The organism is Halobaculum sp. D14, from assembly GCF_051195135.1.
In the GTDB taxonomy this organism is placed as follows: Archaea; Halobacteriota; Halobacteria; order Halobacteriales; family Haloferacaceae; genus JBNTKA01.
The window spans coordinates 333274-389006 of record NZ_JBNTKA010000001.1 but is presented as its reverse complement, the minus strand read 5'-3'; the positions used below and the strand labels follow the sequence as shown (position 1 = coordinate 389006).

56 protein-coding genes and 1 tRNA gene (2 of these 57 only partly in view) are annotated in these 55733 nt (G+C 70.7%); 26 read left to right on the top strand and 31 right to left on the bottom strand.

Annotated elements, in window-relative coordinates:
• Positions 1-27, bottom strand: partial view of an ABC transporter substrate-binding protein gene (locus tag ACQUST_RS01940; protein ID WP_435124280.1) — the 5' portion only. 1629 nt of this gene lie to the left of the window's left edge; 27 of the gene's 1656 nt are visible here — the first part of the coding sequence; the start codon lies at positions 25-27; the stop codon falls past the left edge of the window.
• Positions 28-134: 107 nt separating this feature from the next.
• Here ACQUST_RS01940 and ACQUST_RS01935 point away from each other — a divergent pair.
• Positions 135-219, top strand: a tRNA-Leu gene (locus ACQUST_RS01935).
• Between the two features lie 125 nt (positions 220-344).
• Here the strand turns inward: ACQUST_RS01935 and ACQUST_RS01930 are convergent.
• The 3 genes from ACQUST_RS01930 to purS all read right to left on the bottom strand — a co-directional run bounded on the left by ACQUST_RS01930 (position 345) and on the right by purS (position 2928).
• Positions 345-1859, bottom strand: coding sequence for an ATP-binding protein (locus tag ACQUST_RS01930; RefSeq protein ID WP_435124278.1), 1515 nt, complete (start codon positions 1857-1859; stop codon positions 345-347).
• 149 nt (positions 1860-2008) lie between these two features.
• A complete protein-coding gene (gene purQ / locus ACQUST_RS01925; protein WP_435124276.1) occupies positions 2009-2680 on the bottom strand; it encodes a phosphoribosylformylglycinamidine synthase I in 672 nt (223 codons plus the stop codon).
• Positions 2677-2928 (bottom strand): phosphoribosylformylglycinamidine synthase subunit PurS, encoded by a 252-nt coding sequence (purS, locus tag ACQUST_RS01920; RefSeq protein ID WP_435124275.1) that lies wholly within the window; start codon positions 2926-2928, stop codon positions 2677-2679. Before purS ends, purQ begins: the two co-directional genes overlap by 4 nt.
• Before the next feature lie 156 nt (positions 2929-3084).
• Here purS and ACQUST_RS01915 point away from each other — a divergent pair, with 156 nt between their 5' ends.
• Complete coding sequence (locus ACQUST_RS01915) at positions 3085-4005, top strand: formyltetrahydrofolate deformylase (protein WP_435124273.1); 921 nt, start codon at positions 3085-3087, stop codon at positions 4003-4005.
• A 157-nt stretch (positions 4006-4162) separates the two neighbouring features.
• Here ACQUST_RS01915 and ACQUST_RS01910 read toward each other — a convergent pair whose 3' ends face one another.
• Positions 4163-5182, bottom strand: coding sequence for a phosphoribosylaminoimidazolesuccinocarboxamide synthase (locus ACQUST_RS01910; RefSeq protein WP_435124272.1), 1020 nt, complete (start codon positions 5180-5182; stop codon positions 4163-4165).
• Between the two features lie 141 nt (positions 5183-5323).
• On the opposite strand from ACQUST_RS01910, the gene cofH reads away from it, so the two are divergent.
• Complete coding sequence (gene cofH / locus ACQUST_RS01905) at positions 5324-6757, top strand: 7,8-didemethyl-8-hydroxy-5-deazariboflavin synthase subunit CofH (protein ID WP_435124270.1); 1434 nt, start codon at positions 5324-5326, stop codon at positions 6755-6757.
• Here the strand turns inward: cofH and ACQUST_RS01900 are convergent, their stop codons facing one another.
• The 3 genes from ACQUST_RS01900 to ACQUST_RS01890 form a co-directional block, all read right to left on the bottom strand.
• Positions 6758-8659, bottom strand: a complete 1902-nt coding sequence (locus ACQUST_RS01900; protein ID WP_435124268.1) for a hydantoinase B/oxoprolinase family protein — start codon at positions 8657-8659, stop codon at positions 6758-6760. It abuts the gene before it with no gap.
• On the bottom strand, positions 8656-10764 hold the full coding sequence (locus tag ACQUST_RS01895) for a hydantoinase/oxoprolinase family protein (RefSeq protein ID WP_435124266.1): 2109 nt from the start codon (positions 10762-10764) through the stop codon (positions 8656-8658). The genes ACQUST_RS01900 and ACQUST_RS01895 overlap by 4 nt, the downstream gene beginning before the upstream one ends.
• Before the next feature lie 193 nt (positions 10765-10957).
• Positions 10958-11374: an SHOCT domain-containing protein gene (locus tag ACQUST_RS01890; RefSeq protein WP_435124264.1), complete on the bottom strand. Its 417-nt coding sequence runs from the start codon at positions 11372-11374 to the stop codon at positions 10958-10960.
• Between the two features lie 158 nt (positions 11375-11532).
• Here ACQUST_RS01890 and ACQUST_RS01885 point away from each other — a divergent pair, with 158 nt between their 5' ends.
• Positions 11533-11871 carry a hypothetical protein gene (locus ACQUST_RS01885; RefSeq protein ID WP_435124263.1) on the top strand — a complete coding sequence of 113 codons (339 nt, stop codon included), beginning with the start codon at positions 11533-11535 and terminating at the stop codon, positions 11869-11871.
• 8 nt (positions 11872-11879) lie between these two features.
• On the opposite strand, the gene ACQUST_RS01880 is transcribed toward ACQUST_RS01885, so the two are convergent.
• The 5 genes from ACQUST_RS01880 to ACQUST_RS01860 form a co-directional block, all read right to left on the bottom strand.
• Positions 11880-12305 carry a hypothetical protein gene (locus ACQUST_RS01880; RefSeq protein WP_435124261.1) on the bottom strand — a complete coding sequence of 142 codons (426 nt, stop codon included), beginning with the start codon at positions 12303-12305 and terminating at the stop codon, positions 11880-11882.
• A 134-nt stretch (positions 12306-12439) separates the two neighbouring features.
• Positions 12440-14308: an archaeosine synthase subunit alpha gene (arcS, locus tag ACQUST_RS01875; protein ID WP_435124259.1), complete on the bottom strand. Its 1869-nt coding sequence runs from the start codon at positions 14306-14308 to the stop codon at positions 12440-12442.
• Positions 14309-14332: 24 nt separating this feature from the next.
• Positions 14333-15832: a tRNA guanosine(15) transglycosylase TgtA gene (tgtA, locus tag ACQUST_RS01870; RefSeq protein WP_435124258.1), complete on the bottom strand. Its 1500-nt coding sequence runs from the start codon at positions 15830-15832 to the stop codon at positions 14333-14335.
• An 85-nt stretch (positions 15833-15917) separates the two neighbouring features.
• Positions 15918-16955: a hypothetical protein gene (locus tag ACQUST_RS01865; protein WP_435124256.1), complete on the bottom strand. Its 1038-nt coding sequence runs from the start codon at positions 16953-16955 to the stop codon at positions 15918-15920.
• A gap of 94 nt (positions 16956-17049) precedes the next feature.
• On the bottom strand, positions 17050-17922 hold the full coding sequence (locus ACQUST_RS01860) for a PspA/IM30 family protein (RefSeq protein ID WP_435124255.1): 873 nt from the start codon (positions 17920-17922) through the stop codon (positions 17050-17052).
• A 111-nt stretch (positions 17923-18033) separates the two neighbouring features.
• Here ACQUST_RS01860 and ACQUST_RS01855 point away from each other — a divergent pair, with 111 nt between their 5' ends.
• The gene (locus tag ACQUST_RS01855) at positions 18034-18678 is read left to right on the top strand and encodes an alpha/beta hydrolase (protein WP_435124253.1); all 645 of its coding nucleotides are present in this window, start codon (positions 18034-18036) and stop codon (positions 18676-18678) included.
• Positions 18679-18842: 164 nt separating this feature from the next.
• Here the strand turns inward: ACQUST_RS01855 and carA are convergent, their stop codons facing one another.
• A complete protein-coding gene (gene carA / locus ACQUST_RS01850) occupies positions 18843-19907 on the bottom strand; it encodes a glutamine-hydrolyzing carbamoyl-phosphate synthase small subunit (RefSeq protein ID WP_435124251.1) in 1065 nt (354 codons plus the stop codon).
• Between the two features lie 97 nt (positions 19908-20004).
• Between carA and ACQUST_RS01845 the strand changes: the two genes are divergently transcribed.
• From ACQUST_RS01845 to ACQUST_RS01790, 12 genes are all read left to right on the top strand, one after another.
• Entirely contained in the window at positions 20005-20418 is a 414-nt protein-coding gene (locus tag ACQUST_RS01845; protein WP_435124249.1) for an Lrp/AsnC family transcriptional regulator, read from the top strand.
• A gap of 50 nt (positions 20419-20468) precedes the next feature.
• The gene (locus ACQUST_RS01840) at positions 20469-21068 is read left to right on the top strand and encodes an NUDIX hydrolase (RefSeq protein ID WP_435124247.1); all 600 of its coding nucleotides are present in this window, start codon (positions 20469-20471) and stop codon (positions 21066-21068) included.
• 160 nt (positions 21069-21228) lie between these two features.
• Complete coding sequence (locus ACQUST_RS01835) at positions 21229-21951, top strand: SDR family NAD(P)-dependent oxidoreductase (protein ID WP_435124246.1); 723 nt, start codon at positions 21229-21231, stop codon at positions 21949-21951.
• 89 nt (positions 21952-22040) lie between these two features.
• Entirely contained in the window at positions 22041-23111 is a 1071-nt protein-coding gene (locus ACQUST_RS01830) for an aminotransferase class I/II-fold pyridoxal phosphate-dependent enzyme (protein ID WP_435124244.1), read from the top strand.
• A gap of 115 nt (positions 23112-23226) precedes the next feature.
• A complete protein-coding gene (locus ACQUST_RS01825; RefSeq protein WP_435124242.1) occupies positions 23227-23604 on the top strand; it encodes a translation initiation factor IF-5A in 378 nt (125 codons plus the stop codon).
• A 4-nt stretch (positions 23605-23608) separates the two neighbouring features.
• Positions 23609-24469, top strand: coding sequence for an agmatinase (gene speB / locus ACQUST_RS01820; RefSeq protein WP_435124240.1), 861 nt, complete (start codon positions 23609-23611; stop codon positions 24467-24469).
• A 136-nt stretch (positions 24470-24605) separates the two neighbouring features.
• A complete protein-coding gene (locus tag ACQUST_RS01815; protein WP_435126079.1) occupies positions 24606-25373 on the top strand; it encodes a Nif3-like dinuclear metal center hexameric protein in 768 nt (255 codons plus the stop codon).
• A gap of 183 nt (positions 25374-25556) precedes the next feature.
• Positions 25557-27824, top strand: a complete 2268-nt coding sequence (locus ACQUST_RS01810; RefSeq protein ID WP_435124239.1) for a methyl-accepting chemotaxis protein — start codon at positions 25557-25559, stop codon at positions 27822-27824.
• The gene (locus ACQUST_RS01805) at positions 27824-28546 is read left to right on the top strand and encodes a bacteriorhodopsin (RefSeq protein WP_435124238.1); all 723 of its coding nucleotides are present in this window, start codon (positions 27824-27826) and stop codon (positions 28544-28546) included. The genes ACQUST_RS01810 and ACQUST_RS01805 overlap by 1 nt, the downstream gene beginning before the upstream one ends.
• A 108-nt stretch (positions 28547-28654) precedes the next feature.
• Entirely contained in the window at positions 28655-29728 is a 1074-nt protein-coding gene (locus ACQUST_RS01800) for a deoxyhypusine synthase (protein ID WP_435124236.1), read from the top strand.
• Positions 29729-30131: 403 nt separating this feature from the next.
• Complete coding sequence (locus tag ACQUST_RS01795; protein ID WP_435124235.1) at positions 30132-30383, top strand: hypothetical protein; 252 nt, start codon at positions 30132-30134, stop codon at positions 30381-30383.
• Complete coding sequence (locus tag ACQUST_RS01790; RefSeq protein ID WP_435124233.1) at positions 30380-30850, top strand: nucleic acid-binding protein; 471 nt, start codon at positions 30380-30382, stop codon at positions 30848-30850. Before ACQUST_RS01795 ends, ACQUST_RS01790 begins: the two co-directional genes overlap by 4 nt.
• 103 nt (positions 30851-30953) lie before the next feature.
• On the opposite strand, the gene ACQUST_RS01785 is transcribed toward ACQUST_RS01790, so the two are convergent.
• Positions 30954-33104: a hypothetical protein gene (locus tag ACQUST_RS01785; protein WP_435124232.1), complete on the bottom strand. Its 2151-nt coding sequence runs from the start codon at positions 33102-33104 to the stop codon at positions 30954-30956.
• Between the two features lie 294 nt (positions 33105-33398).
• Between ACQUST_RS01785 and ACQUST_RS01780 the strand changes: the two genes are divergently transcribed.
• Complete coding sequence (locus ACQUST_RS01780; protein ID WP_435124230.1) at positions 33399-33593, top strand: cold-shock protein; 195 nt, start codon at positions 33399-33401, stop codon at positions 33591-33593.
• 262 nt (positions 33594-33855) lie between these two features.
• Here the strand turns inward: ACQUST_RS01780 and aceA are convergent, their stop codons facing one another.
• The 3 genes from aceA to ACQUST_RS01765 form a co-directional block, all read right to left on the bottom strand.
• A complete protein-coding gene (gene aceA / locus ACQUST_RS01775; RefSeq protein WP_435124228.1) occupies positions 33856-34890 on the bottom strand; it encodes an isocitrate lyase in 1035 nt (344 codons plus the stop codon).
• Complete coding sequence (locus tag ACQUST_RS01770; protein WP_435124227.1) at positions 34890-35063, bottom strand: hypothetical protein; 174 nt, start codon at positions 35061-35063, stop codon at positions 34890-34892. The genes aceA and ACQUST_RS01770 overlap by 1 nt, the downstream gene beginning before the upstream one ends.
• Before the next feature lie 320 nt (positions 35064-35383).
• Positions 35384-35509, bottom strand: coding sequence for a hypothetical protein (locus ACQUST_RS01765; protein WP_435124225.1), 126 nt, complete (start codon positions 35507-35509; stop codon positions 35384-35386).
• Positions 35510-35635: 126 nt separating this feature from the next.
• Between ACQUST_RS01765 and ACQUST_RS01760 the strand changes: the two genes are divergently transcribed.
• Positions 35636-36091, top strand: a complete 456-nt coding sequence (locus ACQUST_RS01760) for an AAA family ATPase (protein WP_435124224.1) — start codon at positions 35636-35638, stop codon at positions 36089-36091.
• Between the two features lie 3 nt (positions 36092-36094).
• On the opposite strand, the gene ACQUST_RS01755 is transcribed toward ACQUST_RS01760, so the two are convergent.
• The 3 genes from ACQUST_RS01755 to secF all read right to left on the bottom strand — a co-directional run bounded on the left by ACQUST_RS01755 (position 36095) and on the right by secF (position 39690).
• Positions 36095-37099 carry a BtrH N-terminal domain-containing protein gene (locus ACQUST_RS01755; protein ID WP_435124222.1) on the bottom strand — a complete coding sequence of 335 codons (1005 nt, stop codon included), beginning with the start codon at positions 37097-37099 and terminating at the stop codon, positions 36095-36097.
• 153 nt (positions 37100-37252) lie between these two features.
• Entirely contained in the window at positions 37253-38818 is a 1566-nt protein-coding gene (locus ACQUST_RS01750) for a preprotein translocase subunit SecD (protein ID WP_435124220.1), read from the bottom strand.
• Positions 38815-39690: a protein translocase subunit SecF gene (gene secF, locus ACQUST_RS01745; RefSeq protein ID WP_435124219.1), complete on the bottom strand. Its 876-nt coding sequence runs from the start codon at positions 39688-39690 to the stop codon at positions 38815-38817. Before secF ends, ACQUST_RS01750 begins: the two co-directional genes overlap by 4 nt.
• A 275-nt stretch (positions 39691-39965) precedes the next feature.
• On the opposite strand from secF, the gene ACQUST_RS01740 reads away from it, so the two are divergent.
• From ACQUST_RS01740 to ACQUST_RS01725, 4 genes are all read left to right on the top strand, one after another.
• Positions 39966-40583: a class I SAM-dependent methyltransferase gene (locus ACQUST_RS01740; RefSeq protein WP_435124218.1), complete on the top strand. Its 618-nt coding sequence runs from the start codon at positions 39966-39968 to the stop codon at positions 40581-40583.
• A gap of 83 nt (positions 40584-40666) precedes the next feature.
• Complete coding sequence (locus tag ACQUST_RS01735) at positions 40667-41587, top strand: ABC transporter ATP-binding protein (RefSeq protein ID WP_435124216.1); 921 nt, start codon at positions 40667-40669, stop codon at positions 41585-41587.
• A complete protein-coding gene (locus ACQUST_RS01730; protein WP_435124214.1) occupies positions 41580-42377 on the top strand; it encodes an ABC transporter permease subunit in 798 nt (265 codons plus the stop codon). Before ACQUST_RS01735 ends, ACQUST_RS01730 begins: the two co-directional genes overlap by 8 nt.
• Positions 42378-42466: 89 nt before the next feature.
• A complete protein-coding gene (locus tag ACQUST_RS01725) occupies positions 42467-42835 on the top strand; it encodes a hypothetical protein (RefSeq protein ID WP_435124212.1) in 369 nt (122 codons plus the stop codon).
• Positions 42836-43022: 187 nt separating this feature from the next.
• Here the strand turns inward: ACQUST_RS01725 and ACQUST_RS01720 are convergent, their stop codons facing one another.
• Together ACQUST_RS01720 and ACQUST_RS01715 are read right to left on the bottom strand one after the other, a co-directional pair.
• Positions 43023-43547, bottom strand: coding sequence for a DUF5812 family protein (locus ACQUST_RS01720; RefSeq protein WP_435126076.1), 525 nt, complete (start codon positions 43545-43547; stop codon positions 43023-43025).
• A 140-nt stretch (positions 43548-43687) separates the two neighbouring features.
• Positions 43688-44197, bottom strand: a complete 510-nt coding sequence (locus tag ACQUST_RS01715) for a hypothetical protein (protein ID WP_435124211.1) — start codon at positions 44195-44197, stop codon at positions 43688-43690.
• Between the two features lie 141 nt (positions 44198-44338).
• Here ACQUST_RS01715 and ACQUST_RS01710 point away from each other — a divergent pair, with 141 nt between their 5' ends.
• Positions 44339-45622 (top strand): glucose-6-phosphate isomerase, encoded by a 1284-nt coding sequence (locus ACQUST_RS01710; RefSeq protein WP_435124209.1) that lies wholly within the window; start codon positions 44339-44341, stop codon positions 45620-45622.
• 2 nt (positions 45623-45624) lie between these two features.
• Positions 45625-46368: a CPBP family intramembrane glutamic endopeptidase gene (locus tag ACQUST_RS01705; RefSeq protein ID WP_435124207.1), complete on the top strand. Its 744-nt coding sequence runs from the start codon at positions 45625-45627 to the stop codon at positions 46366-46368.
• A gap of 188 nt (positions 46369-46556) precedes the next feature.
• Here the strand turns inward: ACQUST_RS01705 and ACQUST_RS01700 are convergent, their stop codons facing one another.
• Positions 46557-47006: an NOB1 family endonuclease gene (locus ACQUST_RS01700; protein ID WP_435124206.1), complete on the bottom strand. Its 450-nt coding sequence runs from the start codon at positions 47004-47006 to the stop codon at positions 46557-46559.
• Positions 47007-47012: 6 nt separating this feature from the next.
• A complete protein-coding gene (locus ACQUST_RS01695; RefSeq protein WP_435124205.1) occupies positions 47013-47258 on the bottom strand; it encodes a PRC-barrel domain-containing protein in 246 nt (81 codons plus the stop codon).
• Between the two features lie 300 nt (positions 47259-47558).
• Here ACQUST_RS01695 and infB point away from each other — a divergent pair, with 300 nt between their 5' ends.
• Positions 47559-49373: a translation initiation factor IF-2 gene (infB, locus tag ACQUST_RS01690; RefSeq protein ID WP_435124203.1), complete on the top strand. Its 1815-nt coding sequence runs from the start codon at positions 47559-47561 to the stop codon at positions 49371-49373.
• 98 nt (positions 49374-49471) lie between these two features.
• On the opposite strand, the gene ACQUST_RS01685 is transcribed toward infB, so the two are convergent.
• The 6 genes from ACQUST_RS01685 to ACQUST_RS01660 all read right to left on the bottom strand — a co-directional run.
• A complete protein-coding gene (locus tag ACQUST_RS01685; protein ID WP_435124201.1) occupies positions 49472-49852 on the bottom strand; it encodes a DUF5811 family protein in 381 nt (126 codons plus the stop codon).
• Between the two features lie 72 nt (positions 49853-49924).
• Entirely contained in the window at positions 49925-50407 is a 483-nt protein-coding gene (locus ACQUST_RS01680) for a pyruvoyl-dependent arginine decarboxylase (protein WP_435124200.1), read from the bottom strand.
• A 160-nt stretch (positions 50408-50567) separates the two neighbouring features.
• Positions 50568-51803, bottom strand: a complete 1236-nt coding sequence (gene pan2 / locus ACQUST_RS01675; RefSeq protein WP_435124198.1) for a proteasome-activating nucleotidase Pan2 — start codon at positions 51801-51803, stop codon at positions 50568-50570.
• A gap of 257 nt (positions 51804-52060) precedes the next feature.
• Positions 52061-53857: an oligoendopeptidase F gene (gene pepF / locus ACQUST_RS01670; RefSeq protein WP_435124196.1), complete on the bottom strand. Its 1797-nt coding sequence runs from the start codon at positions 53855-53857 to the stop codon at positions 52061-52063.
• 202 nt (positions 53858-54059) lie between these two features.
• On the bottom strand, positions 54060-54872 hold the full coding sequence (locus ACQUST_RS01665; RefSeq protein WP_435124194.1) for a glycerophosphodiester phosphodiesterase: 813 nt from the start codon (positions 54870-54872) through the stop codon (positions 54060-54062).
• Positions 54869-55733, bottom strand: the 3' portion of a protein-coding gene (locus ACQUST_RS01660; RefSeq protein ID WP_435124192.1) for an ABC transporter ATP-binding protein. The gene runs 371 nt beyond the window's last position; only the last 865 of its 1236 coding nucleotides appear in the window; its start codon lies beyond the right edge, outside the window — the gene reads right to left on this strand; its stop codon occupies positions 54869-54871. The genes ACQUST_RS01665 and ACQUST_RS01660 overlap by 4 nt, the downstream gene beginning before the upstream one ends.

The following is a 55733-nucleotide window of genomic DNA, read 5'->3' as shown; positions in this document are numbered from 1 at the left end:
GACGTCCCGGCCGTTCGTGTCGGTCATACCCGTGTACTGGGTGCCGAGAGGGATGCCGGTGTCGCTCCCCGTCTCGTTCGCCGGCGTCTCCGACCGAAACCCACTTGCGGTCCCCGCGGGAAGCGACGACCCGCGCGAGGGTGGCTGAGCCAGGCCAAAAGCGGCGGACTTAAGATCCGCTCCCGTAGGGGTTCAGGGGTTCAAATCCCTTCCCTCGCATCAGACGACGACTGGGGATGGCGTGCTCCGTTCGAGCGCGATTCGGGGAGATTACCTCGCCGAGGCCGAGCCGCGCGGACCGCTCCGCGTCCGAGGTGCCGGCGGAACTGTCTGGTTCTTCGCGGTCAGGTCGCGTCGGCGCCGACGAACTCGAAGCGTGCGCCGCCGTCGTCGCTGTCCGTGACGGAGACGTTCCAGCCGTGGCCCGCCGCGATTTCTTTCACGATCGCGAGGCCGAAGCCGCTGCCGCCCTGCCGCGTCGTGAAGCCGTACTCGAAGACGCTGTCGCGGTTCTCCGGCGGGATTCCGGGGCCGTCGTCCGCGACGTAGAAGCCGAGTCGGCCCGGGAGCGGGCCGACCGTGACGGTGACGTCGCTGCCGCCGTGTTCGACCGCGTTCCGGAAGAGGTTCTCGAACAGCCGGAGGAGCCGCGACCGGTCGCCCTCGACGGTTTCGAGGTCGTCCGCCACCCGGAGCGTCCCGGCGTCGTCGCCGGCGAGCGACCACGCCTCCGCGGCGACGTCCGGAATCGACACCGGCTCGGTCTCCTCCATCGACCGGCTCATCCGGGCGAACTCCAGCATCTCCTCGATGCGGGTGAACGCCCGCTCCAGCGCCTCCGCGGCGGCGTCGATGTCGTCGTCGGGGCCGTAGCGGTCCGCGGCGAGCTCCAGTCTGCCCTGCACGACGTTCAGCGGGTTCCGCAGGTCGTGGCTGACCGCGCTCGCGAACTGGTCGAGCCGCTGGTTCTGCCGTTCGAGCTCCTGCTGGTACCGGCGCTGTTCGAGTTCGTAGCCCAGCCACCGGCTCGCCAGCTCCACGAACGTCCGCTCGCTCTCCGTGAAGTCGGCGTCGCGCGCCTCCCGGGAGGCGAAACACAGCGTCCCGAACAGGTCGCCGTCGACGACGAGCTTCCCGCCGACGTAGCTGCCGAGCCCGAATTTCTCGTACGCCGGGTCGGACTCCCAGCCGGCGGCGACGGCGTCGTCGATGGCGAGCAGGCCGTCCGTGTCGATGGTCTTCCGGCAGTACGACTCCTCGATGGGGCACGACTCGCCGGCCTGCAGCAGCTCGTGGTCGCCCTCGGCGGCGAGGATTATCTGTCTCGACTCCGTGGTGCGGGTGACGAAGCCGTACGGGAGGTCGAGCCGCGTCCGGCCGAGCCGCAGCACGCGGCCGACCTTCTCGTCGAACGTCAGGTCGGTGTCGGAGGCGATTTCGTACAGTTCGTGCAGCGCCGAGACGCTGGCTTCGAGCTCCGACTGGAGCCGCCGGTTCGCCGTGACGTCGCGGGAGTTGACGACGAAGCCGCCGATGGAGTCGGCGGCCGACCGGCTTCCGACGGCTTCGAGCCACACCCACGAGCCGTCGGCGTGTTTGAACCGGAACCGCGCCGTCCGCGTCGTCTCGTCGTCGCCGGCGACGACCTCCATGAACGTCTCGCGGACCTCGTCGCGGTCGTCCGGGTGGACGTAGTCGAACGCGGACTCGCCGACGAGCTCGCCCGGCTCGTAGCCGAGCACGCGCTCGATGGCCGGGCTCTTGTACTGGAACACGCCGGATTCGTCGAGCACCGAGAGGATGTCCTCGGAGTAGCGAACGAGCGCCTCCAGGTCGGAGTCGAGCTGTTGTGTCGTCATTAGGGGTGGGTCGTCGTCCGCGCCGCGTCCGGAGCGGATTCGTTCAGGTCAGTACGGAAGAGCCCCGTGAACATATATCTTGTAACCAGTCGGTGGCAGGGCCGCGCTGATTTCCCAGGATAGTCGGTGAGTTCGTCGGGTCGGCGCGGTCAGGCGAACGCCCGGAGGACGCCCTGGCCGTCGACGCCGCCGACGTCGGGGAGGGTGGCGCGCTCGGGGTGGGGCATCATGACGGCGACCGTCTCGCGGGCGCCGAGGATGCCGGCGACGTTGTCGGTGGAGCCGTTCGGGTTCGCGTCGTCCGTGACGTCGCCGTCGGCGTCGCAGTAGCGGAACAGGACGCGGTCGTCCGCCCGGAGGTCGGCGAGGCGGTCCTCGCGGATTTCGAAGCGGCCCTCGCCGTGGGCGATGGGGACTTCGATGACGTCGCCGCGGTCGTAGGCGGCGGTCCACGGCGTGTCCGCGCGCTCGACGCGGAGGTGGACGCGTTCGCACTGGAACCGCGCCGAGCGGTTCGTCGTGAACGCGCCGTCGGTGAGGCCGGCCTCGCAGCCGATCTGGGCGCCGTTGCAGACGCCGAGCACCGGGACGCCGTCGTCAGCGGCGGCGCGGACCTCGTCCATGATCGGGGTGCGGGCGGCCATGGCGCCGGCGCGGAGGTAGTCGCCGTAGCTGAAGCCGCCGGGGATGACGACGCCGTCGGTGTCGTCGGGGAGGCCGTCTGCGTGCCAGACGCGTTCGGCGTCGACGCCGAGGTGTTCGAGCGCGCGGACGGCGTCGCGGTCGCAGTTCGACCCGCCGAACTGCACGACCGAAATCATCGCTCCTCGACGGCGACGTCGTAGTCGTGGATGGTCGGGTTCGCGAGGAGCCGTTCGGCCATCTCGCCGGCGCGGTCGCGGGCCGCGTCGGCGTCGGCGGCGTCGAACTCCAGTTCGAAGCGGTCCGCAGACCGGAGCGCGTCCAGTTCGAAGCCGAGGCGTTCGAGCGCCTGCTTCGTGGTTTCGGCCTCCGGGTCGAGCACGCCGCGCTTCAGCCGGACGGTCACCGTCGCGGTGTAGGCGGTCATCGGGTGCAGGTGCGTAGTCGTGCCTAAAATCCGTTTTGGGTCTCGGTCGCTGTACACGTTCGTGGATGGCAACCGTCGCGGAGAGCGACAACGGCATACCGCAGGCCGCCCTCGCCACTCCATGGTCAGACTCGACCAGCGCGAGGTGAACCGCCGATGAGACACACCGAGATCGTCGTCGTGGGAGCCGACGCGACCGGACTGGTGGCGCAGGTCACCTCGCTGCTGTTCGAGCGCGGCTGCAACATCGAGGACCTCGACCAGGACGTCCGCGACGGCGTGTTCCGGATGCGGCTGCACGCCGACACGTCCGAGATGGTGTGCAAGCCGCAGACGCTCCGAGAGGACTTCGCCGACCTCGCCGACGACCTCGACGTCGACATCCAGGTGCGGTTCCCGCACGAACAGGAGGGGAGCCGCATCGGCCTGCTCGTCACCCGCGAGGAGCACGCGCCCCGCGCCGTCCTCGAAGCCTGCGAGGACGGGACGCTCGACGCCGAAGTCGCGGTCGTCGCCGGGAACCACGACACTCTGGCGCCGCTCGCCGACGAGTTCGACGTGCCGTTCGCGGACGTCGGCGACGAGTCCGGCAGCCACGACGAGGACCGGCTGCTGGACCTGCTCGACGACCACGACGTCGACTGCGTCGCGCTCGCCCGGTTCATGCGCATCCTCTCGCCGGAGGTCGTGTTCCGCTACGAGGGCCGCATCGTCAACGTCCACCCGTCGCTGCTCCCGGCGTTCCCGGGCGCTGAGGCGTACCGGCAGGCCGTCGAGGGCGGCGCGCGCGTCGCCGGCGTCACCGCCCACTACGTCACCACCGACCTCGACCAGGGCCCGATCATCGCCCAGCGCGGCTTCGCGGTGCCGCCGACCGCCGACGTCGACGACCTGAAGGCGCGCGGACAGCCGCTGGAGGCGGAGGCGCTCGTCGAGGCGCTCCGCGCGCACCTCGACGACGCGCTCGTCGTCCGCCGCGGCCGCGTCGACCTCCGCGACGGCGTCGACGCCGACGAGTACGACCTCGGCGCGGTCGCCGAGTCGACGCCGACCGCCGCGGCGCCGCCCGCCGAGTAACCGCCGCGACGCTGCCCCGCTCGCGCTCGCCTTCGTTCTCGCTGTGTCACTCGCCGCCGCTGTTCTTCGCGCCCCGCCGCACCGAGGCGCCGTTCACGCGCCCGGTTCGCGAGATGCTCGACATCGTCGGAGCGGTCGAGCGCGTCGACGCCGCAGTTCAGAGGTCGCGGACGCGGTCGACGGCGGCGTCGATGCCGGGCGCGTCGAACCAGTCGGTGCCGGTGTAGGCGTTGGCGCCGGCGGCGTACATGTCGGCGACGGCGTCGACGACGTCGGCGGAGAGCGGCGGCGGCGACGCCGAACAGAGCCCGCGCCAGTCGGCGACGCCCTCGCGGTCGGCGCGGGCTTTCGCGTCGCTGACGGCGTCGACCCAGTCGGGGTGTTCGCGCTTGTAGTGCTGTCTGACGACCTCTTTCGACACTTCCTGGCCGCCGTAGGCGAACCGGTTCTCGTCGAAGGTGCCGACGACGTCCGCGACGACGACGTCGCCGTCGACGGACGCGCACTCGATTTTGCCGTCCTCGTGGACGAAGCCGGCGTCGGCGGCGCGCGCCGTGACGACGTCGTTGACGCGGCGCGCGAGCGCTTCGAGGTCGGCGACGTCGGCGGCGCCGGCGATGCGGTCCGCTTCGGCGCGGTCGAGGTAGCGGTCCTGCTCTTCGTACTTCGTGGAGAACTCGACGACCGGCTCCGGGAGGTCGACGGGGCCGGCGGGCCAGTCGTCGCGGTCGACGCCGACGTCGCGCGGGTCGGCGCGGCGCCGGAGGCTGGAGCCGACGGGGACCGTGTTGCGGAACACGATTTCGAGCGGCACGAGGTAGTTGCTGCCGGCGTCGGCGTGGAAGGCGTCGTAGTCGTAGCCGTCGCCGTCGCCGCAGAACGGGAGTTCGGGTACCTGCACGAGGTCGACGGCGAGTTCGCGCGGCGGGTCGTCGACGGCGGCGAGCGGGGCCGCGTCGGCGCCGACGCCGCGGTAGTGGGTCGGGACGCCGGCGGCTTCGAGCCGCTCGAAGTTGTACGCGCCCATCGTGCACAGCGACGCGCCCTTCCCGGGAATCGGGTCGGGCATCTTCCCCCAGTCGAAGACGGAGTAGTCGTCGGTGAACGCGAACCGGCCGGCGCCGGGCGAGTCGGCGGTCGGCTCGCGGTCGACGAGGAACTCCTTGACGCTCGTCATGCGTGGAGGCGCGGCGCCACGGCACATGAATCTTTCACTCCTGTGCCCACAGACGCGCCGAATCGCGGCGGAGGTATGCGTGTTCGTGCAGGGTTCCGGGGACCGCCTCACTTTTGACGGTTCGGCCGCACCGTCCAGTCCATGAGCGGACCGTCAGCGGCCGAGTTGGACCCCGACGACTTCGGCTTCGAACACGTCCCCGAGACCGACCAGTCGTTCGAGAACGCGCTGGCGAAGGCGCGCGACGGCGTCCGGCTGACGGTCGACGACGGCGTCGAACTGCTCACCACCGGCACCGACGCGGACGGCATCGACCAGCGGCGGAAAGAGCAGGTGCTCGAACTCGCGGACCGCCGCCGCGCCGAGCGGGTCGGCGAGGCGGTGACGTTCGTCGCGAACGTCAACAACAACGTCACGACGGCCTGCAACACGGGCTGTCTGTTCTGCAACTTCAAGGACACCGCCCACCAGTTCGAGGCGGACCACGACGGCGACCACGCCGGCTTCACGAAGACGCCCGCCGAGTCCCGCGACGTCGTCCGCGCGGCCGTCGACCGCGGCGTCTCCGAGGTCACGTCGGTGTCCGGGCTCCACCCGGCGTTCGCGCTCACCGACGAGCACCACGAGATTCTGCGCGGCCACGACGACCCGGCGCGCGACGTGAACTACAAGCCGCCCGAGCGCTACGCCGTCGACCCCGGGACGTACGTCGAGCAGATGCGGGCGATGTCGGTCGACGACGTCCACCTCCACTCGGTGACGCCGGAGGAGGCGTACCACGCCCGCCGCGGCACCGACTGGAGCTACCGCGAGGTGTACGAGACGCTCGCGGACGCCGGCCTCGACTCGGCGCCCGGCACCGCCGCCGAGATTCTCGTCGACGAGGTGCGCGACGTCATCTGCCCCGGCAAAATCGACACGGCGGGCTGGATGGACGCCATCCGCGGCGCCGTCGACGCCGGCCTCGACGTCACTTCCACGATGATGTACGGCCACGTCGAAACCGAGATGCACCGCGTCGTCCACCTGAAACGCATCCGCGACCTGCAGGACGAAACCGGCGGCATCACCGAGTTCGTCCCGCTGTCGTTCGTCCACGAGCGCACGCCGCTGTTCGAACACGGCGTCGTCGACGGCGGCGCCTCCGACGACGAGGACGAACTGCTCATCGCCGTCGCCCGGCTGTTTCTGGACAACGTCGACAACATCCAGACGTCGTGGGTGAAGTACGGCGACGAGAAGGCGCTGAAGACGCTGTCGTGCGGCGCGAACGACTTCATGGGCACCATCCTCTCGGAGGAGATCACGAAGCGCGCCGGCGGGAGCTTCGGCGAGTTCCGCAGCTTCGACGACTACGTCGAGATGGTGACGAGCGTCGGCCGCGTCCCCGTCGAGCGCTCGACCGACTACCGGACCACCCGCCGCATCCACCCGGACGACGCGCCGCACGGCCCGACGCTCGGCCCGAGAGCCGACGGGACGCCGCTGCTCGGCCCGGACGAACGCGCCGAGCGCGTCGGCGACGACCCGGACCGGGGCGATACGGACCGCGGCGACGCCACCGCCGACGACTGACTACTCCGCGTCGTCGACGCCGTACCGGTCCGCCGCCGCCGACGCCGTGAGTTTGCCGAGCCGGAGGTCCCGCAGGACGGCGTCGCGGTCGCGGTCGGCGGGGTCGCCGTAGCCGCCGCCGCCGGGCGTCCGGACGCTGACCACGTCGCCGTCGCCGAGGTCGCGGGTGTGTTTCGCCGCCAGTTTCTCCAGGTCGTCGCCGTCGTCGTCGACGAGGTACGCCGCGCCGTTCGCGCCGTCGTCGCCGCCGGCCAGCCCGTACGGCCGGGAGACGTGGCGGTCGGCGAGCAGGCTGAACCGGGCGGTGTGCCCGCGGACGCGGATGTCCCGGCGGAGGCCGAGGCCGCCGCGGTGCTCGCCGGCGCCGCCGGAGTCCGGCCGGAGTTCGTAGCGGTCGACGCGGAGCGGGTACGCCGTCTCCAGCACCTCGGCGGGCGTGTTCAGCGTGTTCGACATGTGGACGTGGACGCCGTCCATGCCGTCGCCGCCGGCGCGGCCGCCGAAGCCGCCGCCCTGCGTCTCGTAGAAGGCGTACGGCGTCCCGGTGCGCGGGTCCGTACCGCCGAACGTGACGTTGTTCATCGTCCCCTGCCCAGCAGCCGCGACGGCGCCCGGCGCGGCCTGCGCGAGCGCGCCGAGCACGGCGTCGGTGACGCGCTGGGACGTCTCCAGGTTCCCGCCGACGACGGCGGCCGGCGGCTCCGGGTTCACGATGGTGCCCGCCGGCGCGTCGATGTCGATGGGTCGGTAACAGCCGTGGTTCGGCGGGATGTCCGGGTCGGTGACGCAGCGCACCGCGTAGTACGTCGCCGAGGCGGTGACGGCGAAGACGGCGTTCACCGGGCCGTCGGTCTGCGCGGCGGTGCCGTCGAAGTCGACCGCGACGCCGTCGCCGTCGATTTCTAGCGTCACGTCCACCGCGAGCTCCGTGTTGCCGCGGCCGTCGTCGTCGAGCACGTCGCGGAACTCGTAGACGCCGTCGGGGAGGTCGCGGATTTCGGCGCGCATCCGGCGCTCGGAGTAGTCCTTGATGGCGTCGAGCGCCGGCGCGAAGTCGTCGCCGTGTTCGCGGGCGACCTCGCGGAGTCGGCGCCGCCCGGTCGCGTTCGCCGCGATCTGCGCGCGCAGGTCGCCGCGGCGCTCCTCGGGCGTCCGGACGTTCGCCAGAATCATCGACAGCACGTCGTCGCGAACCTCGCCCGCCGCCTCCGCGGCCGCGACGTCGGCCGCGTCGCCGTCGCTGCCGCCGCCGTCAGCCGTGCCGCCAGCACCGTCGTCGACGGCGCCAGCCGCGCCGCCCGTTTCGAGTTTCACCGGCGGAATCCGGAGGCCCTCCTGGTAGATTTCGGTGGAGTCCGCGGCGACGCTGCCGGCGGTGGAGCCGCCGATGTCGGCGTGGTGCGCCCGGTTCGCGGCGAACCCGAGCAGTTCCGGGCCGCCATCGCCGTCCACGCCGTCGGCGCCGCCGGAGCCGTCGTCGTCGCGGCCGCGGTCGTCGAAGACGGGCGTGACGAGCGTCAGGTCCGGGAGGTGTGCGCCGCCGCGGAACGGGTCGTTCAGCAGCACCGAGTCGCCCGGCGACAGCGTCTCCGGCGGGAACGCCTCCACGGCGGCCGCGACGGAGTACGGCATCGCGCCGAGGTGAACCGGCATCGTCTCGGCCTGCGCCACCATCTCGCCGTCGGCGTCGAACAGCGCCGTCGAGCAGTCCTGCCGCTCTTTGATGTTCGGCGAGTAGCCCGTCCGGACGAGCGTCGCGTTCATCTCCTCGGCGACCGCCTCGCAGGCGTTCCGCAGCACCTCCAGCGTCACCGAATCGACGCCGGCGTCAGCATTGGCGTCGGCGCCGACTCCGACGCCGTCCTCGGCTTCGGCGTCCCGCGCCGCGTCCCGGTCGGTCATTCGCCGTCACCTCCGGTGGCGACGACGAGGTTCGCGTCGCCGTCGACGCTCGCGGTCTGCCCGGGGTGGACGACGACGGTGCTCTCGGGGCCTTCGACGACCGCCGGGCCGTCGACGGCGGCGTCGGTCGGCAGCGCGGTCCGGTCGTACACCGGAGTCGCGTGGTCGTCGCCGCCGAAGACGACGCGGCGCGTCTCCCGGACCGCGTCGTCGACGTCGCCGTCGCGGTGCGCCGCGGCGAGGTCCGGCGGTTCGACGAGGCCGCGGGCGCGGAGCCGAACCGTCACCAGTTCGACCGGTTCGTCGCGGGCCGCGTGGCCGTACCGGCGCTCGTGGGCGTCGTGGAACCGCTCGGCGATGGCGTCGAGGTCGAACGCCGCCCCGTCGGCGCCGCCGGTGTCGCTGGCTGCGTCGCCGGCGGTGCCTGCTGCGTCGCCGGCGCCGGCGTCGGCGACCGGAACGGAGAGGTCGAACGACTGGCCGGCGTACCGGAGGTCGACGGTGCGCTCGAACCGCATCTCGTCGACGTCGCGGCCGGCGGCGGCCAGTTCCTCGCGGCCCGACCGCTCGAACTCCTCGTAGACGGCGGCGAGGTCGGCGGCGTCGACCGCGTCCCACTCGCGCACCATCGACGTGGAGTAGTCGTAGACGACGTCGCTGATGAGCAGGCCGAGCGCGGAGAGCACGCCGGCGGCGCGCGGCACGACGACCTCGGGGATGCCGAGGCTCTCGGCGAGCGCCGTGGCGTGCAGCGGGCCGGCGCCGCCGAACGCGACGAGCGCGAACTCGCGGGGGTCGAAGCCGCGCTCGACGCTGACGACGCGGAGCGCGCGCTCCATGTCGGCGTTGGCGACCCGGAGGACGCCGGCGGCCGCGTCCTCGACGTCGCCGCCGACGGCGGCCGCGAGCGGTTCGAAGGCGTCGCGGACCGCGTCGGCGTCGCGGCCGAGCGCGTCCGGCAGGAACCCCGCCGGGTCGATGCGGCCGAGCAGCAGGTGCGCGTCAGTGATGGTCGGGCGGGCGCCGCCGCGGCCGTAGCAGATTGGGCCGGGGTCGGCGCCGGCGGAGGCGGGGCCGACGCGGAGCGCGCCGCCGGCGTCGACGTGGGCGACCGACCCGCCGCCGGCGCCGACGGTGTGGACGTCGACGGTCGGGACCGACACCGGGTAGTCGCCGACCTCGGTGTCGGTGGTGACGAGCGGGTCGCCGCCGCGGACCAGCGAGACGTCGCAGGACGTCCCGCCCATGTCCATCGTGACGAGGTCGTCGACGCCGCGGCGGCCCGCGACGTAGGTGGCGCCGCGGACGCCGGCGGCCGGGCCGGACAGCAGCGTGTTGACCGGGCGGTCGCGGGCCGCCTCGGCCGCCATCAGGCCGCCGTTCGACCCCATGACGCGCAGCGGGGCGGTGAGTCCGCGGTCGGCGGCGCCGTCGGCGAGCGCGCCGAGGTAGTCGTCCATCACCGGCTTCAGCGCCGCGTTCAGCGCCGTCGCGAGCGTCCGCTCATACTCGCGAATCTCCGGGAGGACGTCGCTCGACAGCGACACGGAGGCGTCGACGCCGGCCGCCCGGAGCAGGTCGCGGACGCGGCGCTCGTGGTCGGGGCGTTCGAAGCTGAACAGCAGCGAGACGGCGACGCTGTCCACGTCGCGCTCGCGGAGGTCGGCGGCGAGGTCGCGGACCGCGGCCTCGTCGAGCGGTTCGAGCACGTCGCCGCGCTCGTCGACGCGCTCGGGCACCTCGAACCGCCGGTCGCGTTCGACCACCGGCGCGGGCTTCTCCGCGTCGAAGTCGTAGATGTCGGGGCGGTCCTGCCGGCCGATTTCGAGCGCGTCGCGGAAGCCCTCGGTGGTGACGAGCGCCGTGTCGGCCCACTCGCCCTCCAGGACGGCGTTCGTCGCGACCGTCGTTCCGTGGCCGAAGAAGTCGACGTCGCCGAGCGGCGCGTCGAGGTCCTGCAGGCCGGTCAGCACGCCGCGTTCGGGCGCGGCCGGCGTCGACGGCGTCTTGTCCACGCGGACGCGGCCGTCGCGCACCGTCACGAGGTCCGTGAAGGTGCCGCCGACGTCGACGCCGACGCGGGTCTCCGGGTCCGAATCGTCCATACGGGTCGCTGTGCCGCCGGGGACGTATGCGTTCGCTTCCCGGTCAGCCGGCCGGTCGGCCGTCGGTAACGGAGCGGCGACGGCGGCTCACGCCGAGTCGGCGCGTCGCTCCCGCGCGACCGCGGCGCCCGCGACGCCGGCGACGACGAGGGAGGAGCGGGGGACCATGCCCGCAGGAGGTGTCGGCTCGCCGTTATTTGTTTCGTTCGCGGAGCCGCTCGCGGGCGGTCTCCGCGTCGGCGTCCTCGGTCTCCAGGAGCGTGTCGAGCCGCTGTTCGAACTCCACGTCGTCGATGTCGCCGGCGGCGTACCGCTGCCGGAGCCGCTCGACCGGGTCGGCCGCCTCGGCGTCGCGCTCCGCGCCGACGGCGTCCGACTGCGACTGCGACCGCGACCGCGACAGGGACGCAGCCGTCTCCGAGTCGTCGTCGCCGACGAAGACGTCGCCGAGTATCGCGGACAGCGGAGTGAGCAGGAGCCAGCCGACCACGGCGACCGCCGCGCCGGCGCCGCCGCCTCCGAATATGCCCGCGAGCGCGGCGAAGCCGACGGTCGCCACCGCGATGACGCCGGGCGCCGCCTCGACGAGCCGGTGCTGCCGTGGTGTCACGTCCGGGATGATTCAGCAGTGTCGACAAAAATCTCTCGGTGCGGCGTCTCCGTCCGGTTCGGCGCCGTGGCGTTCGGCGCGAATCCGCCCGCCGTCGGGTGCTGTCGGCGTCCGTCGAATCGTTCGCTCCCTTTTCGGTGGCCCGCCACCGTCCGAGCATGAAGTGGCGCGACGACCTCCCCGACGACTGGGACGACGCCCCGAACCAGCCGCCGGCCGTCGACCGGCCGGACGCCGAACTCGTCGCCGTCGACGGCGGCGCCGTGTTCCGGCCGGCCGAACCACCCGACCGCGGCGACATCGAGACGCACAGCCTGTTCTGCGACGGCCTGACGGTCCCCGGCCACGACGACGCGGCCGTCGACGGAACCGACGCCGCAGACGGCGACGTGGCTGCGGACGGCGACGCGGACGCCGACGGGCCCGAGTGGTGGACGCGAGACGACGGCGAGTTCGCGCCGGACGCCTGGGACTGGTCGACCGAAGACGCCGACTGAGCCGCGGTCTACTGCTCCAGGTCGATGCCGTCGCGGAACTCCTCGAACGCGTCGTCGAGTTCGTTCTTGATGGCCTCCCGTTCGTCGTCGGTGAGTTCGCGGTTCTCCTGGGCCGCCAGGACGGCGCGCGCCAGCAGTTCGTTGTTCATCCGCATCGACGGGTGCGCGAAGTTCGCCGAGAGGTCCTGGCGGTCGCGCGACATCTGGTTCCACACGCCGCCCTCCGTGTACAGGTAGGTGAATATCAGCGTGCCGACGAGGGTGACGCCGATGAGCGGCCACGCGTACTCGCCGTGGCCGTACTGCCTGAGCGTGAGCGTCGCGGTGGAGAGCCCGGTCAGGCCGAGCATCGCCAGCCGAATCATCCCCGAGACGCCGTCGACGCGCGCGAGCCAGCGGGCGGCGAGCCGCACCCACCAGCGGTCTGCTGTCATGAGCGGACCTGACGCGGTCGACCCGTAAAACCGGCTTGGACTGTCAGTTCGCGGATGCGTTCGGGGTGCCGGGGCTGCCGCAGCGCGGTGTCGCCGCGGCGCCGTAACGCCGTGACGCGCTCTCGTGCGGACGCTCAGCGCTCCTCGACGTGCCGGACCTGGACGGCGATGCCGCGGGTGGAGTCGCGCATCTCGGCGCCGAACATCTCCGCGCGGCCGACGGCGAACGCCTTCGGCCCCTCCACGACGACCTCGTCGCCGACGCGGATGTCGTCGTCAGCGTCGACGACGCCGGGCGCGAGCACGCTTCCCTGCGGCACGAAGCCGTCGATTTCGACGGTCTTGGTCGGCGCGTCGCTGTCGACCCAGCGGCGGGCGCCGGCGAGCGTGAAGGCGAGGACGCCGTAGTTCGGCACCATCGTCGCGAGCTGTTCGCCGTCGCCGTCGCGGACCTGCAGTTTCGGGTAGCGGCTCTTCGTGTGCAGGTCCGAAAACAGGTCGTCGCCGGCGCCGTCGCCGAGCATGTAGTCGGCGAGCGCGCGCACCGTGTTGTGCTGGCGCTCCCGCTTCGTGTACTTCAGTTCGCCGTCGAGCGTCCGCATCAGGTTCCCGATGGACTCCGTCGTCGTCGGGTGGTCGTCGACGGTGTACTCGAACGGGACGTCGACCTGCGACTCGACGCGCTCGCAGATCTCTCGGTAGCCGTCCGCCGGGACGTGCGCGATGACGCGCGGGTAGTCGTTCCGCTCCAGGTACCGGCGGAGCACCGTCGCGACGAACTGCGTTTCGTCCTCGGACCACCGGCCGGTGACGACGGTGTCGTAGTGCTGTGCCGGGTACGTCAGTTCGAGCTCCTGCGGGACGACGCCGATGGGGGACGTCATCGACGCGGTGTGCGCGCGGTACTGGACGGCGTCCTGGAACTGCCGGTGGCTCTGGCTCTCGGAGTACGGTTTCCGGGCGGAACACGGCACCAGCACCAGCGGATTCCGGAACCGGTTCCGGTAGCGGGTCGTGACGCGCTCGGCGAACCGCTGGATTTCGACGCGGCGCAGCGTGTCGCTCGTCGCCGCCGTCAGTTCGGTGTCGCGGACCACCGGCGTCCGCTCCTCCAGGTAGCCGTACTGCTGGTCGAGTTCGCGGAACGTCGCGGTGAGCCACTGCTCGTGTCGCGCCTGCCCCTCGACGTAGTCGCGGAGCCGGCCTTCGCGGATGCGCTGGCGGACCCGGCGGAGCTCCGCGGCGAGCGCGTTCACGTTGTGGGCCTCGCAGTCGCGCCGGTCGAACGACTCGCGGGGCACCTGACACGCCGGACAGGAGCACGGTAGTTCGTCGAGGTCGTCGAGGAACCGCTCGCCGTCCGTCGTGAGGTACCGGCCCTGCGAGCCCTTGATGCGGGCGCGGGTCGCGTCCAGCAGGTCGACGCCGGCGTAGACGAGCGTCGCGGCGTTCGCGGGCGTCGCGACGCCGGAGAGGTACAGCGCGGTGTCGGTCGGCGTCGCCTCACGGACGGAGACGACGGCGTCGACGAACGCGGCGGCGTGCCCGACGAACCCCTGCGCGTCCGAGACGACGTAGGCGTCGACCGGGGCCTCGTCGGCGCCGCCGGCGGTCGGCGCGTCGCTCTTCACGACGGCCGCCGTCGCGGCGTCGACGTCGGGGTACTCCGCGGCGAACGACTCCACGACCTCGTCGCGGGTGCCCGCCGGGAACGACCGGTGCGGGAGCACGGTCAGCGCGTCGTCGTCGCCCTCCGGGACGGTCCGGTCGGCGCTCCACAGGCTCCCGGCGTCGACGACGCGGACACCGTCGAGGTCGATTTCGGCGGACGCGCCGTCGGCTGCCGCGTCGGCAGCGACGTCCGCGGCCGCGTCGGCGACGCTGCCGCCGTCGGCGTCCGCCACGGTGTCCGCGAGCGCCGGCGTCGTCACCGGCGAGGCGAGCCGGAGCTCCCCGAGCCGGGCGGCGGCGTCCCGCTCGTGGACCTCGAAGTAGTCAGTCATGCGAACACGTCCGTGACCGACGGTTTATTCGCTTTCGTTCCCGTCGCCGCCCAGCCCGGCGAGGTTCTCCAGTTCGACGCCGTTGGGGACGCGGGCGAGCGCGTCGGCGCTCCAGTCGTCGTGTGCGAGCGTCACGTCCGCGTCCGGGTTCGCCGCGACGAGCGCCGCGACGCCGTCGGCGGCGGCGCGCTCTGCGGCCTCGTCAGTCCGGTCGGGGAGTTCGGCGGTGAGCGGGTACGTCTCCGAGAGCGCCCGCGGGAACGGCCCGAACGGCGGCTCGACGCGCCACACCTCGTCGTAGGTGTGCTCGGAGGGCGTCCCGTACTCCGAGAGCAGCAGGCTGTCAGGGACGGCGAGCCGGTCGAGCCGGTCGTGGTGCCGCCGCACCTCGGGGCGCCGCGCCGACTCGTGTGACAGCCCGAAGAACGCGCCCTTGCTGGCGCGGTCCTCGCGTTCGAGCTGGTCGGCGTGCTCCAGCATGGCGCGGTAGCCGTCGAGCATCGCCGGGTGGCCGCGGGCGCGCTTCTCCACCAGTTCGAGCAGGTCGCCGTCGCGGATGGCTTGTTTCACGCGGCGCAGCTCCTCGAACGTGACGTGGAGGTTGTGTTCGGCGAGCAGCCGCTCCTGCTCGTCGGCGTCGGCGGCGCGGAGGTCCGCCGGCGTGTGGCGGTGACACACCGGGCAGGCGCACGGCATGTACTCGAGGTCGTCGAGCTGTTCGGTGCCGGAGACGGTGAGGTAGCGGCCGTCGCGGGCGTACAGCGCGTAGGCCGCGGAGTCGAACAGGTCGCAGCCGAGCGCGACGGCGAGCGCGAACATCATCGGGTGGCCGGCGCCGAACAGGTGGACCGGGCAGTCCGCGTCGAGGCCGCGTTTCGCGGCGGCGACGGCGTCCACCATGTCGTCGTAGCGGTAGCTGTTCATCATCGGCACGACCGCGCCGACCGGGAACACGTCGAGGTCGGACGCCGCCGCCTCCCGACCGGCCTGTTCTCGCAGGTCCGGGTAGGTGGCGCCCTGCACCGGCGCGTTCACCAGCATGTCGCCGACGTCGACATCCTCGGCGTCGCGGAGCGCCTGCCGCGTCGTTTCGAGGTCGGCCGCCGCCTGCTCGCGGCTCACGTCCGGCGGCGTCGGCACGTCCACCGGCGTCCCGATGTCGCTGCCGATGTCGCGCTGGAACTCCAGAATCTCCGTCGTCGACGTGTCGATTTCGCCGTACTCCGCGAGCTGGAACGACCCGGAGTCGGTCATGATGGCGCCCGAGAAGTCGAGCATCTCGTGGAGGCCCTCGTCGAGCGCGCGCTCGGCGAGGTCGTCGTCGCCGCGGATGATGTACGAGTTCGTGATGAGGATTTCGGCGCCGAACGTCGACTCCAGTTTCGCCGGTTCGACGGTGAGGATGTTCGGGTTGATGACCGGGAGCAGCGCGGGCGTCTCCACGGTCGTCCCCGCGCGGGGAACCGTCAGCTCCCCGATGCGGCCCGCGGCGTCGTGCGCCCGGACCTCGAAGGTGTCGCGCATGCATCGCCGTCCGCGGCCGGAACGGGAAGGGGTTGCGGTCGGCCGTCCGCGCGGCCGTTCAGGCAGCCGTTGCGCAGCGGGCCGTCTACGCGTCCCACTCGACCTCTTCGACCTGCTCGGTCGACCGGAGGATGAACGGGCCGATGGAGAGCGTGTGTTTCGTGACGGTCGCGATCCGGAGGACGTACGCGAGCAGCACCAAGAACGGCAGCATGGCGAGCGTCGCCGTGACGGCGATGACGGCGACGAGCGTCTCGACGCCGAACAGCGTGGCGTGGTACGTCGCGTCGTTGAAGAAGGCGACCATGACGCCGGAGATGACCAGCGCCGGCACCGCCGAGATGAGGATGGTGCGCGAGAGGTTGATGAGCTCCCACTGGAAGTACAGCGTCTTGAAGTGTTCGCGCGCCGGACCGAACAGCTCCAGGACGTCCGTCAGCCGGTCGAGGGTGTCGCTCGCCTCGTCGCTCATGCCGTCGCCGTACTCGCCGCGGATGCGCTGGGCGGCGTACACCTTCCACGAGTAGTTGAAGTTCAGCGCCGCCGACAGCACGTCGAACTCGCCGAACCGGGCGCCGTCGAGGCTGTCGCCGACCTCGGCGGCGTTCTCGACGAGGCTGCCGGCGAGGTTGTCGACGGCCTCACGGAGGTCGTCGTCGTCGCTGTCGGCGACCGCGGCGCGGAGCTCCTCGGCGCGCGACCCGGCGACCTGCACGAGCGCCCGCAGGAACTGCGCGGGCCGCGCCGGGGCCACCGGCGCGTCGATGAGGTCGGCCGCGTCCTCGCGGAACCCGAGCGCGCCGCGCATCCGTTCGCGCTGGTCGCCGACGGCGCCGAGTTCCTGCGACAGCACGAGCTGGTTCAGGGTCAACACGAGCGTCACGCCGGTGATGGTGGCCGTGAGAAAACCCTGAAACAGCGTGTCGACGGAGTCGCTCGTCCGAATCGCGCCCTCCGCGGTCGGGATGGCGTAGCCGGCGGCGAGAAACGAGACGAGCAGCACGGCGAGCAGCGTCCCCGTGACCAGCCGCCGGTCCGCCTCCAGCAGGAACCAGAGCTTCCAGCGGCTCTCGGAGGCGCGTTCGCGGAGCAGGTCGCTCGGCTGGTCGCTCGCGTCAGTCACACCTCTGCTTCAGGCGACACCGACAAGAAACGTCCGGCAGTCGCCGAGCCGATGGACAGCCGCACCGTCGCGGCACCGCTTCACGCGCTCCCCGCTACTTCGACTGCGTCGACTCCTCTTCCTCGCGGAGCTCTTCGAGTTCCGCCTCGACCTCCTCGTCGGACGGCTCGACGTCGGCGTCGACGTCGAGCTCGGAGTCCACGTCGGTGTCGGCGTCCGCGTCGACCTCGGCTTCCGCCGTCTCGTCCGCCTCGTCCGCCGCGGTCGCGCCGCCGCCGAGTTCGGACTTCAGCGTTTCGAGCTCCGCGTCGACCTCGCGGTCGGCCTTCCCGGATTCGAGCTCCCGGTCGATCTCGTCTTTGTCCGAGAGCGCGTCGTCGAACGCGCCGGTGTCCTGGAGTTCGTCCATCGCCTGCGACCGCGCCTCCATCTCCTCGGTGCGGCCCTCGGCGCGTTCGATTGCGCGGCTCACGTCCTCCATCTCGTCGCCGACGCCGGTCATCGCCTCGGACACCCGCGTCGACGCCTCGGCGGCCTCGTAGCGCGCCTTCATCGTCTCCTTTTTCGTCTTGAACTCGTCGATGCGGCTCTGCAGCTCCTCTTTCTTCTCGACGAGCTGGTCCTGCGTCGACTGGAGGTCCTGAATCTGCCCTTCCAGCTCCTCGATCTGGTTCATCTTCGACTTCTTCTTTTCGAGCGCGCGCCGCGCGAGGTCGTCGCGGTCCTGCTGGACGGCCTCCCGCGCCTGCTCGTTGTGCTTTTCGACGTTCTCCTCCAGCCGCCGCTTCTGGATTTCGAGCCGCTTCTTCTGGGTCGTGAGGTCCGCGATGCCCTGCTTGACGTCCTGCAGTTCGTCCCGCATCTGCTCGTAGCTGTAATCGAGCGTCTCGGTCGGGTCTTCAGCCCTATTGAGGACGGCGTTCACTTTCGAGCGGAGGACGTACGAAGCGCGAGAGAGGATTCCCATACCCGACGGTTAGGCGACTGACCGTATAAATTTCACCCGACAAACGGGTTCGGCCGCCGACCGGTCGGGATTCCCGCTACTGTTTTCGTCCCTCGCCGCGGACGCCGAGCCGTGACCGACGACACCGTCCTGATTCCCGGCGGCCGCGACGTCCGCGCCACCCTCGACCGCGCCGCCGACGCCGCACCCACCGCCGACGAAGCCGCTGCTGCTGCCGCAGCGGACGCCTGCGTGGTCGCGTGCCCGCCGCATCCGCAGCACCGCGGCCACCGCGGCGACCAGCGGCTCCGCGCGGTGAGCGACGCCCTGACGGACGCCGGCGTCGACTGCCTCCGGTTCGACTACGGCGAGTGGGACGAAGGGTACGGCGAGTGCGCCGACGCCCGGAACGCGGCCGCGTGGGCCGCCGACCGGTACGAGTCGGTCGGCCTGTTCGGCTTCAGCTTCGGCGGCTGCGTCGCGCTGCTCACCGCCGCCGACGACCGGACCGACCCGGAGGTCGCCGCGGTCTCCGCGCTCGCGCCGACGGCGCGGCTCGCCGCCGACCTCGACTGCGCCGCGGCCGTCCCGGAGATCCGGTGCCCGGTGCAGGTCGTCTACGGCGCCCGCGACGACACCGCCGACTGGGAGCCGGTCGTGGACGCGGCGCGCGACGCGGGCGCCGACGTGACGGAACTCGCCGCGGACCACTTCTTCGTCGGGCAGGCCGACGCCGTCGGCGACGCGGTCGGGTCGTGGCTCGCGCACCGCGTCTGAACCCCCGCGGTCAGCGGCGAGCAGCGCGGCGACCGCGTCGACAGCGACGGCGAGCAGCGCGGCGACCGCGGCAACGGCGCTGTGCGGGTCGAAAGAACAGGAGAACGGCGGGTGCGGCGGTCGGAGTCGCTTCGGGGGCGCTCCAGGGTCGCGTCGGAGCCGCGTCAGTCGGCCGCGACGGGCTCGGCGGTTCGTTCCGCGAGCGAGAGCACGTCGTCGAAGAAGTCGAGCGAGTCGTGCGGACCGGGGTTCGCTTCGGGGTGGTACTGGCGGGTGATGACGTCGTACTGTTCGCTCGCGAGCCCCTCGGCGGTGTCGTCGTTGACGTTGACCTGGGTGACGTCGAGCGACCCGGGGTCGGCGACGGAGTAGCCGTGGTTCTGGGTCGTCATGACGACCCGGCCGGTTTCGAGGTCCTGCACCGGCTGGTTGACGCCGCGGTGGCCGAACGCCATCTTCTCGGTTTCGCCGCCGAACGCGCGGGCGACGATCTGCTGGCCGAGGCAGATGCCGGCGAGCGGAAGTTCGCCGGCGAACTCCTCGACGAGCGCCTGTGCGGCCTCGAAGTTCGCGGGGTCGCCCGGGCCGTTCGAGACGAACAGGACGTCCGGCTCGACGGCGGCGACGTCGGCGGGGTCCGCGTCGTACGGGAGGACGTGGACCGTCGCGCCGCGCTCGGTGAGCGACGAGACGATGGAGCCTTTCGCGCCGCAGTCGACGAGCGCGACGTCGACGTCGCCGTCGGCCTCGACGGTGTACGGCTCGTCCGTCGACACCTGCGCGCCGATGTCGGTGTGTTCGGACATCCCCTTGCAGTCGGCGAGTTCGGCTTTCGCGTCGGCCGGCGTCGCGTCGGGGCCGGCGGCGATGCCGCACTTCATCGCGCCCTCCTCGCGGACGGACGTGACGAGTTCGCGGGTGTCGAGGTGGTCGACGGCCGGCACGCCCTCGTCGGTGAGCCAGTCGGCGACGTCGTCGGTGAGTTCGCGAGCGATGGCCGCGTTCGGGTGGACGCAGCCGGACTCGAATCGCTCGTCTCGGACGCCGTAGTTCCCGATCAACGGGTAGGAGAACGTGAGGACCTGCTCCTCGTAGGAGGGGTCCGTGAGGCTCTCCTCGTACCCGGTGTACGCGGTTGTGAACACCAGTTCACCACGTGTGCGGCCCGGCGCACGGGCGCGTCCTGCGAAGACACGGCCGTCCGCGAGCGCGACGTAGGCGTCCGCCATTACGAGATACATACACAGGCCTGGATAATAAGTGCGTCGTTCGAAGCATCGTTACGAAATTCGTAATCGGTTTGTGTCGGCGGCCGCATCCACGTGCATGGACGACCTCGACCGCCGAATCCTGAACGTCCTCCGACACGACGCGCGGACGCCGTACACGGAGATCGCCGACCGCGTCGGCACCAGCGAAGGCACGGTCAGGAACCGCGTCGACCGGATGACCGACGAGGGCGTCATCGAACGGTTCACCGTCACTACGCGCACGGGGAACGTCAAGGCGATGGTCGAAATCTCGGTCGACATGAACGTCGACACCAGCAGCGTCTCCGACCAGCTCGCAGACTGGGAGGAGGTCGACTTCGTCTGGCAGGTGTCCGGCGAGGAGGACATCGTGCTCATCGTCGACTGCGTCGACACACGCGCCGTCAACCAACTCATCACGCGCGCGAGAGAGATGAGCGAAGTGGAGGGCACGAAGACGCGGCTGATTCTCGACGAACGCCTCGGCTGACCGGGCGCGGAAGCGAAGCCATCATGGTGCGTCCTCACGCACCCGAAGGCATGAGCACGGACGACGCCGCCGCGGCGGACGACGCGACGGAGGAGGCATCGGTCGGCGAGCCGGACCACGAGAACGCGCTCCAGGACGTCATCGCCGTCGACGGCGACGACAACCCCGAGGGGACCGTGAACCGACTGGACGCGCACACCGGCGACGGCATCCGCCACCGGGCGTTCACCTGCCTCGTCTTCGACGGCGAGGGGCGGCTGCTGCTCGGCCAGCGCGCGCCCGGCAAGCGGCTCTGGGACACCCACTGGGACGGCACCGTCGCCTCCCACCCGGTCGAAGGGCAGACCCAGCGGGAGGCGACCCGGCAGCGTCTGGAGGAGGAACTCGGCGTCACCCCCGACCAGTACGGCGACCTGCGCGTCACGGACCGCTTCGAGTACAAGCGCTACTACGAGAACGCCGGACTGGAGTGGGAGGTGTGTGCGGTGCTGAAGGTGACGCTCGACGACACCGCGCTCGACCCGGACGAAGACGAGATCGCGGGGCTGCTCTGGGTGGACTACGAGCACCTCCACGAGCACCCGGAGTGGTACCGCCAGCTCCGCCTCTGCCCGTGGTTCGAAATCGCGATGCGGCGCGACTTCGAGTAGGCCGCCCGCCCGAACGCGACCCGGAGGCGCTCCGGCAACGCGGCGACGACGCGGGACCGACTCCGGCACCGCCACGGCAACGCGGCGACCCGAACCGACTCCGCTTCCGTGGCGGCTCCGTGTCGAAACCCCGTAATCCCCGGAGCACGAAGCGGGCCGTATGACCGACGACGCGGCCGAGTCGACGCCCGAACCGACGCTGTACGACGACCTCGACGGGCAGGTGGCGCTGGTCACCGGCGCGAACCGCGGCATCGGCCGCGAAATCGCGTCTTCGCTGTCCGACCGCGGCGCGACGGTGTACGCCGGCGTCCGCAGCGTCACCTACGACATCCCCGACGAGTGGCGGCGGCTCACCCTCGACGTCTCGCAGGAGGGCGACGTGCAAGACGCGCTGAACCGCGTCGGCGACGACGAGGACCGGCTCGACGTCCTCGTGAACAACGCCGGCGTCGGGCACTTCGGCGAGCCGCTCCACGAGGAGCGCACCGCCCACATCGACCACACCATCTCCGTGAACCTCCGCGGCCCGATGCTGCTGTGCAAGTACGCGATTCCGCCGCTGCTGAACGCCGAGACGCCCCGCATCGTCAACGTCTCCTCCGGGATGGGCGCGCTCGGCGAGGCGCAGAGCGGCGGCTCGCCGGCGTACCGCGTCACCAAAACCGCGCTGAACGGCCTCACGAAGTACCTCCACGGCGAGTACGCCGACGACGGCCTCATCGCGAACGCGGTGTGTCCCGGCTGGGTCGACACCGAACTCGGCGGCGAGGAGGCGCCGCGGAGCCCGGAACGCGGCGCCGAAACCCCGGCGTGGCTCGCCCGGTTCCGCGACGGCCCCGGCGGCCTGTTCTGGCGCGACAAGCAGGTAATCGACTGGTGAGCCGCGGACGCGGGACGCGCCGCCGAGTCGACGACGCGACCGATTCCGGGACCCGCAGCGTTTAGCGGGAGCCGCCACCACCTCCGCGCATGGACATCGCGCCGTTCGAACTGGAGCGCTGGTTCGCGGAGTACGAACACGAGGCGGACATCATGCTGGCGGAGTCCGGAATCCGGTCGCTCCGCGCCGACCGGTTCGACCTCGACCCGGGGAAGCTGGGGTACGTGATTCCGACGAACGGCGACCCCGAGTTCCGCGCCGACGTCGCGTCGCGGTACGGCCGGTCGGCCGACGAGGTGCTGTTCACCTGCGGGACGCAGGAGGCGAACTTCCTCGCGTTCCTGTCGCTGCTGAACGCCGGCCACGGCGACCACGCGGTGGTCGTGACGCCGACGTACCAGGCGCTGCACGCCGTCCCGGACGCCTTCGGCGACGCGACGCGGGTGCCGCTGGAGCCGCCGGAGTGGGAGCTCTCCGTCGACGCCGTCGCCGACGCGGTCACCGACGACACGGCGGTCGTCGTCGTCAACAACCCGAACAATCCGACGGGGCGGTACCACCCGGAGTCGGTGATGCGGGAGCTGTACGACGTCGCCGCCGCCCACGACGCCTACCTGCTCTGTGACGAGGTGTACCGGCTGCTGGCGGACGAGCCGATTCCGCCGGCGGCGTCGTTCGGCGAGTACGGCGTCTCCACGACCAGTCTGACGAAGGCGTACGGGCTCGCGGGCACCCGGTTCGGCTGGCTCGCCGGGCCGCAGGACGTCGTCGACGCGGCGTGGCGGTGGAAGGACTACACGACGATTTCGCCGTCGCTGTTCGGCCAGCACGTCGCGAAGCAGGCGCTCGGCGAGCAGGAGGACGACATCCTCGCGGAGAACCGCGCGCTCGCCCGGAAACACCACGGCATCGTCGCGGACTGGCTGGACGACCACGGCCTCGACTGGCACGACCCGGTCGGCGTCAACGGCTTCATCACCGTCCCGGACGGCTTCGACGGCTCCCGGGCGTTCTGCCGCGCCGTCGTCGAGGACGCCTCGGTCGTGCTGGCGCCGGGCGACGTGTTCGGCTACGACGACTACTTTCGGCTCGGCTTCGGCCACGAGACCGACGAACTCAGGGAGGGGCTGTCCCGCGTCGGCGACGTCATCAGCGGCTGACCCGGCCGGCCGGAAGCCGCGAATCCCGGGGGAAACCGGCTGGAAGCCGCGCTGTCGGGCGGAGCCGCGACGCGCTATCAAACCGTTTATACCGCCGCCGCGGGAAATCCGGTGTATGCCGAAAGAGCAGAAGCAGGTCCGGGAACTGCAGGAGGGAAGCTACGTCATGATGGACGACTCCCCCTGTAAAATCAACCATTACAGCACCGCGAAGCCGGGGAAACACGGCAGCGCGAAGGCCCGCATCGAGGGGAAGGGCGTCTTCGACGACAAGAAGCGGTCGCTGTCCCAGCCGGTGGACGCGAAGGTGTGGGTACCGATAATCGAGCGGAAGCAGGGCCAGGTCGTCTCCGTCTCCGGGGAGGACGCCCAGATCATGGACCTCGACACCTACGAGACGTTCACGATGCGCGTCCCGGAGGACGAGGAGTTCGAGCCGGACCAGAACATCGAGTACCTCGAGTACGAAGGCCAGCGGAAAGTCCTCGGGTAAGCCGATGTTCCCGGGCGCCGTCGCGGACCGAGGGGACGCCGACTACGTCGTCGTCGGCGCGCCGCTCGACGCCACGACGACGTTCCAGCCGGGAACCCGATTCGGCCCCGACCGCGTCCGGCGGTTCGCCGAGCCGTTCGACGACTACGACCGCCGGACCGACTCGTTCTTCTCCGACTGCGCGGTTCACGACGCCGGCGACGTCCCGCCGTGGGACGCCGTCGGCGACTACCTCGACCACCTCGCCGCCGAACTCAGAGCCGCCGCCCTCGACGACGCCGTCCCGGTGACGGTCGGCGGCGAACACACCGTGACGTGGAGCGGCGTCCGCGCCACCGACCCGGACGTCCTCGTCACGCTCGACGCCCACCTCGACCTCCGCGACGACTACGACGGGAATCCGCTGAGCCACGCCTGCGTCGCGCGGCGCTGCCTCGACGGCGGCGACGAGAGCGGCGACGAGAGCGCGAGCACCGACGCGGAGCACGCGACCGTCGACGAACTGGTCGTGCTCGGCGCGCGCACTGGGAGCCGCGAGGAGTGGGAGCGCGCGGACGCCCCCGACGTCACCGTCGTCCCGCCGGCGGACGTCGCCGACTGGACCCCCGAGTTCGGCGACCGCGACGTCTACCTCTCGGTCGACGTCGACGCCGCCGACCCCGGGTTCGCGCCCGGGACCGGGACGATGGAGCCGTTCGGGCTGACGCCGCGAGCGATGCGGCGCGTCGTCCGCGCGGTCGCGCCCCGGTGTGTCGGCGCCGACGTCGTCGAGGTGAACGACCGCGACGACGGCCAGACCGCCGCCCTCGCCGCGAAGCTCCTCCGCGAGTTCGTGTTCAGCCACGCCGACGGCGACGCGGACTGACGCGCCGGCAGCGACGGAGATTGACACCCGGCGGCGACGCGGACCGCGACGGCGACGACGGTTCCGCCGGCGACGTCACCGACCGCGGGGACGCGCAGGCTACAAGCCGCTCGCGGTCGAAGCCCGCCGCATGACGATGAAGCTCTCGGAGTTCTCTGCGCGGCTCGACGAGAAACTGGACACGGCGGCGTACGCCGACCTCGACGCGTCGCCGAACGGCCTGCAGGTCGGCCCGGACGACCGCGAAATCGAGACGGCGGCGTTCGCGGTCGACGCCGCGGTGGCGACCGTCGAAGCCGCGGCGGCCCGGGGCGCCGACGTGCTGGTGACGCACCACGGACTGGTCTGGGGGGGCCTCGACCGCGTCACCGGCCAGGAGTACCACCGCATCGCGCCGCTCGTCGTGAACGACGTCGCGCTGTACGTCTCACACCTCCCGCTGGACGGCCACCAGGAGCTCGGGAACGCCGCCGGCGTCGCCGACGTCCTCGGACTCGAAGACCGCGAGCCGTTCGGCGAACTCGGCCCGGAGTACGTCGGGCAGCGCGGCGCCGCGGCCGAGCCGTACACGGCGCCGGAGCTCGCCGGGACGCTCGAACGCGAACTCGACCACGACGGCGAGGGCGTGCAGACGCTGGATTTCGGCCCGGAGCGCATCGAGGACGTCGCCGTCGTCACCGGAAGCGGCGCGGACTGGCTCGGCGAGGCCGCCGCCGCCGGCGTCGACGCCGTCGTCACCGGCGAAGGCAAACAGAAGCTGTACCACGAGGCCCGCGAGGCCGGCGTCACCGTGTTCCTCGCCGGCCACTACGCCACCGAGACGTTCGGCGTGCAGTCGCTGCAGGCGCTCGCGGACGACTGGGGGCTGGAGACGGTGTTCGTCGACCACCCGACCGGGCTGTAGGCGGGGCCGTCGGCGGCAGCCACCGGGTCCGCCGTCCGCCCTCGCCGCCCGGCGCTCGTCGCCCCGATTCGGCTCGCGCGTCGCGCACGACCGAGGTAGCCTTAACACGGAGTAGTCGCGCCGAAATCGTCGTTGATACTTGGCGCCCCGGTTTCAAGGGGCAGGACCTGCTGTGGTTGTCCGATGAGTTTCACGAGTGCGTGGCGCGCACTCACACCTGACTGGCTGCAGCGACGATACGCGGCGAAGCTGACGGTCGCCCTGCTGGTGGTCGTCTCGCTCACCGTCGCGTTCGGCGTCGTGGTCCACGTCCAGACCGACCAGCAGCTCCAGTCGGACGTCAACGCCGAATTGGCGTCGACGGCGCAGGTGCGTGCCGACACCCTCGACACCTGGCTCGCGGGCGTACAGAAACAGACCGTGCTGACCTCGCGGCACCCGGCCGTCACGTCCGGCGACCCGGGCCGCGTCAAGCAGCATCTGAAGCGGCTTCAAGAGACCGGGGTGTTGCCGTCCGGCGTCGCCGCCGTCCACTACTACGACACCGGCGACAAGCGCATCGTGGCGTCGACCGCGGCGGAGATGGTCGGCGTCAGCCCCGCCGAGCAGGGCGCGCCGTTCGCCGAGTCGCCGCCGTCGTTCTCCGGCCCCGACGACACGTACGTCACGCAGCCGTTCGAGGTGCCGGTCGTCGACCACCCGGTGGTCGCCGTCATCTCGCCGGTGCCCGGCGTCGACGACCGCGCGCTCATCTACATGGTGAACGTCGAGGCGAAGGCGGCGGCGGTCACCGGCGGGTCCGCCAGCGAGACGATGGTCGTCGACGGCGACGGCGAGTTCGTCGCGCACCCGAACCCGTCGAAGATCACGTCGCCGTTCGCGGCCGCCGACGCCGTGCTCGGCGACGACGGCGTCGTGCAGCGGGACGGGCAGGTGCTCGCGTCGGCGTCGCTCTCGCAGACCGACTGGACGGTCGTGACGCGGACGCCGGCGGCGTCGGCGTACGCGCTCGGCGACGCTGTGACGTCGAGCATCCTCGGGCTGATTCTGCTCACCGTCATCGGGCTGGCAGTCGTCGGCGTCACCGTCGGGTCGAACACCGCGATATCGCTGCGCCGGCTCGCGGAGCGCGCAGACGAGATGGCGGCCGGGGACCTGGACGTGGAGATGGAGACGCGGCGCGCCGACGAGTTCGGCACCGTCGTCGACTCCTTCGACACGATGCGGGGGTCGCTCCGGTCGACGCTCGCCGACGCGGAGGCGGCGCGGTCGGACGCCGAAGCCGCCCGGTCCGAGGCGCAGGCGACCGCCGACCGGCTGGAGGCGACCGCAGCGGAGTACGAGGACGTGATGCGGGCGGTCGCCGACGGCGACCTGACGCGCCGGGTCGACCCGGACGCCGACAGCGACGCGATGCGGGCCATCGGCGAGGCGTTCAACGGCATGGTCACCGAAATCGAGGGGACGCTCGCGGACGTCAAGCAGTTCTCCGCGCACGTCGTCGACGCCGCCGAAACCGCAGACGAGAACACGATGGAGGCCCGGGAGGCCAGCAGCGCCGTCGCCGACTCCGTCGCCGAAATCTCGACGGGCGCCGACGAGCAGGCCGACCACCTCCACGACGTCGAAGGCGAGATGTCTCAGCTCGCCGCGTCCGCCGAGGAGGTCGCCGCGACCGTCGAGTCCGTCGCGGACACCGCGAGCAGCGCGGCCGCCGCCGGCGCGGACGGACAGGACACCGCCGAGGAGGCGCTCACCGAGATGGACGCCGTCCGCGACCGCACCGACGAGACGATGCGGGAACTGGAGTCGCTCGACGACGAGGTCGCCGAGATCGGCGAAATCGCGGAGGTCATCACCGACATCGCGGAGCAGACGAACCTGCTCGCGCTGAACGCCTCCATCGAGGCGGCGCGGACGGGCGCCGACGGCGACGGCTTCGCGGTCGTCGCCGACGAGGTGAAAGCGCTCGCCGAGGAGACGAAAGAGTCCGCCGAGGAGGTCGAAAACCGAATCGAGCGGATTCAGGCCCGGACGGAGGAGACCGTCGGCGGGATGCGCGAGACCGGCGAGCGCGTCCGCGCCGGCGTCGAGACGGTCGAAGGCGCCATCGAGTCGCTCTCCACCGTCGCCGGCCACGTCGAAGGCATCGACGCCGACCTCGCCGAAATCGAGCGGGCGACCGAAGAGCAGGCGCGCGCCGTCGACTCCGTCGTCGAGATGGCGGAGGACGTCTCCGCAATCGGCGACCAGACCACGGCGGAAGCCGCGCGCGCAGCCGAGAAGACCGACGAACAGACCGACGCGCTCGCCGACGTCGACGCCGCGGCCACCGACCTGGCGACGCGAGCCAGGCGGCTCCGCGGCCTCCTCGGCGAGTTCGACGTCGACGCCGCCGCGAGCGTCGACGCGCACGCGACCGCCGCGGCCCGAACGGAGGCTGACGACTGATGTTCGAACTCACGATACAGACCTGGCTCACCGTCGGTTTCGCCGGGATGGCGCTCGGAACGCTGCCGCCGCTGTGGCAGTCCCGCGCCGACCCGGAGCACCGCACCCACTACGCGATTCTCACCGCGATCACGGCCGTCGCCGCCGTCGCCTACCTCGGCATGCGGTTCGGCGTCGGCACCGTCACCGTCAGCGGCCGGCCGCTGTACCTGCTGCGGTACGCCGACTGGTTCGTGACGACGCTGCTACTGATGGGCTACCTGTGGCTGCTCACGAACGCCGGCCGCGCCGCGCTCGCCCGGCTGTTGGTGTTCGACGCGCTCGTCATCGGCTTCGGCGTCGCCGCCGTGCTGCTTCCGACGCCGATTCGGTTCGCGGCGTTCGCCGCCGGCGGCGTCGCGTTCCTCGCGCTCGTACGCGAACTCGTGGTCCGGCTCCCGGCGCTCGCGTCGTTCCGGCCGGCGCGTCGCCGCGCGACGTTCGAGAAGCTCCGGAACGTCACGGTCGTGCTGTGGACGCTCTACCCGGTCGTCTGGCTGCTCGGGCCGGCCGGCCTCGGGCTGTTGCAGCCGGCGACGGAGGTGCTGGTGTTCGTCTACCTCGACGTCGTCGCGAAGGGCGGCTTCGTCGTCATGGCGGTCAACGGCCTCGCCGGCCTCACCGACGGCGGTGACGATCGCGAGAGCGCGACCGACGACGCCGAGCCGGTGACCGCCGACTGACCGCCGACTGACCGCTGAACCGAGTGCCGGCGGGCCACTGCTGACGCGACGGGCGCGTCCGGCCGGAAAACCACGCGGTTCAAACGCTTCGCGGCCGCACCGTCGACCATGCGCGACGAGGACGCCGCCGGCGGAGACGACGGCGGACACGGCGACGAGACCGACCACGAGGGCCACCGCGAGCCGAGCCGCGAGGCGTTCAGCCACGACCCGCTCGGGCACGCCGACGTCACCGGCGGCATGACCGTCGCAGAGCTCGTCGACCAGTACGGCCACGCCGGCATCGGCGCCGAGTCGGTGCACGAGGCCGCGGACGTGCTCGCGGAGATGCTCAGCGACGACGACTGCACCGTGTTCCTGTCGCTCGCCGGCGCGATGGTGCCGACCGGGATGCGCCGCATCGTCGCCGACCTCATCCGCGACGGCCACGTCGACGCGCTCGTCACCACCGGCGCGAACCTCACCCACGACGCCATCGAAGCCATCGGCGGGAAACACCACCACGGCGAGACGCATCAGGCCGGGAAGTCGATGCGCGAACACGACGAACAGCTCCGCGACGAGGAGGTCGACCGCATCTACAACGTCTACCTGCCGCAGGAGCACTTCGCTCAGTTCGAGTCGCACCTCCGCGAAGAGGTGTTCCCGCCGCTCGTCGACCGCGACGGCGCCGTCAGCATCGCCGAGCTCTGCGCCGAACTCGGCCGCGCTAACGCAGACGTCAACGACCGCGACGACGTCGCGGAAGGCCCCGGCGTGGCCGCCGCCGCCTACGAGCACGACGTCCCGGTGTACTGCCCCGCCGTCCAGGACTCCGTGCTCGGCCTGCAGGCGTGGATGTACAGCCAGACCGCCGACCTGACGCTCGACGCGCTCGCCGACATGACGCCGCTCACCGACCAGGCGTTCGACGCCGACGACGCCGGCTGCCTGCTCGTCGGCGGCGGCGTCCCGAAGAACTTCACGCTGCAGACGATGCTGGTGACGCCGCGCGCGTACAACTACGCCGTCCAGATTACGATGGACCCCGAAGCGACCGGCGGGCTGTCCGGCGCCACGCTGGAAGAGGCGCGCTCGTGGGGGAAACTGGAGAAAGACGCCCGCAACGCCTCCGTCTACGGCGACGCCACGGTGTACCTTCCGCTGCTCGTCGCGGCCGCACGCGAACGAATCGACGGGTAGCCGACTGGTCGCCGACTACTCCTCAGAACCGCCCTGTACGTGTCGTCGAAGCTCCGATTCGGACTCGAACGCCCTGCCACAGTCGTGACAGAACAGTCGGTTGGACCCGGTGAGACTCATTGGGTACCGCTTCCATACGACACCCTCCGTTTCAAGCCTGCGGCTCGCGGTACTTTTTACCGAGCCGCGAGTACGTCCACGTGGCCGATGACGAGGCAACCGGGCCGAGCCGGGGTGGCACCCGCGCGACGACGAGCCCTATGAGTGCCGAGGCCGCTATTTTTGACGTTAGAGGTCGTATCTGAGGGAATTTGAGTATGGCCACGGTAGACATAGGCCCCGGGCAGGTTCCCATCGAGCGAGCGGACACGGATTTATGAACGTTGCCGAGTAATCACACTATATGGCTGCCGAAATTTCCAACCGGGTTCGAGAAATCGCGGAAGCTCGCGGCCTTCCGGAGTCGGAGGTGTTCGAACGAGCACTCGAACGCGGTCTTGAAGACCTGTGGGAGGACCTCGTACTCGCACAGTACCTCGAATGCGAACTCGACCGCGAGGAAGCCATCGAGCGCGTCGGTCGGACGAAAGTCGAACGAGCGGACCGAGAGCGTGAGGTCGTGGAGGAAGACGTGGACTGGGGTCTGAACGCGTGACGCTTGCGGCTGTCTCGGACGCGGGACCGCTCATTCACCTCGCCGAAATCGATTCACTTGAACTGTTCTCGACGTTTGACACACTACTTGTTCCAGAGACGGTTTACGAGGAAGTCGAGGCCGGCGGTGTTCCGGACAGTTTGCCCGACCTCTCGTACGAACTCGTCGAAGCCGATGAAAGCCGAGTCGGGGCCGAAGAACTGGACGCTGGAGAACGCGCCGCGATTGCGGTCGCTGAAGAGCGAGGAATCGTTCTTCTAACCGACGACCTCGCCGCTCGGCGGACAGCGTCCGACGCGGGCGTCGAAGTGCACGGCTCTATCGGCGTCATCGCGCTCGGTTACGACCGCGGATTGCTGGATGGAGACGAGGCGGCGTCACTCATGCGAGCACTCCAGCGTGAGACGAGTGTCTTCGTGACCGAAGCGGTCGTGGAGCGCGGTATCCGGATGTTGGACGAGCAGTAACGGAACGAGCGGGCGCTATAGACGCGCTAAACACATTCACTATGGATAGATTGTGATCGGGAGTGCCGAGGCCCACTCCCGATTCTCCGCGCCAGCCACGTACTCACTCGGATTCCGCGCCGCCGGCCGATTCGCCGGTCTCTTCGGTCAGCCCGCGCCGAATCCCGCGGACGAGTACCTCCAGGTCCTCGGGGTCGGCGTCGAGGTCGACGCCGAGCGAGAGCGCGTGACCGTCCGCATCACCGTTCGGCGCGGCGCCGTCCGCCTCGGACTGTGCGGCGGTGCCGTCGACGGCTTCGACGGCCTGCTGTGCGACCGTCGCGGCCTCTTCGGCGTCCTCGGCGGCGTCCATCGCATCCTGAGCGGCGGCCTCGATTTCGGCGACGAGCGACGCGACGTCGGACGCCGAAACCTCGCCGGCGTCGCCGACGTCGATGGCGGCATCCGTGTCGAGTCGTTCTTCGGCTCCGTCCCGCTGCTCGTCCGCTTCGCCGGCTTCTGTACCCTGCTCGTCCGCCTCTTCGGTCGCCGACTCCTCCGTCGGTTCCGCCGCGCCTTCCTCCGCGCGCTCTGCAGCCGCGTCGCCTGACTCCTCATCCGTCTCCGCCTCCTCGGCGGCCCCGTGCTCCTCGGCCGTCTCCGACCCGTCGCCCGATTCGGCCGCAACTTCCTCGTCGGGTGATTCGGTACCGGATTCGCCGCCCGACTCGTCGGAGACGGAGACCGTGATTCCGGGGCCGGCGTCGATTTCGATGGTGACCGCGTCGCCGGCTTCCGACACCCGGACGTCGTCGTCGCCGTCGACCCCGTCGGTGCCGCCGTCCGTCCGGAGGTCGTCGGCGTCGATGTCAGTGACGGCGTCCGGGATGCCGTGGAGCGTGACGTCGTCGCGCGACCGGAGGTCCGCGAGGTCGACGTCGCCGTCGACGGTGATTTCGATGCCGCCGTCCGCGGCGCCGATGCTGACGCCGGTGCCGTCACCGAGCTCGAATTCGACCGCCGGCTGCGACCCGTCGGCGGCCTCTCGCTCTGATTCGTCGCCGCCGGCTGTTTCCGCGTCGGCGTCGGCGTCGCCGTCGATGACGCCGACCTGCTCGACGCCGTCGCGTCGGCCCGCCGGCTCCGGCTCTCCGGGTTCGGTCGCCTCGACGACAGACTCGGTTTCGCCGGTCTCCACGGACGCCGGCTCGGGCGCTTCGGCCGGTTCGACCGCTTCGGGGGATTCGGCGCGTTCCGACTCGGCCGCCGGCCTGGAGTCCGCCTCAGTCGGCGGCACACCGCTCGGTTCGACGGCTTCGCCGCCGGGGACCGCTCCGCGCTCCGGCGGCGACTCCGGCGTCGGTTCTGACTCCGATTCCGGCCGCTCCTCGGCTTCTGCCGCCGGCTCTCCCGCCGTTGCGCCGAGTTCCCGGGCCTGCTCGGTGACCGCGTCGAGTTCGTCGGCGGCCGCCTCGACCGCGTCTTCGAGCGCCTCCACCCGGTCTGCGACTTCGTCGGCCGACTCGGCCGTCTCGTCCACCGTCGACTCCGCCGTGTCGGCCCGGTCAGCGACCGCGTCGAGGCGGTCGTGGACGCGTTCGGCGGCTGCCTCGATTTCGTCCGCGGACGCCGCGGCCGACGCTTCTGCGTCCGCCGCGCGTTCCGCGGCTCGCTCCGCTTCGGCGGCGACCCGTTCGAGCGCTGCCGTCGCCGTCGACTCGGCGGTCGTCGCGGGCCGGCCCGCCGTACTCCCCTGTTCGTCGGCGCCGGCTCGGTCGGCCTCCGGGAGCCGGTAGCGGCCGTCGTCGTCGCGTGCGAGCAGGTCGGCCCACTCGAACAGGTCCAGCAGCGTCGTGAGGCCGTTGCGGACGCGCTCGTCGGCGGCGTCCTGTCCCGTGACGGCCGCGAGGAGGGGGACGAGCGCCTCCTGGTCGGTCGGGTTGTCGCGGACGACGCCCCGGAGCTCCTCGGTGACCGGCCAGTCTGCGAGCAGGTCGCGGGCGCGGCCCTTCGCGCGCTCGTCGTCGCCGACGGCCAGCGCGCCGGCGAGCGCCTGGCCGCGGTCGGTCAGCCGGTGTTTCTGCCCCTCTTCGGCGAGCACCCCGAGTTCTTCGAGGAACCGGCTCTGCCGGCCGACCGCGTCCGAGATGCCCGTGGCCTCCTCCACGTCCGCGGTGTGTTTCGGCTCGGCCGCCGCGCCGACGGCGTCCCAGCCGGCGATGACGTCCGTGAGCGTGTCGAAACTCACCCCCTTCGGAATGTGGTGCGTCGCCATCGTCGGCTGTCCGCGCGGCTCCCGCAAAAATCGAGCGGCCGCCCGAACGCCGCCGCGCTCGCGGCCGTCGTCCCGCGCTCGGGGACGGGCGGCCGGACGCGAGTCGGAAACCGCGGGTTCGTCGGAAGCCTCGGGCGATTGTTCCGAGAACGGCACCGTGTCCCGCTGAACGGCCACGTCCGCGGACAAATGTATCCGAAGTCAGTTTGTCGCTAGTCGTTCTTCCAGTAATTTTTCGTCTGAGAAAACATAGTCGGAACCCTTATCCGTGTACCCGGCGTTCGTTTGGTTGCAATGGCAAACGGTAAGGTTGATTTCTTCAACGACACAGGCGGCTACGGTTTCATCGAGACGGACGACGCTGACGACGACGTATTCTTCCACATGGAGGACGTTGGTGGCGAGGACCTGACGGAGGGGACCGAGATCGAATTCGACATCGAACAGGCCCCGAAGGGCCCGCGCGCGACGAACGTCGTCCGCGCATAACGAGGGTTCCGCTCCGCCGAGAGGCGACATAGCGTAACTCGATTTTCTGAACACTACGCCCGGCAGTGACGTCGCTCTGGGGCGCCGGACGCTCGCTATCGCATCGAAGTCGAAGCATCCGTCAGCGACGCGGCTCGCGACGCACGGACGTCGAGAGAAAGCGGCGCCGGCGGCGGGTCAGCGCGCCGGCGCGTCGGCAGCCACGGTCAGCATGGAGCACCTGCGACGCCGGTGGCGGAGCCGGCGGTCGCGTCGCGGGTCGTCAGTCGTCGTCGGTGCTGATGGGGTCGGATTCCTCCTCCGAGAAGCCCTCGGACTCCTCCATGCGCTTTTTCGCCTCCGGGTCGAACTCGGCTTCGATGTCCTGGTAGCGCGAGACGAACGAGAGTTCGTGGTGGCTCTCGGTCTCGTGGCCGATGTAGCGCTGCTCCAGGTCGAACTGGCCCTGCTCGTCCTCTTCGGCGAGCGTCTTGAAGTCCTCGTAGACGCTGTGGGCGCCCGAGTGCAGCCCGAACAGCGTGATGAAGATGTACTTGTAGCCGAGGTCGCCGAGCTCCTGGAACGTGAGCGGGTCGTCCTCGGCGCTCCACTCGAACGACGACGAGTAGTTGAACGCGAGGTCGAGGTCCGGGTGGGTTTCGTGGATGGTTTCGGCGTACTCGACGGCGTCTTCGCGGCTCGGGTCCGGCATCTCCGGCCAGACCATGTCGACGCCGGCGTCGGCGTAGATGCGGCCGCGTTCGAGGTGTTCCTCCCAGTCGCCGTTCGCGGAGCCGTACGCGTCCGTCCGGGCGATGATGACGGTGTCCTCGGACTGCTTCGCGTCGACGGCGGCCTCGAACCGGGCCCGGGCGTCCTCCTGGGAGACGATCTGCTTGCCGGCGATGTGGCCGCAGCGCTTCGGCGTCGTCTGGTCTTCGATGTGGATGGCGGCGACGCCGGCCTTCTCGTACTCGCGGACGGCGCGGCGGACGTTGTGGATGCCGCCGTAGCCGGTGTCGCAGTCGGCGATGACCGGAATGTTGGTGGCTTCGACCATCCGCTTGGCGTTCTCGACCATCTCGGTCATCGTCACCATCTCGAGGTCCGGGAAGCCGAACTGGCCGAGGACCGTCGAGTAGCCGCTCATGTAGGCGGCGTCGTGGCCGGTCATCTCGGCGAGCCGCGCGTCGAGCGCGTGGTACATGCCGGGCGCGAACACGAAGTCCTGCGAGTCGAACATCTCGCGGAGTTCGCGGGCTTTCGGGTTGTCGATGTCGCGGGTGAAGACGTCGTCGTCGAGTTCAGTCGGGTTCATCAGATATCCTCCGTGTCGGGCTGCATCGCTCGTTCGATGCTGTCGAGTCGGCTACGAATCGCTGCGAGTTCGAATCGGAGTTCGTCGGTGTCGGGTCGCTCGCGCCGACGCAGGTCGGGGACGAGGGGCGCTTCGGTTCGCAGTTCTTCGGTTCGTGGGTCGGTCTTTGTCATCGGGGTGGTGTTCATGTCGGCGGCTGGGGTGGTCTGGTGGTCGATTCACGGGTCGGTCGGCCGGATGCGTGGGTGCGTACAGCCATCGTGTTGACCTCATCTGCCGCGTCCTCCCGCCAACAGAAAAACATTATGAACGATAATGATAATATACATTCATCCACTATTTCGTCCTTAGCGTGTTTAATTGGGACGTCAACTCATACCACGAACCGCGGCGGCTGGCGAACCCACGGCTACGGACAAATCGCTCGGGAATCCGTTCCGAGAACGCAAAAACAGCGGTCTGCCGCGGTACGGAGTGACCGTCCGGCGGCCGGCTACTCGCCGAACTCCGAAATCTCGACGTCGTGGCCGCACTGCGGACAGTCGACGTACGCCCCCGTCGGTTTGTCGCCGGTGTACTCCCACTTCTCGCCGCAGTTGTCACAGAACAGTGCGACCATGCGGCGCGGTTCGGCCGCGGCGAAGGTCAACGTTCGGGCCGATTCGGGGCGCGTTCGACGGGACCGCGAGTCCGCGCCGGACCCGCGGCGGCAACCGCTTTCCGTTCAGCGGCCGACGCCACGGCCGTGTTCGTGCTGCTCTGCGGACTTCCGGCGTCGGGGAAGACGACGCTCGCGACGGGGCTGCAGCGCCGACTGGCCGACGCGGGCTACACGTTCGAACTGCTGCACTCGGACGACTACCGGCGCCGCACGTACGAGCGCATGTACGAGCGGGTCGCCGGCAGCGACGCCGACTGGATTCTCGACGGCACCTTCCACAGGCGGGAGTGGCGCGTCCGGTTCCAGACGCTCCGGAACGTCTACGTCGTCTGGGTGGACGCCGCCGTGGAGACGTGCGTCGCCCGGAACCGCGCCCGCGACGAGCCGATCTCGGAGCGCGGCGTGTACGCCGTCGACGCGGCGTTCGAACCGCCGCGGGCCGACCTGACGCTCGACACCGACGAACTCACCGTCGAAGCAGCGCTCGACCGCCTCGAAGCCGCCGCCGTCGACTGGCTCGACGCCGAACGCGGCGACTAACCGCTACAGTTCCTCGCGGACGTGCTCGAAGAACGCCTCCTCCTGGTCGGCGATGTCCGCGAGCGTCGCCGCGGCCCGGTCGAGCGCGGCGACGCGGGCGTCCGTCTCGTACGCCTCCGCGGCGTCCGCGAGGTGGTCTGCGAACGCCTCCCACTCGTCGGCGACGTCGTCCATCTTCCCCGACTGTCCGCCGCCGACGCCGGCCTCCGACGCCAGCACCGTCAGCGACTCGGCGTACAGCCGGCGGTACGCGGCGCCGCGGCCGTGCTCGGTGACGGCGCGCCGGAGCAGCCTGATCGCCGACTCGTCGCCCGGGTCCGTCCAGCCGTCGAGGTCGGCTGCGAGCGACCGGAGCGCGTCGGGGCCGTGGTCGCCGTAATCGTCGGAGCCGCCGAGCGTCCGGTCGTACGTCGCGGTGTCGAGGACGTAGCCGGTGGTCTCGCGGAGCGCCCGGTTCGCCGCCGTTTCGAGGTCCGCGTCGGCGCCGAACTCCGCGACGACGTACCGGTTCGCGGTCGACACCGGGGCGTCGACGGACCACGCCGCCTCCAGCGTCTCGCGGTCGAGTTCGACCGGTTCGTCCCGGGTCGGGTCCGACACGAGCATGCTGTCGTCGCCGACGCCGATGGCGACGACGGTGTGCGCCGGCACCGACTGCGTCCGCGGCACGTGCCGCAGCTCGGCCGGGTCGAGCGTCAACAGCGGCGGCTCCTCGGCGTCGACGCGCCCCGCGACGTTCTCCCACGCCGTCCCGAAGTCGAACCCGTCGCGGACGCGGTACGTCACGTCGATGGACTCGAAGAACTGCTCGTCGAGCCACGGCACCCGCCCGAGGAAGCCGGGTCGGTCGCCCTCGGGCCGGTCGACCGCGACGGACGCGACACCGCCGCCAAGCCCGAACGCCGTCGCCTCGTCCAGTTCCCAGTCGTAGTACTCCGCGAGGTTTCGGAGCGACCCCGACCCGGCGTCGCGACCGGTCCGGTGGTCGAACTCGGCTAACTGATTCATTGCGCTGTACGGACCGTCCAGCGGGCGCTGTTTGGAGATTGTGGCCAATCTCGTCGAGCCACCGAGAATCGGTCCGTCGCGGCGCGGAAAACGCAGCGAGCCGAATCGGACTCGGCCGGGTCGGGCCGGGGGAGGCCGGACCGGGCGGAGCCGTCAGCGGTCGGTGAGGAGCGCGCGCAGGATGTCGCCGTAGGCGGGCCGGGTGATGAGGACGCCGACCAGCACGCCGAGGATGGTGAAGATGGCGAACCCCTGCAGGTCGCCGAGCGACAGCACGGCGAGCGGCGACATCGCGACGATGGTGGTCGCGGCGGCGGCGCCGATGACCCAGAACGCCTTCCGGAAGCGCGACTGGAAGACGCGGCGACTGTTCACGTCGCCCTCGCTCATCACCTCGTCGGCGATGATGACGAGGTCGTCGACACCGGTCCCGATGACGGCGATGAACCCGGCGATGACCGACAGGTCCAGCGGGTACTTGATGAGCGCCGCGATGCCGAGCAGCACGTACACCTCCGCCATCGCGGTGACGATCATCGGCAGCGCGACCTCGGCCTCGCCGTACCGGAAGAACACGACGGCGCTCACGGTGAGCACCGCGACGAGCCCGATGAGCAGCGAGTCGGTCTTGAACCGCTCACCCTGCGCGGGCGAGATGTACGACGACGTCCCTTCGCCGCCTTCACCGACGTCGAGCGGCGCGGGGAGCGCGCCGGCGCGGAGGTCGACGGCGACCTGCTGCGCCTCGGAGAGGTTCTGCGTCGACAGCCGGAACGCCGGGTCCTTCGCCCACTCGCCCTGCCGCATCGACTGGGCGAGACTCGGCGTCATCCCGAACGAGGAGACGACGCGGCCGTCGCGGATGACCAGGATGCACGGCTCCGTGCTGTTACTCGGGAAGGTACACTGCGACCCGCCCTGCTGTGCGACGCCGGTTTCGACGAACAGGCGCTGGACCCGTTCTGCCTCGGAGTCCTCGACGGCCACCGGGACGTACGCGCCGGGGCCGGACTGCGCCTCCTTCGCGGACCCGATGCGTTTGAAGTCGCCCTGCGTGAGGACGGTGGTGTTGACGTACGACCCGTTCACCTGGTGGTAGGCCGTGATACGGACCGTCCCGCGGCGGTTCACCAGGTCGATGACGCTCTGGCGGTCCTGGCCCGGCACCTCGACGATGATGAAGTGCTCGCCGCCCGCCGTCGTCGACACGCGGACCGTGCCGCCGGACAGCCCCGCCTCGTTGATCTTCGATTCGAGGACGCGGACGATTTCCTGCCGCGTCGCCTCGGTCACGCCGTCGCGGATGGTCGCGTACTCGTAGCCGGCCTCCTGGAGGGCGGTTCCGAGTTCGGTCTGCGTGACGTTCTCGGTGACGACCTCCACGGTGCCCTGCGTCTGGGTGGTGCGGCGCGCGATGACGTCGGTCGCGTCGACGCCCTCGATGTTCGCCGCCACCGCGGCTTCGACTTCGCTCACCGGGGTCTGGCCGAACTGGACCTCCTCGGCGGTGATGCCGACCGGGGGCGCGCGGACGCGCGCACCGCCGGAGAGCTGGAGGCCGTACTTCAGGTTCGTCGGCCGGTCGGCGGCCTGCCCTTCACCGCCGACGGGGGCCTGCGGCGCGAACCCGGGCGCGAACAGGAACACCGTGGAGCCGAGCAGCACGAGGATGAGCAGCCCGACCCGCCAGTTGTCCTTGACGGAGTCGACGACGCTCATCGCGCCACCCCCTCGAACTTGTACCAGCGAAGCAGACTGAGGTTCAGCATATACGTGTTCATCAGGTCGGCGGCCAGCCCGAACACCAGGATGATGCCGATGCTGGAGAGCAGTCCGATGCCGAGCAGCGTCGCGGCGACCGCCATCACGGCCATCGCGGCGAGCGACGTCAGCGTCATCGTCACACCCGTCCGCATCGCGCGGTGGGTGGACTCGTAGAAGTCACCCGAGCGCCGGAGGACGTGGTTGTTCAGGAGGATGTCGGAGTCGACGGAGTACCCGATGAGCATCAGGAGCGCCGCGACCGTCCCGAGCGTGAGTTCGATGCCGAGGAGGTTCATCAGCGCCACCGGGATGACGATGTCGGAGAACGCCGAGACGACGACGGCGATGGACGGGACGAACGACCGGAACATCCCGAACACCAGCACCGACATGCCGAGGAACGCGACGACGACCCCGCCGAGCGCGAGCCACTGCGTCTGCTGGCCGAAGCCAGCGGAGACGTTCTCGGTCGACTGGACGGTGAAGCCGGCCTGCTGGGCCTGCTGTTCGAGCTGCGTCGCGGAGACGTCGCTCTTCTCGAACGTCACGATGTAGATGTCGCTTCCCTGCACCGACTGGATGGTGTCGGGCGTCGCCGAGAACGCCGCCCGTATCTGTTCTTGGGCCTGCCCGCTCGGCGCGTCGACCGCGACGCGGAGCTGCGTGCCGCCGGTGAAGTCGATCCCGGGGTCCACCGGCGCGCCCGTCGCGACGAACATCCCGCCGATGACGACGAGGGCGACGGCGAGCACCGCGAGCGGGACGGCGGCGAGCTGCCGGTTCGTGTACCGGGTGTAATCGACCTCCGGTACCTCGAATCGAGCCATGCAGGCGACTCCCCCCGCGCGCCGAATAAGCCTTCTTCTTCGCCGATGCGCCCGTCTGACGCGGCCACGGACGGACCGGAACCGTATCGGCGCGGAGCGGCTGTCCCTCGTCGTGGACCCGAATCAGTCGTCCGGCAGCGCTGCTGGTGTGCCACAGTGAGAGTCAAAGCTCGCTCCCCAACACGATAAATCGAATATAGCGATATCAAACCAGCTCGGCAGTGCGCAGCCAGGGTTTCGCGGAGCCTATACTTCCGGGGCCGCACGGTTGGGGTATGGACCCGGAGACCAACCACCGCGGCTGGGCGGAACGCTCGGGCGACTACTCCCCGGCGTACTACGCCGAGCGCGGCCCGAACGAGGTGAGCGACGTGCTCGCGGACGTCTTCGACCTGTACGTCGACGAGGACGCCGCGGTCCTCGAAGTCGGCTGTAGCTCCGGCCGCCACCTCGCGCACCTCCGCGAGCGCGGCTACGAGAACCTCACCGGCGTCGACCTCAACGACGAGTCGTTCGACGTGATGGCGGAGTACTTCCCGCGGCTCGCCGAAACCGGGACGTTCCACGTCGGCGCGCTCGAAGACCTGGTCCCGGAGTTCGACGACGACGCGTTCGACGTGGTGTTCTCCGTCGAGACGCTCCAGCACGTCCACCCCGACGACGAGTGGGTGTTCGACGAGCTGGCGCGCGTCGCGTCGAACCTGCTCGTCACCGCCGAGAACGAGGGGAACAGCCCGGAGCGCGGCCGAGAGGGCGCGGAGGTGAGCTACGTGCAAGACGAGTTCCCGCTGTACCACCGGAACTGGAAGCGCGTGTTCTCCGACCGCGGGCTGGCGCAGCTGCTCGAAGAACCGGGCGACCGGGACACGGTCCGGGTGTTCCGGGTGCTCTGAGTCTGGCTCGACGGGTCTGCGGCGCGGGCGGCCGCATCGGCGTCGCCAGAACAGCTATCCCCGCGGGCTGACGTGGCTCCGACATGGCAGCCATCGAAGTGTCCGACCTCACCAAGCGGTACGGCGAGGTCGTCGGCGTCGACTCGCTGTCGTTCACGGTCGAGGAGGGCGAAATCCTCGGCTTTCTCGGGCCGAACGGCGCCGGGAAGACGACGGCGATTCGGACGCTGCTCGGGATTCAGACGCCGACGTCGGGGACCGCGACCGTCCTCGGCGCGGACGTCCGGGCGGAGCGCGACCTGCTGGAGGCGAAGCGGCGACTCGGCTACGTCCCGGCGAGCCCGACGTTCGACGCGGGGTCGACCGGCGCGGAGATTCTCGACCTGCACGGCGACGTCAAAGGCGACAGCCGACGCGCCGAACTGCTCGACCGGTTCGACGTGCCGCTCGACCGGCCGGTCCGGGACTACTCGACCGGGAACGTCCAGAAGCTCGCCGTCGTGCAGGCGTTCATGCACGACCCGGCGCTCGTCATCATGGACGAGCCGACGTCCGGGCTCGACCCGCTCGTCCAGCGGGAGTTCAACGACTTCGTGCAGGCCGAGCGGAGCCGCGGCGTCACCGTGTTCTTCTCGTCGCACGTGCTGAGCGAGGTGCGGCGGCTCTGCGACCGCGTCGCCGTGCTCCGCGACGGCGAACTCGTCGCGACCGAGTCCGTCTCGGAGCTGCTGACCCGGAGCGGGAAGGTCGTCAGGCTCCGCGTCGTCGGCGAGCCGCCGGCGTCGACGTTCGACTTCGACGGCGTCCACGACCTCGACCGGCGCGTCGTCCGCGGCGCCGGCACAGACGCCGACCAGGTGGAGACCGACGTGTCGTTCACGTTCACCGGCGACGTCAACGACCTCACGGCCGCCGTCGCCGACCTGGAGCTCCGCGAGTTCGACGTGGAGGAGGCGCCGCTCGACGAGGTGTTCATGCGGTTTTACGGGGGCGACGATGCTTGAAATCGCCGCGTACGAGGCGCGAAAGCGGCTGCGGGGCGCCGCCGCGATGGCGGCGCTGCTCGGCGTCGCCGCCGCGTTCTTCGTGTCGGTGTACCCGTCGTTCGCGGTGAGCCTGACGCCCGAGCAGCTCGACCAGCTCCTGTCGGCGTACCCGGACGCGCTGATGGAGGCGTTCAACGTTCGGTCGCTCACCACCATCGAGGGGTTCCTCGCGACGGAGCTGTACACGGCCGGCTGGATGCTGCTCGTCGGTATCTACGTGGCGTACGCGGCGGCGGGCGTCGTCGCCGACGACGTCGACCGCGGCCACATCGACCTGCTGCTGTCGCTGCCGGTGTCGCGTGCGCGGCTCGTCGCCGAGAAGTTCGCGGCGCTTCTCGTGCCCATCGTCGCCATCAACGTCACGACGCCGGTCGTCGTGGTCGTCGCCTCGTCGGCCGTCGGCTACCCGGTCGACGTCGTCGCGGTCGCGATGATGCACCTGCTGTCGATTCCGTACCTGCTGTGCTGTGCCGCCATCGGGCTGACGCTGTCGGTGAGCGTCGACCGCGCGTCGACCGCCCAGCGCGGCGCGCTCGGCGTCGTGTTCGGGCTGTACCTGCTCGAAACCGTGGTGTCCGGCGCCGACTACGCGTGGGTCGGGAACGTCGCGCCGATGCGGTACCTCGACCCGAACGCGATCCTGCTCGACCACACCTACGACCTCGTCGGCGCCGGCGTCCTGCTCGGCGCCGCGGTCGTCCTCGTCGCAGCCAGCCAGCTCTGGTTCTCGCGGCGGGACCTGAGCTGAGCCGGGCGGCGACCGCCGATTCGGCGCCGCGCAGGCTCGCCGGTCCGCCCGGACGCAGCCTTTAGGGCGACTCGGGCGAGTGGTCCGGCGTGCGCCCTCCAGACCGGACTATCGTGCTGCAGGACGTCGCGGTCGCCGCGACGAACATCGCCGTCGGCTTCGTGCTGATGACGACCACCGGGGTCGCGACGGAGCTGTGGTGGGTCGGCGTCGCCGCGGCCGCCGTGTTCGCGGCGCTGACGATGGCGTCCGACCGGAGCCGCAAAGGGGTGTGGCTGCTCGGGGCGTCGGGCGCCGCGCTCATCGTCGCCATCGCCGCGGGCCTCTTCACGGACACGGTGCCGTTTTCGGTGCTGCCGATACTGCTGGTCGGCCTCGGCGTCGGCTTCCTCTGCGTCCGCGTCGCGTTCGGCGTCCTCCGGCCGATTCCGGAGGTCCGGCGGCGACGCGCCGAGTAGCGAAACGGCCGAATCGAGCGCCGACGAACCGGTTTTTCTCTGTGGCTCCGCGTTCCGCGAAGCGGCTGTGACGACTGACTTCCGAGGATTCGATATCGCGACAGGCAGTTTATGTTCAGTGGTGGCGAAGGAATCCCTCGGCTGCGGAGTCGTCGAGAGAACCGCAGACAGCGCCGAAATCCGGAAGTCAGGGGAGGTATCGGACGACGACGACGCCGGGTGCGGTCCGGACTTCGACGCGGTTGACGCCGAGTCGGGCCGCGCGGCTGAGCGTCGTGTCGCGGTCGTCGAGGACATCCGCGGCGGCGTCGGCGGTGTCGGCTTCGGGGACCGTGATGACGTGGAGTTCGCCGTCGCCGGCGCGTTCGGTGCGGGTGAGTTCGCCGACGTCCTGGTCGGCGGCGATGTCGAGGGCGTTCTGGGTCGGCGACTGGTCGCTGTCGACGAGTTCGATGCTGCGGCGCGACTCCACCTCGACGAGCTGCCAGGAGACGTTCATCGGCGGGTCGGGCGCGACGACGCCCTCGATGGCTTCGCCGGCGTCGACGCCGGGGTTCGACGACAGCGTGTGGACCTGTCCGGAGGTGACGTCGCGGAGCACCGCGGAGTCCTCGTCGGCGTGGGTGACGAGGAACGTCCCTTCCTTCTCGCCGCTCGGGTCGGCGGGCTCCGCGTCGGACGCCGATTCGAGCGCGTCGGTGAGCGCGTCCATGTCGATGTCTCGGTCTGTCATTGCCCGGTGTACGCGGCGGAGGCATTTCCCGGTTTCGCGGCGCGTCGACCGTGGATGGTCGGTCGGCGGCAGGCCGCTCGCGGAGGGTCGGCGGCGTGGCCAGTGGTCGCAGCCCGGGGTCAGCGGCGGAGGCGGTGTGCGGCCCAGATGAGCGCCGACCCGGTGACGGGGAACGCGAGCGCGGCTATCGACGGCAGGTCGTACAGCGCGGCGACGACGGGGCCGGTGGCGGGCGATCGGAGCGACGGCGGCGCCGCGGTGACCGCGCCGAGGTACAGCGACGCGAGGAACAGGTAGCCGGCCGCGGCGAGCGCGGCGTCGTAGCCGTCCCGGCGGCTGATTCCGCGGCGGTGCGACCGGGCGACGAGCAGCACCGGCGTCACCGTCGGGCCGACGGCGGCGAGGCCGACGAGGAAGAAGAACGCGCGGGCGACCGAGAAGCGGGCGCCGGCGGTCGCGCCGAACAGCGTGACGAGCGCCAGCGCGAACAGCACCGTCAACAGCAGCGCCGCGACGCCGCCGACGACCGCGTACGACCGGAACAGCAGCGAGTCGCTGCGCCGGAAGGCGTACGGGAACGCCCCGAACAGCCCCCGGTAGCTCCCCCCGGCGTCGTCGCCGTCTGTCATGACCGACGGTTCAGTCCGGTTCGGCATAAGCCCCGCGTCACGCGCGCCACGACCGCGGCGTGCTGGCTCGGCGAGCCGTCTCGGCGTCCCGACTCGGCGGCGGACGGCAGAGTTTTCGGGGCGGCGCCCCCCGTCTCGGCTATGCGAGCGGACATCGGGAACGCGCTGGACGGGGCGCTCGGCCTCGACCGCGCGGCCCTCGACGACCTCGACGACCGCGTCGCCGACGCGCACGACCGCATCGAGCGCGGCCGCCGCGACGCGGAGCACGGCTACGCCGCCCTGAATCTGCCGTCGACGTGCGACCCGGCGCCGATTCGCCGCGTCGCCGCCGGCTTCGACCCGGAGTCGGTGCTGACGGTCGGCATCGGCGGGAGCGCGCTCGGCGCCGCCACCATCACCGACGCGCTCGACTCGCCGGTCGACGCGTACGCGCTCGACAACGTCGACCCGGCGTGGGTGACGGCGCTGCTCGACGACCTCGACCTCGCCGAGACGGTCGTAAACGTCGTCTCGCGCTCCGGGACGACCGCGGAGACGCTCGCGAACTTCCTCGTCGTCCGCGACGCGATGGACGCCGCCGGCGTCGACTGGACCGAGCGGACCGTCGTGACGACCGGCCCCGACGGGAACCTCCGCGAGCTCGCCGACCGCCACGACCTGCCGACGCTCGCCGTCCCAGACGGCGTCCCCGGGCGGTTCTCGGCGCTGTCGCCCGTCGGGCTGTTCGCCGCCGCGGTGTGCGGCCACGACCTCGACGCGCTGCTCGCCGGCGCCGCCGACGAGGCCGCGAAGCTGTCCGGGAGCCTCACCGAGTCGCCGGGGTACGCCTACGGCGCCGTGTCGTACGCGCTCGCCGAACGCGGCGCCGCGACGAACGCCGTGATGCCGTACGCCGAGTCGCTCGAACGGTTCGCGGAGTGGTTCGCGCAGCTGTGGGCCGAGTCGCTCGGGAAAGACGGCCGCGGGCAGACGCCGGCGCGGGCGCTCGGCGTCACCGACCAGCACAGCCAGCTCCAGCTGTACCGCGCCGGCCCGGCCGACAAGCTCGTCACGCTGATTCGGCCGACGGAGACCGCGGACCGCGAGATTCCGGCGACCGACCTCGAGGGCCTGGACTACCTCGGCGGGTCGTCGCTCGGCGACCTGCTGGACGCGGAGTTCCGCGCGACGGAGGCGAGCCTCGCCGCCGCTGGCCGCGAGAACGTCCGGCTGGAAATCGACCGTGTGGACGAGCGCGGCGTCGGCGAACTGCTGTACGCGACCGAGGCGGCCTGCGTCCTGTACGGCGAACTCGCGGACGTGGAGACGTTCACCCAGCCCGCAGTCGAGTGGGGGAAGCGCGCCGCGCGCGGGCTGCTCGGCGGCGGCGAGTTCGCGGAGGCCGACGCGGTCGCCGACAAGCGGCGGCTGGACGTGGAGTGACGATGACGGACGACAGCGACGCGGCGGACGCCGGCGGCGTCGAACCGGGAGCCGTCGCGATTCGGCTCGGCCAGGCGGTGCTCGCGGTGTTCGCGGCGTTCGTCGCCGCGGCGGCGCTCGTTCCGATTGCCGCCGACGTCGGGCGGTTTCTCGGCGCGACGCAGGGGTCGCCGGCGCTCGCGGTCGCGGAGACCATCGGGCAGACCGTCGGCTTCGCCGCCGCCGCGGTGCTGTTTCTCGTCTACGCCGGCGACCGCGAACTGCTGCGGATTCGGTGGCCGACGCGGCGCGAATCTGGGTTCGTCGTCGGCGGCGCCGTCGTGCTGCTCGTCGCCCAGTACGCGTTGCTGCTCGCGCTCAGCGCCGTCGGCGTCGACGTCGCGCAGAACCGCGCGCTGTCGCCCGGCGCCGACGCCCCGGTGTACTTCCTCTACATGGTCGTCGTGTCGGTGCTGTTCGTCGGCCCGGCGGAGGAACTGCTGTTCCGCGGCGTCGCGCAGGGCGAACTCCGGCGGGCGCTCCCCGCGCCGGCCGCCGTCGCCGTCGCCGGCTTCCTCTTCGGCAGCATCCACTTCTTCGCGGGCACCGGAACCGCGACCCAGCAGGCCGCGTACGTCCTCGTCGCCACGCTGCTCGGCTGCGTCCTCGGCTCCCTCTACGAGGACACCGGGAACCTCGTCGTCCCGGCGCTGGCACACGGCGCGTACAACGGCGTCCTGTTCCTGATTCAGTACCTCGCAGCGTAGGACGGAATCTGTGCGAAGCACTCGACTTCTCGGTTTCTTCGTTCAGGGGAGAAAACCGCGGTACTGCGAGAGGAATCGGAGAATATTCGGCAGCGTCGACGCGGAGCGGAATCCGGCCGGAGCAGCCGCTCCGAGTGTGGACGTTGTCGGCGCCGAATTAGGGTGAGTACTGGGTCGTCGGGTCGTGTTCAGGCGACGGTTTCGCGCTGCAGGTCGCTGCCGCAGACCGGGCAGCGGTCGCGTTCCTCGTCGAACTCGCGGCCGCAGCCGACACAGGAGAACGTGGCGTTGCCGTCGTCGACCGCGCCCGCGCCGATGAGTCGGACGTCGACGCCGAGCCGTTCGGCGACGGTCCGGAGTTCCCGGTCGGCCGTGACGAGCGTCCCGTCGAGTTCGAACGCGGCCGCGACGAGTCGGACGTCGGTGTCCGAGAGGTCGGCGTCCGCCTCGGCGGCGGCGCGGGACACCTTCTCGACAGTCGGGTCGTCCGGGACGTGAATGTGCATCCCGGAGCCCTCCATGGCGTCGAAGCGGAACGCCGGCTCGCCGTCCAGTTCCTCCTGGACGAGCGGGATGGACGCGGTGTCGGCGTCGGTGTGGTACTCCTCGGTGAACGCGGACGTGTCGAGAACCTGCATCTGCCCTTACGTCCGTACGACGATGTAGTCTTTCACGGCCTGCACGCGGCCGACCGGGACGTGGATGCGACCGGACTCGTCGCGGTCGAACGGAATCTGCGCCGGCGAGAGGTTCTCGTTCGGCGTGACCAGCAGGTCCGACAGCGACCCCGTCTTCAGGTCCATCGTGATGTTGTACAGCATGCCGAGCTCCGTGCCGTCAGAGCCCATCACGGCCTTCCCGGAGAGGTTTTCGGCGAGGATGTCTGCCATACCTCGGTACTCTCGGGCTATCGGCATAAACGCCACGCCGTCGTCTGACGGTGAGCCGACGGCGACGCGCCGCGTACAGCCGCCACGACGCCGAACCGCCGCTCCCGAGAGACGAAGACCGGACTCCGACTACGTACTCGGATTGAGCTGAAAACACGAATCTTGTGAAAACCCGCAGACTCCGCTGTGTTTCGGAGAATACGCCCCGGTCGTGGTGGCCGTGCTCGGGCGAGTCGAAGCCCTTACTTCGCGTCCGCGCCGACTACTCCGTAACCAACCGTTCTTCGGGGGTCAGCTGCCATGTCAGATACGAACGCAGACACCGACGCGACTACCGACGCCGACTCCCTCCGCACGCCGATCGTGGCGGTGCTGGGGCACGTCGACCACGGGAAGACGACGCTGCTCGACCGCATCCGCGGCTCCGCCGTCCAGGAGGGCGAAGCGGGCGCTATCACGCAGCACATCGGCGCGACGGCCGTACCGCTCGACACGATTTCGGAGATGGCGGGCGCGCTCGTCGACCCGACCGACTTCGACCTGCCCGGGCTGCTGTTCATCGACACGCCCGGCCACCACTCCTTTTCGACGCTCCGCTCGCGCGGCGGCGCGCTCGCCGACATCGCGGTGCTGGTCGTCGACGTCAACGACGGCTTCCAGCCGCAGACCGAGGAGGCCATCGCCATCCTGAAACGCACCGGGACGCCGTTCGTCGTCGCCGCCAACAAGGTGGACACGACGCCCGGCTGGAACCCCCAGCGCGGCGCCCCGATTCAGCAGAGCCTCGAAGCGCAGTCCGAGCGCGCCGAGTCGGCGCTGAACGAGAACCTCTACGAGCTCATCGGCGACCTCTCGGACGCCGGCTTCTCCGCGGACTTCTACTGGCGCGTCCAGGACTTCCGGAACAACATCGGCGTCGTGCCGCTGTCGGCGATGACCAGCGAAGGCATCCCGGACCTGCTGACGGTGCTGATGGGGCTCTCCCAGCGGTACATGAAAGACGAGATGGAGATCGACGTCGCCGGCCCCGGGAAAGGGACGGTGCTCGAAGTGAAAGAGGAGCGCGGCTTCGGGTCGACGCTCGACGTCGTGCTGTACGACGGCGTCGTCCGCACCGGCGACACCATCGTCGTCGGCGGCCAGAACGAGCCCATCGTCACGGAGGTCCGGGCGCTGTTACAGCCGCGGCCGAACGCCGAAATCCGGACCGAAAAGCAGTTCGAGACCGTCGACGAGGTGGCGGCGGCGGCCGGCGTGAAAATCGCGGCGCCCGACCTCGACGACGCGATGGCGGGCGCGCCGGTCCGGGTCGTCCGCGGCGACGACGTCGACGCCGTCATCGAGGAGGTGCGCGAAGAGCTCGCACAGATCGAAGTGGAGACCGCCGAGGACGGCGTCGTCGTGAAAGCCGACACGCTCGGCAGCCTCGAAGCGATGGCGAACGCGCTCGACGAAGCCGAAATCCCGATTCTGCGCGCCGAAGTCGGCGACGTGGCGCCGCGGGACGTCGCGGTCGCCGAAACCGCGAACGAGGAGACGAACCGGGTCATCCTCGGATTCAACGTCGACGTGCTGTCGAACGCCGCCGACGAACTGGAGGAGAGCGAAGTCAAACTGTTCAGCGACGACGTCATCTACCAGCTCGTCGAGGAGTACGAGCGGTACGTCGACGAACTGGAGCGCGCCCAGCAGGAGACGGTGCTCGACAAGATCCACCGGCCCGCGAAGGTCCGCATCCTCCCGGACCACACGTTCCGGCAGAACGACCCGGCGGTCGTCGGCGTCGAGGTGCTGTCGGGCGTCCTCCAGAACAACCGGAACCTCGCGACGTTCGACGGCGCCGAACCGGACCGCGTCGGGACGCTGTCGGGCATCCAGAAGCAGGGCGACGACGTCGACGAGGCGCGCGCCGGCGAACGCGTCTCCATCGCCATCGACGGCCCGACGGTCGGCCGGCAGATCGAGGAGGGCGACGAACTGTGGGTCGACCTCCCGGAGAAACACGCCAAGATCCTGGAGCAGGAACTCTCCGGCGAAATCTCAGCGACCGAAGTGGAGGCGCTGAACGCCTACCTCGACAAGCGCCGGAAGCAGAACCCGTTCTGGGGGAAGTAGCGCGGGGAGGGCAGCGAGGACGACGGTGAGGAGGAACGGCGGCGGACCGCGAATTTTCCGGGTCGATTCGGTGGCGAGCGGCGGCCGTGACGAACGGGTTACCGCGCGGTCGGTTCGAGGTCGTCGCCGACGGCCTCCATCACCTGTGCGGCGGCGCTGGCGGCGAGTCCCTGCGCGACCTCGGTGCGGTCGTCGTCGTCGAGGCCGGCTTCGAGGTCGTCGAGTTCCGGCGAGAAGCCGGCGCTGACGGGGTGGCCGACCGGGGGGCGGACGGCGACGGTGGCCTGCGGGCCGTTCGCGCCGTACGAGAGCTCCGAGCCGACGGCGTAGCCCTCGGGGAGGTACGACTCGGTCCGGGTGACGATGCCGGCGACCGCCCGGCGGAGCGACTCCTTCTGCTCCGTCGAGAGGTCGACGTCCTCGGGCCGACCGGCTTCGACGACGCCGGGCGCCCCCGCGTACGGGTTGTTGCCGTTCATTAGGATACGATGCGGATAGGCGGTTCCGGGGGATAAAAGCGTCGGCGCCCCGGATTCGTGCCGCGACCGGCCTCAGGCGACCGGTTCGCTCTCGCCGTAGGCGGCGACGACGACGGCGGCCGTGTAGGCGTCCTCGTCGGTCGGCGCGGTCGCCACCACGGAGTCCTCGGCGTCGAGCGTCCAGCCGCGGAGCTCCGCCCCGGCGGCGAGCCCCTCTAGCACCGTCTCCCGGACGGCGTCAGGGTCCGTGCCGTCGGCCTCGTAGAACAGCCCCGGGCCGGGGCCGGTCGCCCACGCCAGCGCGGCGCTCACGCGGTCCGTCTCGTGGGCGTCCGACGGCGTCGCGTCCGCGCGCCCCTGCACGACCGTCAGCCGGTTCCCGGCGGGGCCGAGGTCCGGCGCCTCGTCGACGACGCGGACGTCGGCGTCCGCCGGGACGATGGAGGAGACGGAGACGAGGTTGTAGTTGTGGAGGTTCGCGTCCGCGAGCGCGGCGTCGTAGGCGGCCATCGCGGTCGGGGCGTGGCCGGTGCCGCTGGCGACGTGAATCTGCATACGTCGACTGCGGCGGCCCGGAAAGAAGTGGGTGTCGACACTCCGGCCGGACGCGGAGCCGACGTGCGGGGTCAGTCAGTGAGGAGTGCGGGGGAGTCGACGTGGACTGCGAGCGGCGAAGAACGGAGTCGTCGCGGCGGTGACGGCCGCGGCCGCCGGCTCAGTACTGGTAGGCGCCGAAGGCGTTGTCGTCGGTGACGGCGCCTTCGTCGTCGGTTTCGACCTTCTCGCGGGCCTGGTCGAAGTCCTCGCGGCGGACCTCGGTGCGGTCGTCGCGGATGGCGAACATGCCGGCTTCGGTGGTGAGCGCGGCGATGTCGGCGCCGCTGTACCCGTCGAGTTCGGCGGCGAGGTCGGCGAAGTCGACGTCGTCGGCGACCGTCATGTCCTCGGTGTGGATGGCGAGGATGCGTTCGCGGCCCTCGGCGCCGGGCTTCGGCACCTCGATGAGCCGGTCGAACCGGCCGGGGCGCAAGATGGCTTCGTCGAGCATGTCGAACCGGTTCGTCGCGGCCATGATGCGGACCTCGCCGCGGTCGTCGAAGCCGTCCATCTCCGAGAGCAGCTGCATCATCGTGCGCTGCACCTCGGCGTCGCCAGACGTCTTCGAGTCCGTGCGCTTGGAGGCGACGGCGTCGATCTCGTCGATGAAGATGACCGCGGGCTCGCGTTCGTTCGCGAGCTCGAACAGGTCGCGGACGAGCCGGGCGCCCTCGCCGATGAACTTCCGGACGAGTTCGGAGCCGGCCATCTTGATGAACGTCGCGTCCGTCTCGTTCGCGACGGCCTTCGCCAGCATCGTCTTCCCGGTGCCCGGCGGCCCGTGCAGCAGCACGCCGCTCGGCGGCTCGATGCCGATTTCGCGGAACTGCTCGGCGTTCACGAGCGGGTCCTCGACGGCCTCGCGGACCTCCCGGACCTGGTCTTCGATGCCGCCGATGTCGTCGTAGGTGACCTCCGGGGAGGCGTCGACCTCCATCGCCTGCGCCCGGGCGTCGGTCTCGTCGTCCAGCACGGTCTGGACGCTGAACGAGTCGTTGATGGCGACGCGGTCGCCCGCTTCGAGTTCGTCGGCGAGCCGCGGCGACAGCTCCGTCAGCACCTCCTGGTTGTTGCCGTGCTGCTTGATGACCGCGCCGTCGTCGGTGAGTTCCTCGACGGTCGCGATGTACAGCGACGACGTCTTCAGCGCCTCGTTGCGCTCCTTCAGGTCCTCGACCTCCTCGCGGAGGTCTTCCCGCTGCGTCTCGGCCTCGTCGAGCCGGCCGTCCAGCTCCTCGTTCACCTGGACGATGCGCTCGAAGTGCTGCCGAAGCGCCTCCAGCCGCTCCGCCTTGCTCATGTCCGGGTCGAGTTCGAGGCGGGGGCGGTCGGGGAGGGACGGACTCCGTGACATTTCTCGATTTCGCTAGGGGGCCGCCGTTAATGTGGCTTTGGGTCTCCCGGGATTTTTCGGGTTCGCACACCGCGGCGGCGACGCGGTGTGTGAATCGCGCGGCGAAGCCGGCGAGAGCCGGACGAACGAGGAGCGAAACCGGCCGGCGACGCGACGAGTGCGGCGCGGTGCGGGCTGCGAGTCGAAGCCGAAGGCCGAACGGTACAGGTCGAGCGGTGCAGGTCGAGCGGGCTGGGGAGAGCAGACCGGGGGAGCGGCTACAGGTCGAGCAGTTCCTCGGCGCGGCCGAGGTACTCGTCGTAGACGCCGATTGCGGACTCGATGGGGTCGGCGGACGTCATGTCGATGCCGGCGATGTCGAGTACGTCGATGGGGTACTCGCTGCCGCCGGCTTTCAGCGCGTCGCGGTAGTCCGCGGCGGCGTCCTCGCCGCCGTCGAGGATGCGTTCGACGATTGCGGCGGCCGCCGAGATGCCCGTCGAGTACTGGTAGACGTAGAAGTTGTAGTAGAAGTGCGGGATGCGCATCCACTCGCGGCGGATGTGGTCGTCGACGTGGGCGTTCGCGTAGAACTCCTCTTTCAGGCCGCCGTAGTAGTCGTCGAAGACGTCCGGCGTCAGCGGCTTGCCGTCCTCGACGTGCTCGTGAATCTGCTGTTCGAACGCCGCGAACATCGTCTGGCGGAACAGCGTCGACCGGAACCGTTCGAGGTACTGGTCGAGCGCGTGCAGGCGGAGTTCGTCGGAGTCGGCGTTCTCCAGCAGGTGCTGGGTGAGCAGCGTCTCGTTCACCGTCGAGGCGACCTCGGCGACGAATATCTCGTAGTTCGCGTACTGCCACGGCTGCGCCTCCTTCGCCAGTTCGGAGTGCATCGAGTGGCCGAGTTCGTGCGCCAGCGTGTACATCGAGGAGACGTCGTCCTGGTAGTTCATCATGATGAACGGCTGGGTGTCGTACGTGCCGGCGGAGTAGGCGCCGCTGCGCTTCCCGCGGTTCTCGTAGACGTCGACCCAGCGGGACTCCAGCCCCTCGGCCATCCGACGCTGGTACGGCTCGCCGAGCGGCGCGACGGCCTCGACGACCATGTCCGTCGCCTCCTCGTAGCTGACGTCGGGGCCCTCCTCGCCGGTCAGCGACATGTAGACGTCCCACATTTCGAGGTCGTCGACGTCGAGGGCGCGCCGCTTCAGTTCGGCGTGCCGCTGGAGCGAGTCGAGGTTGTCGCGGACCGTCCCGACGAGGTTGTCGTACACCTCGACCGGGACGTTCGGGCCGTCGAGCGCCGCCTCCCGGGCGGAGTTGTAGTTCCGGGCCTCGGCGAGCTTCACGTCCTTCTTCGTCGACTTCGCGAGCGTCGTCCCGACCGTGTTGCGGACGTCCGCCCACTCCTCGTAGAACGACTCGTGGACGCGCCGGCGGAAGTCGCGGTCGGGCTTCTGCAGCAGCGTCGTGAAGTTCCCCTGTGACACCTCGATCTCCTCGCCGTCCGGCCCCTCGACGGACGGGAACGTCATGTCGGCGTCCGACAGCATCGAGTACGTCTCGCTCGGCGCGTTCGTGACCTCCGAAAGGTCGGCGAGCAGCTCCTCCACCTCGGCGGAGCGGGTGTGCGGCTTCATCCGGAGCGCGTCGTCGAAGTAGTGTTCGTACTCGGCGAGCGCCGGCTCCTCGTCGATGAACGACTCGACGTCGTCCCAGTCGAGCTGCTGGAGTTCCGGCTCGATGAAGCTCGACGCGCTCGACGCCTCCGCCGACAGCGACTGCGCCTTCGACGCCATCGCCTGGTACTCCTGGTTCCGGGTGTCCTCGTTCGACCGGAGGTTCGCGTACTGCGTCACCGTCGCGACCTCCCGCATCACGTCCTCGTACGTCTCCAGCAGTTCACGGAGCGTCGCCGCCGACTCCGTCACTCTGCCCTCGTAGGCGCGGACGTCGTCGATGCGCTCTCGAACCGACTCGTAGGCGTCCTCCCACTCCTCGTCCGAGGCGTAGATGGAGCCGATGCTCCACTTGTACTCCTCGTCGATTTCGGACCGCTCGGGAAGCGAACTCATAGCCGGACCTTCCCGTGCGCGCCGGTAAGTCTTACCAAACGCCCGGATTTCCGGTTCTCGAACGCCGCGCGCCGGCCGTCGCACCCGACGCGCCGAACGTACCCCAAATCCGCGCGTATAAACTATATTTCGCGATATCAAATCCCGAGTTCGTGGCGCCGACCCGAGACCGGCGCCGCTTCGGCCGTCGTTCCGCGCTGCGTCACTCGGTTCGCCAGCCGAGTCCGGGGTAGTCGGCGATGATGCCGTCGACGCCGGCGTCGCGGAGGGCGTCGGCTTCGCGCCACGTGGTCACCGTCCAGACGTTCACGTCGTAGCCCTCGTCGGCCGCGACGCCCACGAGGTCGGTGCCGCCGAACGCCGACCGCGGCGGGAGGTGCGCGTCGTCGATTCGGGCGTCGCCGACGGCGGTTTTCGGCGGGTGGATGGCGTCGGCGTCGTACCGGCGCGCGAGCGCCAGGCCGGCGTCCGGGTCGTCCCAGAGCAGCACGGCGAGCGGCGTCTCCGGCGTGGCGTCGCGCGCGGCGGCGAGCGCGCCCTCACAGAACGACGACAGCAGCACGTCGTTGTCGGCCTCGGCGGCGGCGTCCGCGACGGCGTCGACCAGCGGCCGCCAGACCCCGGCGCGTTCGAGCCGCGCGGCGTCGTCGAGCAGTTCGCCGGGCCGGAGGTCGGTGCGGCCGGGGTTCTTCAGTTCGACGTTGACGGCGGTGTCGTCCGGGAGCGCATCGAACAGGTCGCGGAGCGTCGGCACCGGCTCGCCGCTGTCGAACACCGACAGGTCGGCGAGGTCCGCGGCGGTGGACTCCCAGACGTAGCCGTCGCCGTCGGTGACGCCGCGCGAGCCGGCGCGGTCGTCCAGGCGGTCGTCGTGGAACAGGACCGCGTCGCCGTCGGCGGAGAGCTGCGCGTCGACCTCGACGGCGTCGGCGTGCTCGGCGGCGGCGACCGCGGCCGCGACGGTGTTCTCCGGGGCGACGCCGGCGAACCCGCGGTGGGCGATACGGCGCGTCATCGGTCCGGCTCCGAGCCGCCGTCCGGTTCCGGGGCGGCTGCTCGCTCCCCGGGACTGTCCGCCGGCGGTTCGGCGCTCGGAGTCGACGCCGCGGGCCACTCGTCGCCGTCGACGACGTGGATTCCGGCCGGGTCGACGCCGACCGAGACGGTGGCCCCGACCGCCGGCACCGGGTCGTGGCGGCCGAGTTCCGCCGTCAGTTCCGGGCCGCCGTCGACGTCGAGGACGACCTCGGTTTTCTCGCCGAGGTAGAAGCGGTCCGCGACCGTCGCCGTCGCGTCCCCGGCCGGCGGTCCGGCGTCGGAGCCGTCCGCCGCGACGACGACGTCGTCCGGGCGGACCGTGACGGTCACGTCGCCAGCGCGGTCGGCGACATCGCCGTCACCGTCGTCGTCCGCGTTGCCGCCGCCGTCCGCGCTGTCGGCGTCGTAGTCGAAGTCGACCGCCGAGTCGCGCGGAGCGTCGACCGCGGTGAAGCCGAAGTCGAGCGCGCCGTCGCGGACCGTCGCCGTGAGGAGGTTCGAGGTGCCGACGAAGTCGGCGACGAACGCGGAGGTCGGCCGTTCGTACACCGCCTCCGGCGTCCCGACCTGCTCGACGACGCCGTCGTTCATGACGGCGATGCGGTCGCACATCGCCATCGCCTGCTCCTGGTCGTGGGTGACGTACAGCGTCGTGACGTCGAGGTCGTCGAGCAGCGCGCCGATTTCGGCGCGGAGCTGGTGTTTCAGTTTCGCGTCAAGCCCGGTCATCGGCTCGTCGAGCAGCAGCACCCGCGGTTCGACGGCGAGCGCGCGGGCGAGGCCGACGCGCTGCTGCTGGCCGCCGGAGAGCGTCCGCGGGTCGCGCTCGGCGAGGTCG

Coding starts and splice junctions, on each gene's coding strand:
- ACQUST_RS01930 (WP_435124278.1), bottom strand. CDS start 1,859: ATGACGACACAACAGCTCGACTCCGACCTGGAGGCGCTCGTTCGCTAC.
- purQ (WP_435124276.1), bottom strand. CDS start 2,680: ATGATTTCGGTCGTGCAGTTCGGCGGGTCGAACTGCGACCGCGACGCC.
- purS (WP_435124275.1), bottom strand. CDS start 2,928: ATGACCGCCTACACCGCGACGGTGACCGTCCGGCTGAAGCGCGGCGTG.
- ACQUST_RS01915 (WP_435124273.1), top strand. CDS start 3,085: ATGAGACACACCGAGATCGTCGTCGTGGGAGCCGACGCGACCGGACTG.
- ACQUST_RS01910 (WP_435124272.1), bottom strand. CDS start 5,182: ATGACGAGCGTCAAGGAGTTCCTCGTCGACCGCGAGCCGACCGCCGAC.
- cofH (WP_435124270.1), top strand. CDS start 5,324: ATGAGCGGACCGTCAGCGGCCGAGTTGGACCCCGACGACTTCGGCTTC.
- ACQUST_RS01900 (WP_435124268.1), bottom strand. CDS start 8,659: ATGACCGACCGGGACGCGGCGCGGGACGCCGAAGCCGAGGACGGCGTC.
- ACQUST_RS01895 (WP_435124266.1), bottom strand. CDS start 10,764: ATGGACGATTCGGACCCGGAGACCCGCGTCGGCGTCGACGTCGGCGGC.
- ACQUST_RS01885 (WP_435124263.1), top strand. CDS start 11,533: ATGAAGTGGCGCGACGACCTCCCCGACGACTGGGACGACGCCCCGAAC.
- ACQUST_RS01880 (WP_435124261.1), bottom strand. CDS start 12,305: ATGACAGCAGACCGCTGGTGGGTGCGGCTCGCCGCCCGCTGGCTCGCG.
- arcS (WP_435124259.1), bottom strand. CDS start 14,308: ATGACTGACTACTTCGAGGTCCACGAGCGGGACGCCGCCGCCCGGCTC.
- tgtA (WP_435124258.1), bottom strand. CDS start 15,832: ATGCGCGACACCTTCGAGGTCCGGGCGCACGACGCCGCGGGCCGCATC.
- ACQUST_RS01860 (WP_435124255.1), bottom strand. CDS start 17,922: ATGGGAATCCTCTCTCGCGCTTCGTACGTCCTCCGCTCGAAAGTGAAC.
- carA (WP_435124251.1), bottom strand. CDS start 19,907: ATGGCGGACGCCTACGTCGCGCTCGCGGACGGCCGTGTCTTCGCAGGA.
- ACQUST_RS01845 (WP_435124249.1), top strand. CDS start 20,005: ATGGACGACCTCGACCGCCGAATCCTGAACGTCCTCCGACACGACGCG.
- ACQUST_RS01840 (WP_435124247.1), top strand. CDS start 20,469: ATGAGCACGGACGACGCCGCCGCGGCGGACGACGCGACGGAGGAGGCA.
- ACQUST_RS01835 (WP_435124246.1), top strand. CDS start 21,229: ATGACCGACGACGCGGCCGAGTCGACGCCCGAACCGACGCTGTACGAC.
- ACQUST_RS01830 (WP_435124244.1), top strand. CDS start 22,041: ATGGACATCGCGCCGTTCGAACTGGAGCGCTGGTTCGCGGAGTACGAA.
- ACQUST_RS01825 (WP_435124242.1), top strand. CDS start 23,227: ATGCCGAAAGAGCAGAAGCAGGTCCGGGAACTGCAGGAGGGAAGCTAC.
- speB (WP_435124240.1), top strand. CDS start 23,609: ATGTTCCCGGGCGCCGTCGCGGACCGAGGGGACGCCGACTACGTCGTC.
- ACQUST_RS01815 (WP_435126079.1), top strand. CDS start 24,606: ATGAAGCTCTCGGAGTTCTCTGCGCGGCTCGACGAGAAACTGGACACG.
- ACQUST_RS01810 (WP_435124239.1), top strand. CDS start 25,557: ATGAGTTTCACGAGTGCGTGGCGCGCACTCACACCTGACTGGCTGCAG.
- ACQUST_RS01805 (WP_435124238.1), top strand. CDS start 27,824: ATGTTCGAACTCACGATACAGACCTGGCTCACCGTCGGTTTCGCCGGG.
- ACQUST_RS01800 (WP_435124236.1), top strand. CDS start 28,655: ATGCGCGACGAGGACGCCGCCGGCGGAGACGACGGCGGACACGGCGAC.
- ACQUST_RS01795 (WP_435124235.1), top strand. CDS start 30,132: ATGGCTGCCGAAATTTCCAACCGGGTTCGAGAAATCGCGGAAGCTCGC.
- ACQUST_RS01785 (WP_435124232.1), bottom strand. CDS start 33,104: ATGGCGACGCACCACATTCCGAAGGGGGTGAGTTTCGACACGCTCACG.
- ACQUST_RS01780 (WP_435124230.1), top strand. CDS start 33,399: ATGGCAAACGGTAAGGTTGATTTCTTCAACGACACAGGCGGCTACGGT.
- aceA (WP_435124228.1), bottom strand. CDS start 34,890: ATGAACCCGACTGAACTCGACGACGACGTCTTCACCCGCGACATCGAC.
- ACQUST_RS01770 (WP_435124227.1), bottom strand. CDS start 35,063: ATGACAAAGACCGACCCACGAACCGAAGAACTGCGAACCGAAGCGCCC.
- ACQUST_RS01765 (WP_435124225.1), bottom strand. CDS start 35,509: ATGGTCGCACTGTTCTGTGACAACTGCGGCGAGAAGTGGGAGTACACC.
- ACQUST_RS01755 (WP_435124222.1), bottom strand. CDS start 37,099: ATGAATCAGTTAGCCGAGTTCGACCACCGGACCGGTCGCGACGCCGGG.
- ACQUST_RS01750 (WP_435124220.1), bottom strand. CDS start 38,818: ATGAGCGTCGTCGACTCCGTCAAGGACAACTGGCGGGTCGGGCTGCTC.
- secF (WP_435124219.1), bottom strand. CDS start 39,690: ATGGCTCGATTCGAGGTACCGGAGGTCGATTACACCCGGTACACGAAC.
- ACQUST_RS01740 (WP_435124218.1), top strand. CDS start 39,966: ATGGACCCGGAGACCAACCACCGCGGCTGGGCGGAACGCTCGGGCGAC.
- ACQUST_RS01735 (WP_435124216.1), top strand. CDS start 40,667: ATGGCAGCCATCGAAGTGTCCGACCTCACCAAGCGGTACGGCGAGGTC.
- ACQUST_RS01730 (WP_435124214.1), top strand. CDS start 41,580: ATGCTTGAAATCGCCGCGTACGAGGCGCGAAAGCGGCTGCGGGGCGCC.
- ACQUST_RS01720 (WP_435126076.1), bottom strand. CDS start 43,547: ATGGACGCGCTCACCGACGCGCTCGAATCGGCGTCCGACGCGGAGCCC.
- ACQUST_RS01715 (WP_435124211.1), bottom strand. CDS start 44,197: ATGACAGACGGCGACGACGCCGGGGGGAGCTACCGGGGGCTGTTCGGG.
- ACQUST_RS01710 (WP_435124209.1), top strand. CDS start 44,339: ATGCGAGCGGACATCGGGAACGCGCTGGACGGGGCGCTCGGCCTCGAC.
- ACQUST_RS01705 (WP_435124207.1), top strand. CDS start 45,625: ATGACGGACGACAGCGACGCGGCGGACGCCGGCGGCGTCGAACCGGGA.
- ACQUST_RS01700 (WP_435124206.1), bottom strand. CDS start 47,006: ATGCAGGTTCTCGACACGTCCGCGTTCACCGAGGAGTACCACACCGAC.
- ACQUST_RS01695 (WP_435124205.1), bottom strand. CDS start 47,258: ATGGCAGACATCCTCGCCGAAAACCTCTCCGGGAAGGCCGTGATGGGC.
- infB (WP_435124203.1), top strand. CDS start 47,559: ATGTCAGATACGAACGCAGACACCGACGCGACTACCGACGCCGACTCC.
- ACQUST_RS01685 (WP_435124201.1), bottom strand. CDS start 49,852: ATGAACGGCAACAACCCGTACGCGGGGGCGCCCGGCGTCGTCGAAGCC.
- ACQUST_RS01680 (WP_435124200.1), bottom strand. CDS start 50,407: ATGCAGATTCACGTCGCCAGCGGCACCGGCCACGCCCCGACCGCGATG.
- pan2 (WP_435124198.1), bottom strand. CDS start 51,803: ATGTCACGGAGTCCGTCCCTCCCCGACCGCCCCCGCCTCGAACTCGAC.
- pepF (WP_435124196.1), bottom strand. CDS start 53,857: ATGAGTTCGCTTCCCGAGCGGTCCGAAATCGACGAGGAGTACAAGTGG.
- ACQUST_RS01665 (WP_435124194.1), bottom strand. CDS start 54,872: ATGACGCGCCGTATCGCCCACCGCGGGTTCGCCGGCGTCGCCCCGGAG.